The 53,980-nt window shown below is 69.9% G+C and carries 58 protein-coding genes and 7 pseudogenes; 37 read left to right on the forward strand and 28 right to left on the reverse strand.

Annotated elements, in window-relative coordinates:
* Positions 1-56 precede the first annotated feature (56 nt).
* Entirely contained in the window at positions 57-806 is a 750-nt protein-coding gene (locus H8R17_RS28050) for an SLATT domain-containing protein (protein ID WP_187826014.1), read from the reverse strand.
* Positions 807-1,077: 271 nt separating this feature from the next.
* On the opposite strand from H8R17_RS28050, the gene H8R17_RS28055 reads away from it, so the two are divergent.
* From H8R17_RS28055 to H8R17_RS28065, 3 genes are all read left to right on the forward strand, one after another.
* Entirely contained in the window at positions 1,078-1,419 is a 342-nt protein-coding gene (locus H8R17_RS28055; RefSeq protein WP_187826015.1) for a YbaB/EbfC family nucleoid-associated protein, read from the forward strand.
* Between the two features lie 79 nt (positions 1,420-1,498).
* Positions 1,499-2,098: a recombination mediator RecR gene (gene recR, locus H8R17_RS28060; protein WP_187826016.1), complete on the forward strand. Its 600-nt coding sequence runs from the start codon at positions 1,499-1,501 to the stop codon at positions 2,096-2,098.
* Positions 2,091-2,753 carry a DUF5063 domain-containing protein gene (locus H8R17_RS28065; RefSeq protein WP_187826017.1) on the forward strand — a complete coding sequence of 221 codons (663 nt, stop codon included), beginning with the start codon at positions 2,091-2,093 and terminating at the stop codon, positions 2,751-2,753. Before recR ends, H8R17_RS28065 begins: the two co-directional genes overlap by 8 nt.
* Here H8R17_RS28065 and H8R17_RS28070 read toward each other — a convergent pair.
* Both H8R17_RS28070 and H8R17_RS28075 read right to left on the reverse strand, forming a co-directional pair.
* Positions 2,746-3,246, reverse strand: a complete 501-nt coding sequence (locus H8R17_RS28070; RefSeq protein WP_187826018.1) for a hypothetical protein — start codon at positions 3,244-3,246, stop codon at positions 2,746-2,748. The genes H8R17_RS28065 and H8R17_RS28070 overlap by 8 nt on opposite strands.
* 50 nt (positions 3,247-3,296) lie before the next feature.
* Positions 3,297-3,506 (reverse strand): hypothetical protein, encoded by a 210-nt coding sequence (locus H8R17_RS28075; protein WP_187826019.1) that lies wholly within the window; start codon positions 3,504-3,506, stop codon positions 3,297-3,299.
* Between the two features lie 61 nt (positions 3,507-3,567).
* Here H8R17_RS28075 and H8R17_RS28080 point away from each other — a divergent pair, with 61 nt between their 5' ends.
* The 5 genes and pseudogenes from H8R17_RS28080 to H8R17_RS28100 all read left to right on the forward strand — a co-directional run bounded on the left by H8R17_RS28080 (position 3,568) and on the right by H8R17_RS28100 (position 7,024).
* Entirely contained in the window at positions 3,568-4,224 is a 657-nt protein-coding gene (locus H8R17_RS28080; RefSeq protein WP_316959549.1) for a DUF5753 domain-containing protein, read from the forward strand.
* Complete coding sequence (locus H8R17_RS28085) at positions 4,217-4,417, forward strand: DUF397 domain-containing protein (RefSeq protein ID WP_187826020.1); 201 nt, start codon at positions 4,217-4,219, stop codon at positions 4,415-4,417. The genes H8R17_RS28080 and H8R17_RS28085 overlap by 8 nt, the downstream gene beginning before the upstream one ends.
* Before the next feature lie 320 nt (positions 4,418-4,737).
* A complete protein-coding gene (locus H8R17_RS28090) occupies positions 4,738-5,688 on the forward strand; it encodes a hypothetical protein (protein WP_187826021.1) in 951 nt (316 codons plus the stop codon).
* Positions 5,689-5,738: 50 nt separating this feature from the next.
* On the forward strand, positions 5,739-6,317 hold the full coding sequence (locus H8R17_RS28095) for a Uma2 family endonuclease (RefSeq protein ID WP_187826022.1): 579 nt from the start codon (positions 5,739-5,741) through the stop codon (positions 6,315-6,317).
* 191 nt (positions 6,318-6,508) lie between these two features.
* Positions 6,509-7,024 (forward strand): annotated as a pseudogene (locus tag H8R17_RS28100) (SgcJ/EcaC family oxidoreductase).
* A gap of 18 nt (positions 7,025-7,042) precedes the next feature.
* On the opposite strand, the gene H8R17_RS28105 reads toward H8R17_RS28100, so the two are convergent.
* A complete protein-coding gene (locus H8R17_RS28105) occupies positions 7,043-8,416 on the reverse strand; it encodes a HAMP domain-containing sensor histidine kinase (RefSeq protein WP_187826023.1) in 1,374 nt (457 codons plus the stop codon).
* Positions 8,413-9,147: a response regulator transcription factor gene (locus H8R17_RS28110; protein ID WP_187826024.1), complete on the reverse strand. Its 735-nt coding sequence runs from the start codon at positions 9,145-9,147 to the stop codon at positions 8,413-8,415. The genes H8R17_RS28105 and H8R17_RS28110 overlap by 4 nt, the downstream gene beginning before the upstream one ends.
* 209 nt (positions 9,148-9,356) lie before the next feature.
* On the opposite strand from H8R17_RS28110, the gene H8R17_RS28115 reads away from it, so the two are divergent.
* From H8R17_RS28115 to H8R17_RS28130, 4 genes are all read left to right on the forward strand, one after another.
* A complete protein-coding gene (locus H8R17_RS28115) occupies positions 9,357-10,649 on the forward strand; it encodes an aspartate kinase (protein WP_187826025.1) in 1,293 nt (430 codons plus the stop codon).
* Positions 10,649-11,725, forward strand: coding sequence for an aspartate-semialdehyde dehydrogenase (locus H8R17_RS28120; RefSeq protein ID WP_187826026.1), 1,077 nt, complete (start codon positions 10,649-10,651; stop codon positions 11,723-11,725). The genes H8R17_RS28115 and H8R17_RS28120 overlap by 1 nt, the downstream gene beginning before the upstream one ends.
* 399 nt (positions 11,726-12,124) lie before the next feature.
* The gene (locus H8R17_RS28125; RefSeq protein WP_399477382.1) at positions 12,125-12,817 is read left to right on the forward strand and encodes a SigE family RNA polymerase sigma factor; all 693 of its coding nucleotides are present in this window, start codon (positions 12,125-12,127) and stop codon (positions 12,815-12,817) included.
* Positions 12,814-13,977 (forward strand): hypothetical protein, encoded by a 1,164-nt coding sequence (locus H8R17_RS28130; RefSeq protein ID WP_262505555.1) that lies wholly within the window; start codon positions 12,814-12,816, stop codon positions 13,975-13,977. Before H8R17_RS28125 ends, H8R17_RS28130 begins: the two co-directional genes overlap by 4 nt.
* Before the next feature lie 10 nt (positions 13,978-13,987).
* Here H8R17_RS28130 and H8R17_RS28135 read toward each other — a convergent pair whose 3' ends face one another.
* The gene (locus H8R17_RS28135; RefSeq protein WP_187826027.1) at positions 13,988-14,797 is read right to left on the reverse strand and encodes an SURF1 family protein; all 810 of its coding nucleotides are present in this window, start codon (positions 14,795-14,797) and stop codon (positions 13,988-13,990) included.
* 43 nt (positions 14,798-14,840) lie between these two features.
* Positions 14,841-15,215, reverse strand: a complete 375-nt coding sequence (locus H8R17_RS28140) for a nuclear transport factor 2 family protein (protein ID WP_187826028.1) — start codon at positions 15,213-15,215, stop codon at positions 14,841-14,843.
* Positions 15,216-15,333: 118 nt separating this feature from the next.
* On the opposite strand from H8R17_RS28140, the gene H8R17_RS28145 reads away from it, so the two are divergent.
* Positions 15,334-17,157 (forward strand): prolyl oligopeptidase family serine peptidase, encoded by a 1,824-nt coding sequence (locus tag H8R17_RS28145; protein ID WP_187826029.1) that lies wholly within the window; start codon positions 15,334-15,336, stop codon positions 17,155-17,157.
* A 195-nt stretch (positions 17,158-17,352) separates the two neighbouring features.
* Here H8R17_RS28145 and H8R17_RS28150 read toward each other — a convergent pair whose 3' ends face one another.
* Positions 17,353-19,248 (reverse strand): NAD(P)-binding protein, encoded by a 1,896-nt coding sequence (locus H8R17_RS28150; protein WP_187826030.1) that lies wholly within the window; start codon positions 19,246-19,248, stop codon positions 17,353-17,355.
* Between the two features lie 211 nt (positions 19,249-19,459).
* On the opposite strand from H8R17_RS28150, the gene H8R17_RS28155 reads away from it, so the two are divergent.
* Entirely contained in the window at positions 19,460-20,506 is a 1,047-nt protein-coding gene (locus tag H8R17_RS28155) for a permease (protein ID WP_187826031.1), read from the forward strand.
* The gene (locus tag H8R17_RS28160) at positions 20,503-21,207 is read left to right on the forward strand and encodes a TIGR03943 family putative permease subunit (protein ID WP_187826032.1); all 705 of its coding nucleotides are present in this window, start codon (positions 20,503-20,505) and stop codon (positions 21,205-21,207) included. Before H8R17_RS28155 ends, H8R17_RS28160 begins: the two co-directional genes overlap by 4 nt.
* Positions 21,208-21,460: 253 nt before the next feature.
* Here H8R17_RS28160 and H8R17_RS28165 read toward each other — a convergent pair whose 3' ends face one another.
* Positions 21,461-21,985: a hypothetical protein gene (locus H8R17_RS28165; RefSeq protein ID WP_187826033.1), complete on the reverse strand. Its 525-nt coding sequence runs from the start codon at positions 21,983-21,985 to the stop codon at positions 21,461-21,463.
* 121 nt (positions 21,986-22,106) lie between these two features.
* Here H8R17_RS28165 and H8R17_RS28170 point away from each other — a divergent pair, with 121 nt between their 5' ends.
* From H8R17_RS28170 to H8R17_RS28175, 3 genes and pseudogenes are all read left to right on the forward strand, one after another.
* Positions 22,107-22,298, forward strand: a complete 192-nt coding sequence (locus tag H8R17_RS28170) for a hypothetical protein (protein ID WP_187826034.1) — start codon at positions 22,107-22,109, stop codon at positions 22,296-22,298.
* 44 nt (positions 22,299-22,342) lie between these two features.
* Positions 22,343-22,423 (forward strand): annotated as a pseudogene (locus tag H8R17_RS49430) (hypothetical protein); the annotation flags it as partial.
* A 25-nt stretch (positions 22,424-22,448) separates the two neighbouring features.
* Positions 22,449-22,904: pseudogene (locus H8R17_RS28175) on the forward strand (SAM-dependent methyltransferase); the annotation flags it as partial.
* Positions 22,905-22,948: 44 nt separating this feature from the next.
* Here H8R17_RS28175 and H8R17_RS47475 read toward each other — a convergent pair.
* The 4 genes and pseudogenes from H8R17_RS47475 to H8R17_RS28190 form a co-directional block, all read right to left on the reverse strand.
* Positions 22,949-23,137: a helix-turn-helix transcriptional regulator gene (locus H8R17_RS47475; protein ID WP_316959552.1), complete on the reverse strand. Its 189-nt coding sequence runs from the start codon at positions 23,135-23,137 to the stop codon at positions 22,949-22,951.
* Positions 23,111-23,350 (reverse strand): annotated as a pseudogene (locus H8R17_RS47480) (sigma factor); the annotation flags it as partial. The gene H8R17_RS47475 and the pseudogene H8R17_RS47480, both read right to left, overlap by 27 nt.
* A gap of 186 nt (positions 23,351-23,536) precedes the next feature.
* A complete protein-coding gene (locus H8R17_RS28185; protein WP_187826036.1) occupies positions 23,537-24,241 on the reverse strand; it encodes a DUF5994 family protein in 705 nt (234 codons plus the stop codon).
* Between the two features lie 39 nt (positions 24,242-24,280).
* The gene (locus H8R17_RS28190; RefSeq protein WP_187826037.1) at positions 24,281-24,628 is read right to left on the reverse strand and encodes a hypothetical protein; all 348 of its coding nucleotides are present in this window, start codon (positions 24,626-24,628) and stop codon (positions 24,281-24,283) included.
* A 517-nt stretch (positions 24,629-25,145) separates the two neighbouring features.
* On the opposite strand from H8R17_RS28190, the pseudogene H8R17_RS47485 reads away from it, so the two are divergent.
* A pseudogene (locus tag H8R17_RS47485) lies at positions 25,146-25,295 on the forward strand (acyl-CoA desaturase); the annotation flags it as partial.
* Between the two features lie 42 nt (positions 25,296-25,337).
* A complete protein-coding gene (locus H8R17_RS28195) occupies positions 25,338-25,736 on the forward strand; it encodes a DUF5994 family protein (protein WP_187826038.1) in 399 nt (132 codons plus the stop codon).
* A gap of 65 nt (positions 25,737-25,801) precedes the next feature.
* On the opposite strand, the gene H8R17_RS28200 is transcribed toward H8R17_RS28195, so the two are convergent.
* From H8R17_RS28200 to H8R17_RS28215, 4 genes are all read right to left on the reverse strand, one after another.
* Complete coding sequence (locus H8R17_RS28200; RefSeq protein WP_223125549.1) at positions 25,802-26,326, reverse strand: DUF5994 family protein; 525 nt, start codon at positions 26,324-26,326, stop codon at positions 25,802-25,804.
* A gap of 157 nt (positions 26,327-26,483) precedes the next feature.
* Positions 26,484-26,735 carry a hypothetical protein gene (locus H8R17_RS28205; RefSeq protein WP_187826040.1) on the reverse strand — a complete coding sequence of 84 codons (252 nt, stop codon included), beginning with the start codon at positions 26,733-26,735 and terminating at the stop codon, positions 26,484-26,486.
* Positions 26,736-27,007: 272 nt separating this feature from the next.
* Entirely contained in the window at positions 27,008-27,901 is an 894-nt protein-coding gene (locus tag H8R17_RS28210; RefSeq protein ID WP_187826041.1) for a phosphorothioated DNA-binding restriction endonuclease, read from the reverse strand.
* A 93-nt stretch (positions 27,902-27,994) separates the two neighbouring features.
* Entirely contained in the window at positions 27,995-29,596 is a 1,602-nt protein-coding gene (locus H8R17_RS28215; protein ID WP_187826042.1) for a PucR family transcriptional regulator ligand-binding domain-containing protein, read from the reverse strand.
* A 286-nt stretch (positions 29,597-29,882) separates the two neighbouring features.
* Here H8R17_RS28215 and solA point away from each other — a divergent pair, with 286 nt between their 5' ends.
* The 9 genes from solA (at position 29,883) to H8R17_RS28260 (ending at position 39,491) form a co-directional block, all read left to right on the forward strand.
* Positions 29,883-31,019 (forward strand): N-methyl-L-tryptophan oxidase, encoded by a 1,137-nt coding sequence (solA, locus tag H8R17_RS28220; protein ID WP_187826043.1) that lies wholly within the window; start codon positions 29,883-29,885, stop codon positions 31,017-31,019.
* Positions 31,020-31,201: 182 nt separating this feature from the next.
* Positions 31,202-32,293 (forward strand): ABC transporter substrate-binding protein, encoded by a 1,092-nt coding sequence (locus H8R17_RS28225; protein ID WP_187826044.1) that lies wholly within the window; start codon positions 31,202-31,204, stop codon positions 32,291-32,293.
* The gene (locus H8R17_RS28230) at positions 32,286-33,431 is read left to right on the forward strand and encodes an ABC transporter ATP-binding protein (protein ID WP_187826045.1); all 1,146 of its coding nucleotides are present in this window, start codon (positions 32,286-32,288) and stop codon (positions 33,429-33,431) included. Before H8R17_RS28225 ends, H8R17_RS28230 begins: the two co-directional genes overlap by 8 nt.
* Positions 33,432-33,433: 2 nt before the next feature.
* Positions 33,434-34,336: an ABC transporter permease gene (locus H8R17_RS28235; protein WP_187826046.1), complete on the forward strand. Its 903-nt coding sequence runs from the start codon at positions 33,434-33,436 to the stop codon at positions 34,334-34,336.
* Positions 34,333-35,175, forward strand: coding sequence for an ABC transporter permease (locus tag H8R17_RS28240; protein ID WP_187826047.1), 843 nt, complete (start codon positions 34,333-34,335; stop codon positions 35,173-35,175). The genes H8R17_RS28235 and H8R17_RS28240 overlap by 4 nt, the downstream gene beginning before the upstream one ends.
* 70 nt (positions 35,176-35,245) lie before the next feature.
* The gene (locus tag H8R17_RS28245; RefSeq protein WP_187826048.1) at positions 35,246-35,908 is read left to right on the forward strand and encodes a haloacid dehalogenase type II; all 663 of its coding nucleotides are present in this window, start codon (positions 35,246-35,248) and stop codon (positions 35,906-35,908) included.
* Between the two features lie 72 nt (positions 35,909-35,980).
* Positions 35,981-37,261 carry an FAD-binding oxidoreductase gene (locus H8R17_RS28250; RefSeq protein WP_187826049.1) on the forward strand — a complete coding sequence of 427 codons (1,281 nt, stop codon included), beginning with the start codon at positions 35,981-35,983 and terminating at the stop codon, positions 37,259-37,261.
* Between the two features lie 357 nt (positions 37,262-37,618).
* Positions 37,619-38,506, forward strand: coding sequence for an aldehyde dehydrogenase family protein (locus H8R17_RS28255; protein WP_187826050.1), 888 nt, complete (start codon positions 37,619-37,621; stop codon positions 38,504-38,506).
* Position 38,507: 1 nt separating this feature from the next.
* Positions 38,508-39,491, forward strand: coding sequence for a D-2-hydroxyacid dehydrogenase (locus H8R17_RS28260; protein WP_187826051.1), 984 nt, complete (start codon positions 38,508-38,510; stop codon positions 39,489-39,491).
* A 120-nt stretch (positions 39,492-39,611) separates the two neighbouring features.
* Here the strand turns inward: H8R17_RS28260 and H8R17_RS28265 are convergent, their stop codons facing one another.
* The 4 genes from H8R17_RS28265 to H8R17_RS28280 form a co-directional block, all read right to left on the reverse strand.
* Positions 39,612-39,782: a hypothetical protein gene (locus tag H8R17_RS28265; RefSeq protein ID WP_187826052.1), complete on the reverse strand. Its 171-nt coding sequence runs from the start codon at positions 39,780-39,782 to the stop codon at positions 39,612-39,614.
* A gap of 39 nt (positions 39,783-39,821) precedes the next feature.
* Positions 39,822-40,178 (reverse strand): PRC-barrel domain-containing protein, encoded by a 357-nt coding sequence (locus tag H8R17_RS28270; RefSeq protein ID WP_187826053.1) that lies wholly within the window; start codon positions 40,176-40,178, stop codon positions 39,822-39,824.
* Positions 40,179-40,588: 410 nt separating this feature from the next.
* A complete protein-coding gene (locus H8R17_RS28275) occupies positions 40,589-40,762 on the reverse strand; it encodes a CsbD family protein (RefSeq protein ID WP_187826054.1) in 174 nt (57 codons plus the stop codon).
* Positions 40,763-40,855: 93 nt separating this feature from the next.
* A complete protein-coding gene (locus tag H8R17_RS28280; RefSeq protein WP_187826055.1) occupies positions 40,856-41,020 on the reverse strand; it encodes a hydrophobic protein in 165 nt (54 codons plus the stop codon).
* A 708-nt stretch (positions 41,021-41,728) separates the two neighbouring features.
* Between H8R17_RS28280 and H8R17_RS28285 the strand changes: the two genes are divergently transcribed.
* From H8R17_RS28285 to H8R17_RS28305, 5 genes are all read left to right on the forward strand, one after another.
* Positions 41,729-42,007, forward strand: a complete 279-nt coding sequence (locus tag H8R17_RS28285) for a hypothetical protein (protein ID WP_187826056.1) — start codon at positions 41,729-41,731, stop codon at positions 42,005-42,007.
* Positions 42,008-42,088: 81 nt separating this feature from the next.
* Positions 42,089-42,481 (forward strand): hypothetical protein, encoded by a 393-nt coding sequence (locus H8R17_RS28290; RefSeq protein WP_187826057.1) that lies wholly within the window; start codon positions 42,089-42,091, stop codon positions 42,479-42,481.
* Positions 42,482-42,490: 9 nt separating this feature from the next.
* On the forward strand, positions 42,491-42,847 hold the full coding sequence (locus tag H8R17_RS28295) for a PRC-barrel domain-containing protein (protein WP_187826058.1): 357 nt from the start codon (positions 42,491-42,493) through the stop codon (positions 42,845-42,847).
* A gap of 40 nt (positions 42,848-42,887) precedes the next feature.
* A complete protein-coding gene (locus H8R17_RS28300) occupies positions 42,888-43,247 on the forward strand; it encodes an ANTAR domain-containing protein (protein WP_187826059.1) in 360 nt (119 codons plus the stop codon).
* A 270-nt stretch (positions 43,248-43,517) separates the two neighbouring features.
* A complete protein-coding gene (locus H8R17_RS28305; RefSeq protein ID WP_187826060.1) occupies positions 43,518-44,336 on the forward strand; it encodes a SigB/SigF/SigG family RNA polymerase sigma factor in 819 nt (272 codons plus the stop codon).
* A gap of 276 nt (positions 44,337-44,612) precedes the next feature.
* Here the strand turns inward: H8R17_RS28305 and H8R17_RS28310 are convergent, their stop codons facing one another.
* The 5 genes and pseudogenes from H8R17_RS28310 to H8R17_RS28330 all read right to left on the reverse strand — a co-directional run.
* On the reverse strand, positions 44,613-45,329 hold the full coding sequence (locus H8R17_RS28310) for a GAF and ANTAR domain-containing protein (RefSeq protein ID WP_187826061.1): 717 nt from the start codon (positions 45,327-45,329) through the stop codon (positions 44,613-44,615).
* 79 nt (positions 45,330-45,408) lie between these two features.
* On the reverse strand, positions 45,409-46,194 hold the full coding sequence (locus tag H8R17_RS28315) for an ANTAR domain-containing protein (protein WP_262505556.1): 786 nt from the start codon (positions 46,192-46,194) through the stop codon (positions 45,409-45,411).
* Complete coding sequence (locus H8R17_RS28320; RefSeq protein WP_316959550.1) at positions 46,154-46,726, reverse strand: hypothetical protein; 573 nt, start codon at positions 46,724-46,726, stop codon at positions 46,154-46,156. The genes H8R17_RS28315 and H8R17_RS28320 overlap by 41 nt, the downstream gene beginning before the upstream one ends.
* A gap of 95 nt (positions 46,727-46,821) precedes the next feature.
* Positions 46,822-47,250 carry an STAS domain-containing protein gene (locus H8R17_RS28325; RefSeq protein ID WP_187826063.1) on the reverse strand — a complete coding sequence of 143 codons (429 nt, stop codon included), beginning with the start codon at positions 47,248-47,250 and terminating at the stop codon, positions 46,822-46,824.
* A gap of 459 nt (positions 47,251-47,709) precedes the next feature.
* Positions 47,710-48,249 (reverse strand): annotated as a pseudogene (locus tag H8R17_RS28330) (serine/threonine-protein phosphatase); the annotation flags it as partial.
* A 1,021-nt stretch (positions 48,250-49,270) separates the two neighbouring features.
* On the opposite strand from H8R17_RS28330, the gene H8R17_RS28335 reads away from it, so the two are divergent.
* Complete coding sequence (locus tag H8R17_RS28335) at positions 49,271-51,196, forward strand: glycoside hydrolase family 5 protein (protein WP_262505558.1); 1,926 nt, start codon at positions 49,271-49,273, stop codon at positions 51,194-51,196.
* A gap of 633 nt (positions 51,197-51,829) precedes the next feature.
* Here the strand turns inward: H8R17_RS28335 and H8R17_RS47490 are convergent.
* The gene (locus H8R17_RS47490; RefSeq protein ID WP_262505561.1) at positions 51,830-52,117 is read right to left on the reverse strand and encodes a hypothetical protein; all 288 of its coding nucleotides are present in this window, start codon (positions 52,115-52,117) and stop codon (positions 51,830-51,832) included.
* On the opposite strand from H8R17_RS47490, the pseudogene H8R17_RS28345 reads away from it, so the two are divergent.
* Positions 52,098-52,841, forward strand: a pseudogene (locus H8R17_RS28345) (DUF3631 domain-containing protein); the annotation flags it as partial. The gene H8R17_RS47490 and the pseudogene H8R17_RS28345 overlap by 20 nt on opposite strands.
* A complete protein-coding gene (locus H8R17_RS28350; protein ID WP_262505562.1) occupies positions 52,822-53,430 on the forward strand; it encodes a hypothetical protein in 609 nt (202 codons plus the stop codon). The pseudogene H8R17_RS28345 and the gene H8R17_RS28350, both read left to right, overlap by 20 nt.
* Here the strand turns inward: H8R17_RS28350 and H8R17_RS28355 are convergent, their stop codons facing one another.
* Positions 53,431-53,838, reverse strand: coding sequence for a hypothetical protein (locus H8R17_RS28355; protein ID WP_223125550.1), 408 nt, complete (start codon positions 53,836-53,838; stop codon positions 53,431-53,433). It lies immediately after the preceding gene.
* Positions 53,839-53,980: the final 142 nt, after the last annotated feature.

A 53,980-nucleotide genomic window follows, 5' to 3' on the forward strand; every position in this document is an offset into this window, starting at 1 on the left:
CCACCGCGCCTACCGTCCCGGCCCAGGACCTCCGCCAACCTGGTAAGTCTGTCGCCTCAGCGCGGCTCCGGCGGCCGCTGGCGCGGCATGTTCGGGCGTGCGCCCGCTGGCGGCATCGGATGCCGCCCGTTGGAGGACCCCGCGTCCGGCCGGCCCGGCCCCGTCGGCACCGCCGACTGCATGCCCGGCGCGGCGCCCCCGCTGCGGAACTCCACCATCCAGTCGGCGGTCTCCAGGCGCACCAGCTCCGTCATGTCCTCCGAGAAGCGCCGCAGCACGCCCAGGCACCGCTCGGCCGCCTCGCCGGCCGTGCCCTCCGTGGGCCCCAGTACCTCCCGTACGCTCTCCGACGCCCAGTCGAACTGAAGCGCCTGCAACCGGCGTTGGACGGCCTGTGCCGTCGCCATGTCCCTCATCCAGCCGGACGTCACCCCGAAGTACCGGTCCCCGGCCACGCACGCCACCCCCAGCAGCAGCGCCAGATACCCCCACGGCGCCACCCCGCCCACCACTCCGGTCATGTCCAGCAACGGCAGCGCCGCCCCGGCCATCGCGCCCGTCGCCGCCCCGGCCCGCAGCAGTCGCGCCCCGCGCCGCTTCCACGCCCGGTCCGCGAGATACCACGCCGCCGTCTCCAGCGCCCCGCGCTCCACCCACCGGTACAGCTCGTCCAGCCGTGCCGCGGGTTCCGCCCAGTCCCCGTGCGGAAACGGCCGCCCGGCCAGATCGCCCGGCCGGAGCCCGGCCGCCCCCTCGCCCAGCCCGTCCTGAGGCGCACCCTCGGGCTGCATATCCGGCTGACCCACCCGGCACTCCCTACTGATCACCACTGATCACGGCCGATCACACAGCGAACACATTGCGTGACGCCCCACGCGCCGGACCCTTCCTACCCCCAATGGGTGGCGAAGAGGTGGGTTTCACTACTTTTCCGCCCGGAAGGAGGTCTTGATCAGGTATGAGCCGCGGGATCGACTCACTCGAAAGAGCGCCGGGGCGACGGCCCGGCCGACCACGTAGGCTCGTGCCGAGCGGGAAAACCCCGCCAGGACAGCCGTACGAAACCAGGAGCTGATCGTGATCCCCGGTGGTGGCCAGCCCAACATGCAGCAGCTGCTCCAGCAGGCCCAGAAGATGCAGCAGGACCTGGCGAGGGCCCAGGAGGAACTTGCGCAGACCGAGGTCGACGGACAAGCCGGCGGCGGTCTGGTGAAGGCGACCGTCACCGGCGCCGGCGAGCTTCGGTCCCTGCAGATCGACCCGAAGGCGGTGGACCCGGAGGACACCGAGACCCTCGCCGACCTGATCGTCGCGGCCGTCCACGCGGCCAACGAGAACGCCCAGAACCTCCAGCAGCAGAAGCTGGGCCCGCTCGCCCAGGGCCTGGGCGGCGGCGGTATCCCCGGCCTGCCGTTCTGAGACGCCCACCAGCCTTTCTCTCAGAGCCGACCGGCATCTACCGTACGTACTGAAAGAATCCAGGAAGGGCGGCAGTCCGTTGTACGAAGGCGTGGTCCAGGACCTCATCGACGAGCTGGGGCGGCTGCCCGGCGTCGGTCCCAAGGGCGCCCAGCGGATCGCCTTCCACATCCTGCAGGCCGAACCGACGGACGTACGGCGGCTCGCCCAGGCCCTGATGGAGGTGAAGGCGAAGGTCCGCTTCTGCGCGACCTGCGGGAACGTGGCGCAGGAGGAGTTGTGCAACATCTGCCGGGACACGCGCCGCGACCCGTCCGTCATCTGCGTCGTGGAGGAGCCGAAGGACGTGGTCGCCATCGAGCGCACCCGTGAGTTCCGCGGCCGCTATCACGTCCTCGGCGGCGCGATCAGCCCGATCGACGGCGTCGGCCCCGACGACCTGCGGATAAGGGAACTCCTGGCCCGGCTGGCCGACGGCACGGTCACCGAGCTGATCCTGGCCACCGACCCGAACCTGGAGGGCGAGGCGACGGCGACGTACCTCGCCCGCATGATCAAGCCCATGGGCCTCAAGGTCACCCGCCTGGCCAGCGGCCTCCCGGTGGGTGGCGACCTGGAATACGCGGACGAGGTGACCCTCGGTCGCGCCTTCGAGGGGAGACGACTCCTAGATGTCTGACGCCACGCTGCACGCGACCGAGCAGAACCCGGACGACTTCGCGGTCCAGATCTCGGACCAGGTCGAGAGTTTCCTGGTCGCGGTCACGGAGGTCGCGAAGGGCGACGAGCCGGACTCGGCGATTCCCTTCCTCCTCCTGGAGGTCTCCCAACTCCTCCTGGCCGGCGGCCGTCTCGGCGCGCACGAGGACATCGTGCCCGAGGAGCGCTACGAGCCCGACCTGGGCCCGGAGCCGGACGTCGACGAACTCCGCGAGAACCTCGCCCGCCTCCTGGAGCCGGTCGACGTCTACTCGGAGGTCTTCGACCCGTACGAGCCCCGCAAGGCGCCCGTGCCCGCCCGGATCTCGGACGACCTCGCCGACGTCATCACCGACCTGCGTCACGGCATGGCCCACTACCGCGCGGGCCGCACCACGGAGGCCCTGTGGTGGTGGCAGTTCTCCTACTTCTCCAACTGGGGCTCCACCGCCTCCGCCACCCTGCGCGCCCTGCAGTCCGTGGTCGCCCACGTCCGCCTGGACCAACCCCTGGCAGAGCTGGACGGCCTGGACACCGACCAGGGGGACATGGGCGACGAGACCCTGGAGATGGAGGCCGGCAAGGTGATGGCCGAGGAGATCGGGGGGCCGCTGGGGATGCGCAAGGTCAAGTAGCCTCCGGCCTGGCCGCTGCGGGCTCGGGCTCGGGCTTCATGACGAGTCCGGGCACCTTGGGGAGGGCGGCCCGGACGGCTTCGCGGACGCGGTCGAGGTCCACGCCGAGGCGTTCCAGCCTTTGCACGAGGTCGTCGGCAGCCAATCCTGACCTCACGATGCGCAGGAAGTCGGCGATCGGGTCGGCCAGGGAAAGGGGGCTGTGCGGTGCGGAGGGCCTGCTGCGCAACCCGCACAGGCGGTAGTCGGTGTCGTCCATGCGGCTCTCCCGGTCGCCGCGGATCTGGAAGCCGAGCGCTGTCAGTTGCTTCGCAGCCTTACTCGTGTGCAGGGAGAGCTGCACCGATGCAGACGCCAGCTGGTGGAGCGGCAAGGGCATGTTGTCATCGAGCTTCAGCATGGCCTCGCTGAGGAGACGAAGGTCGAACGTGTCCAGCTCCTCGGGGGCTACGTCGAGCCGTGTGCTCAGGCTGTACTGGGCGAAGCGGTCCATGACCGCACAGGGAGACTCATCAAGGTAAACGGCGACCTCAAGCGCATGGCTCACGGACAGCGGCTGGTCCGGCGACAGCGGGGGACGGTCGAAGAGCTCCCAGTCCAGGAGAGCCAGCCCGCGACGGTGCTGTCGGGCGGGGGCTCTTTGCCGGGCGGCAGGTCTCGTCTCATCTCCGCGCGGACGGCGGCCGCTTCGGGATGCCCGGCCCACTCCAGCAGCGTGGTCAGCGACGTCCAGTACTTCAGCGGTTCCGCCATGGCTCCCCGTAACCCGTGCGCCCTCGGTCCAGTGCCCCGAGTCGGCCGAGTCGGCCGACTCGTGAACTTCCAATCGCGTGTGCTCGACGTGGCGGACGAACTGTGCGGCGCGGAGGGGATGTTGAGCGCGGCCAAGGAGTTCCTGGACCGGGAGCGGTACTCGGCGCGGGCGCAGGACTACATGGAGCGGGAGAAAGAGGCGACAAGCCTCTGGTGGTACGACGTCTCGGTCGTGCCTGGGCTGTTGCAGACGGAGGCGTACGCCCGTGCCCTCATCGACAATCGCATCCCGCCGCTGGATGAGGAGACGGTCGAGGAGCGCATCGCGGGCCGGATGGAGCGGCAGTCCATCCTCACCGAACGGAAACCGCCGGTCGGCTTGAGCTTCGTCCTCTACGAGGCAGTGCTGCGCGCCCCACAGGCGGATGCCGAACAGCTGCACCGACTGCTGGAGGTGGGGCGGCTGCGGAACGTCGTGTTGCAGGTGCTCCCCTTCGAACGGGCCATCCCCGCCGCACTCATGGGCCCCATGGTGCTCGTTGAGACCCGAGACCGCGAGCGTTTCGCCTTCATGGAGGGGCAGTTCGCCAGCGAACTGTCGGCCGATCCTGGGGCTGTCAGCCGGGTCACCGAGCGGCTTAGCATGATCCGGACCCAGGCTCTCGGACCCGACGAGTCGGCCCGTTTCATCGAGCGGATGGTGGACAGTCGTGAGTGACCAGCTGAAGTGGTTCAAGTCCAGTTACAGCGACGACGAGGGCGGCGCTTGCATCGAGGTCGCCCTCACTGCCCCCCGCACCACCGTCCACGTCCGCGATTCCAAGTTTCCCGCGGGCCCCCGGCTCCACCTCACCGCCTCCGCCTGGGCAGCCTTCCTCGCCGACGTTTCCGCAGGTCGGCCCGGAGCTTGAGCCTCGGGCCCGATCTTCGGGCTTCGAGCTCCTCCCATGGTTTTCTGGGTTTTGGGATGGTTGAAAACCAACCCAACCAACCATGTCTGTACGTGAGTTGAGGCGGCTTACCTCGAATGGGTGACGTTCCGTGATCGGCTTGCGTCGGAACGTAAAGCCGCTCTAGGTTCGCGGCAATAGATCGGCCCCGGTCGGTGCGCCAACACCGGCTCCGGGGCCTGGACCTACGTATCGAGGGACCTCGATACCTACGCAACCGAGGAGCCTCGACAGTGGCTTGCCCCCACCCTAGCCCCACCCTGCCGTCCCCGTCCCACCCCATGGCCAAGATGGGTTACGGCAAACGCCCCGCGGGTGACGAAGACCCGTACGCCGACGCGGACTTCGCACACCTGAGCCCCCGCGACCGCGAGATCGCCGTCTTCGTCGACCACCTCCACGAGGGCCACGCCATGGGCTACAAGGCGATCGCGGCGGAGCACCCCCGCTGCGGCCAGCAGGCCGTACGCACGTCGATGGGCCGCATCACCCTCGCCGGCCATCTGCGCTGGATCAAGGAGCACATCACCGTCGAGGACAACTCGATGCGGTGGGTCACGCGCACGTACTGGTCGCGTACGCGCAGGTCAGAGGAGTGGTGGGCGGACTTCGTGCGGGAGCGCGACGGCAAGGACGTGACTGAGGACCACATGCCGGGCCTGGCCCGCACCGAGCAGGCCGAGGAGCCGTCCGCGGAGCCCGAGCCGGACGAGCAGCCTGCGGAGGAGCCCAGCACCGCCTACCAGACCCTCGCCGAAGTTCGCGCCGCCGACGCCCGTATGCCGCTGTCGGCCGGCGACTGCCGTTCCCTCGAACCCCTCGCCGCCGAGTGGCTGTCCCGCGGCGCGACCCCTGGCGACATCACCAGGGCCCTGACGGACGGGCTCCCGTCCGCCGTCACCAACCCGGGCGGACTCGCCCGCAACCGATTGGAGAAAAAGATGCCCCCGAAGAAGGTGAAGGTGCGGCAGAAGGCCGCCCGACGTGCCCGTGTGACCCGCGTGATCATGGCGTGCGGCCTGTGCGACGCGGACGAGCGGACGACGGAGATCTCGGGCGGGCTGTGCCGTGAGTGCCGGGCGGAGATCGAGGCGGAAGGTCCGGTGTACGGGTACGTGCCGGACACCTTCCTGCGCGGTCCGCGTGACGGCGGCGGTCTGCCCGGTGCGGACGAGGTCATCGATGTCACCGACCGTGTCAATGCCCTCCGTCGCGCTGCGGGGCTGCTGTGAGCGTGCAGGAGGCCCCGGTCAGGGCACCATGGAGTCGAGGAGGCGACGCCATGACCCCCAGGACCGAGCACCGGCCGCAGATGACCGTCGAGGAGTTCGAGCAGCTGGAACACCATGCCCCGGAGACCGTCCGGCTGGAGTTCATCAATGGAAAGGTCGAGGTCAAGCCCGTGCCGGACGGCAACCACAGCGAGATTTACATGTGGCTCCTGGAACGGTGCATGCAACTGCGCCCTGACCTTCGGCTGTATCCAGAGCGGGGCCTCAAGACTGAGGCTTACCGCAAGGGACGGGCTCGCGCGGACGCAATCCTGGTGCCCAGGGGCGGCCTCAAGGGACATGGCGAGTGGTCGGAGGGCGACGGAGTGCTGATGGCCGTCGAGATCACCTCGTACGACTCTGACACGAACCAGCGCGACCGAGTCGAGAAGCCCGACGGCTACGCGGCGGCCGGCATCCCCGTCTACCTCCTCATCGACCGGGACGACTGTTCGGTCGTCGTGTTCAACCAGCCGGAGGACGGCCGTTACCGGCATGAGGAGAAGCTGCCCTTCGGGGCGACCGTCAAGCTTCCCGAGCCCGTGAACATCGCCCTCGACACCGAACCCCTCAAGGAGTTCGCCGACTGAGCACCCCTTCTCACCGAATGACGGAAAGTGACCGAGAGGGCACTTTCCGTGTTTCGTATCAGCCCTTGATGCGAGCTGTACGTCCACTGCACGGGCCCTAACCAGTGCCACGCGAATCTGGAGTCACTTCCACCGCACATCCCACAGAAGGCGGAGGGAGAGACCATCTCGACTCGCACTGGGAGACAGCGATGACCCGTCGTTCCATAAGCAAGCGCGCCGCCCTTGTCACCGTCGCGGCCGTCGCCGCCGGCACCTTCGCCGCCGGTGTCGGGGTCGCCGGGGCCGCGCCCGCCAAGCCCGCCGCGAAGGCCAAGCTGGCCACCCAGGCGCAGGTCCTCGGCCTGTTCGACAACTGGAACGCCGCGCTGCAGACCGGTGACCCGAACAAGGTGGCGGACCTGTAGGCGAGCGACGCGGTCCTCCTGCCCACAGTCTCCAACGAGGTCAGAATCGACAGAGCCGCGATCGTCGACTACTTCGAGCACTTCCTGCAGAACAAGCCGGTCGGTACGAAGGTCACGTCGCACGTCGACGTCCTCGACAGCAACACCGTCATCGACACCGGGGTCTACGAGTTCGCGCTCACCGACCACGACACCGGCGAGAAGAGCACCGTCAAGGCCCGCTACACGTACGCCTACGAGAAGATCGACGGCAAGTGGCTGATCGTCAACCACCACTCCTCGAGGATGCCCGAGAGCTGAGCCCCGGGTACCCGGTCGTCAGACGGCGCCGCGCTGCGCGGCCCGCAGGCTGATGGTCACGCACAGCCCGCCCCCGGGCGCGTCCGAGAGGGTCACGGTCCCGCCGTCGTCCGTCACCAGCTGTTTGACGACGGCGAGACCGAGGCCGGAACCGGACTTCCCGGTCAGGCCCTGGCCGCGCCAGAAGCGGTCGAAGGCACGCGACTTCTCGGCATCCGACATACCGGGTCCCTGGTCGAGGACCGAGACCCGCACCTCGTTGCCCCCGCGCTCCACCCGGACGGTGATCGTCCCGCCGTCCGGTGACACCTCCAGGGCATTGGAGAACACGTTGTCCAGTACCTGGTCCAGATGACCGGGACTGGCCAGCACAAGCGGCCGGCCGTCGGCATCCCCCCTGAGTGCGATGGTGACTCCGCGCTCGTCGGCGGCCGGCCTCCACACCGCGAGCCGCTCCTGCACGATCTCCCCCAGCGGGAGCGGCTCGGCGGCGGTCACCTTCGCCTCGGCCCGCGCCAGCACCAGCAGTCCGTTGACCAGCCGGCTCATCCGGACCACCTCGGAGGTGGCCTGCTCCACGTCCTCCTTGACGAACTCGTCGTCCACGCCGTCGGCGATGTTGTCCAGGGACAGGCGCAGCGCGGTGAGAGGAGTGCGCAGCTGATGCGAGGCGTCCGCCACGAAGATGCGCTGCGCCGCGATGAGGACGTCCAGGCGTTCCGCGCCCTGGTTGAGGGTGCGGGCCAGCGTCTGGGTCTCCGGCGGGCCGGTGACGGGGGAGCGGGCGGTCAGGTCGCCGTCGCTGAACTTGCTGGCCATGTCGTTGAGCTGGCGCAGCGGGCGGGTGAGGCGGCGGGCGGCCACGACGCCGAGCAGGGCGGCCAGGCCGAGGACGACCACCGCGAGGATGGCCCGGAAGCCCCAGATCATCCACAGGCGCTCGGTCATCTTGTCGGTCGAGAACTTGGTGCGTACGGCGCCGACCACCGTGCCGTCGTCGGCGCTGTGGGCGGGAACCGTGACCACCAACTCCGGGCCCCAGACAAAGGAGGAGCCCCAGTCGATGGTGACCCGGCCCTCCTCAAGGGCCCTCTTCAGAGCCGCGTCCCGGTCCGGGCGGTGCAGGGGCGGCGCGCACTCCGGGGTGGTGGTCGTCTGGACATCGCGTGTCTCGCCGTCGTCGTCGTACGCCTTGGCCAACCGCTCCAGCGCCAGGCACGAGGCCGCGTCCCCGTTGCCCAGCAGCACCGCCATGGTCGCGGTCTTGCGCTCCACGGAGGCACTGGTGTCGTCCCGCAGCTGCTCGGTGAGCGAGAACGCCACCGGGACGGTGAACAGGGCGATCGCGATCGCGACGAGCAGGATGTAACTGCGGACGAGCTGACGGATCATGAGACGCCGCTACGACTATCCGGGCTGCCGCCGTTGGTGTCACCGCCACCGCTGACGATCTCCAGCCGGAAGCCCACGCCGCGCACCGCCTCGATCGTGATGGCGCCCTTCAGCTTCCGCCGCAGCGCCGCCACATGCACATCGAGCGTCTTGGTCGGCCCGAACCAGTTCGCGTCCCAGACGGCTTCCATGATCTGCTCGCGCGACATCAGCGCCCCGGGCTCCTCGGTGAGGAAGGCCAGCAGGTCGTACTCCTTGGGCGCGAGGGCCACCTCCTCGCCGTCCAGCCGGACCCGGGCCGCCTTGCGGTCGATGGTCAGCCGGGCGCCGTAGCTGTCGGGGCCGCCGCCCTCCGGGCCGTTCTCCGCGGGCGTACGGGGCTGGGCGCGCCGCATCACGGCCCGTATCCGGGCGATGACCTCGCGGACCCCGAACGGCTTGGAGACGTAGTCGTCCGCGCCGATCTCCAGGCCGACCACCCGGTCCGTCTCGTCGCTGCGGGCGCTGATCACGATGATCGGCACGTCACCGCGCTCGCGCAGCGTCTTGCAGACGTCGAGGCCGTCGGCGTCGGGAAGGCCGAGGTCCAGCAGGACCACCTCGTACGGGCCCGGATGCCGCAGCGCCGCCTCGCCGGTGCTGACCCACTCGACCTCGAAGCCGTAGCGTTTCAGCCCGCGACGGAGCGACTCGGCGACCGGTTCATCGTCTTCCACCAGCAGAACGCGCACAGCGGAACACTAGTCCTTGAGTCCTCAGTCGCCGCCGTCACTTCTGTGTCGGTTGTGAGGAGGGGCACTTTTCCGAGTGGGGGGCCGTTCCCGGGGCATGTGCCCTTCCGGAACGAGTGGCCGGACATCTCACGATGCGATATCGCGGAGGGGAGTTTCGGACGCTCGTTAGACTGAGCCGACCAAGACGGACTGAGCGAGGAGCGCACGTGGGCCTTGTCGTGCAGAAGTACGGAGGCTCCTCCGTAGCCGATGCCGAAGGCATCAAGCGCGTCGCCAAGAGGATCGTGGAAGCCAAGAAGAACGGCCACCAGGTGGTCGCCGTGGTTTCCGCGATGGGCGACACGACGGACGAGCTGATCGATCTCGCCGAGCAGGTTTCCCCGATCCCTGCCGGGCGCGAGCTCGACATGCTGCTGACCGCCGGAGAGCGGATCTCCATGGCCCTGCTGGCCATGGCGATCAAAAACCTGGGTCACGAGGCCCAGTCCTTCACCGGCAGCCAGGCAGGTGTCATCACCGACTCGGTCCACAACAAAGCGCGGATCATCGATGTCACGCCGGGCCGCATCCGGGCCTCGGTGGACGAGGGCAACATCGCCATCGTCGCCGGGTTCCAGGGCGTCAGCCAGGACAAGAAGGACATCACCACGCTGGGCCGCGGCGGCTCCGACACCACCGCCGTCGCCCTCGCGGCCGCCCTCGACGCCGAGGTGTGCGAGATCTACACCGACGTCGACGGCGTGTTCACCGCCGACCCGCGCGTGGTGAAGAAGGCCAGGAAGATCGACTGGATCTCCTTCGAGGACATGCTGGAGCTGGCGTCCTCGGGGTCCAAGGTGCTGCTCCACCGCTGTGTGGAGTACGCCCGCCGCTACAACATCCCGATCCACGTCCGCTCGTCCTTCAGCGGACTCAGGGGCACGTGGGTCAGCAGCGAGCCACTCGTTCAAAAGACGCAGCAGCAAGGGGACAAGCAGGTGGAGCAGGCCATCATCTCCGGTGTCGCGCACGACACCTCCGAGGCCAAGATCACGGTCGTCGGCGTGCCGGACAAGCCGGGCGAGGCGGCCTCGATCTTCCGCGCGATCGCCGACGCCGAGGTCAACATCGACATGGTGGTGCAGAACGTGTCCGCGGCCTCCACCGGCCTGACGGACATCTCGTTCACGCTGCCCAAGACCGAGGGCCGCAAGGCCATCGACGCGCTGGAGAAGAACAGGGCCGGCATCGGCTTCGACTCGCTGCGCTACGACGACCAGATCGGCAAGATCTCCCTGGTCGGCGCCGGCATGAAGACCAACCCGGGCGTCACCGCCGCGTTCTTCGAGGCGCTGAGCGACGCGGGCGTGAACATCGAGCTGATCTCGACCTCCGAGATCCGCATCTCGGTGGTCACCCGCGCCGACGACGTCAACGAGGCCGTCCGCGCCGTGCACAGCGCCTTCGGCCTCGACTCCGACAGCGACGAGGCCGTGGTCTACGGAGGCACCGGCCGCTGATGGCCGGGGCAGCGCGGACAGCGCGGTCCGCACGCCCGACGCTCGCGGTCGTGGGAGCGACCGGAGCCGTCGGCACGGTCATGCTCCAGATCCTCTCCCAGCACGCGGACATCTGGGGCGAGATCCGTCTGATCGCCTCGCCGCGCTCGGCCGGCCGCAAGCTGGCCGTGCGCGGCGAGGAGGTCGAGGTGATGGCGCTCACCGAGGACGCCTTCGCCGGGGTCGACGTCGCCATGTTCGACGTACCCGACGAGGTCTCCGCCCGCTGGGCGCCCGTAGCCGCCGCACGGGGCGTGGTGGTGGTCGACAACTCCGGTGCGTTCCGGATGGACCCGGACGTGCCGCTCGTCGTGCCCGAGGTCAACCCGCACGCGGCGCGCATCAGGCCGCGCGGCATCATCGCGAACCCGCACTGCACGACTCTGTCCATGATCGTCGCGCTCGGCGCGCTGCACGCCGAGTTCGGGCTGCGCGAGCTGGTCGTCTCCTCCTACCAGGCGGTGAGCGAGGCCGGCCGGGACGGTGTGCGGACGCTGCGCCGGCAGCTGTCGCTGGTGGCCGGTACGGAGCTCGGGACCTGCCCCGGTGACCTGCGGCGGGCCGTCGGAGACGACACCGGGCCGTTCCCGGAGCCCGTCGTGCTGAACGTCGTACCGTGGGCCGGCTCGCCCTGCGAGGACGGCTGGTCGTCGGAGGAGATGCAGCTGCGGGCCGAGTCACGCAAGATCCTCGGGCTGGCCGCGCTGCCCGTCGCGGTGACGTGCGTCCGCGTACCGGTGGTCACCACGCACTCGCTGACGGTGCACGCCCGCTTCGAGGGCGAGGTCACCGTCAACCGGGCCCGCGAGATCCTCGCCACAGCGCCCGGCGTCGTCCTGTTCGACGACCCGGCCGCCGGCGAGTTCCCCACGCCCGCCGACGCGGTGGGCACTGACCCGACCTGGGTGGGCCGGCTGCGCCGGGCGCTCGACGACCCCACGGCGCTGGAGCTCTTCGTGTGCGGGGACAATCTGCGCAAGGGCGCCGCGCTCAACACCGCGCAGATCGCGGAGCTGGTCGCGGCGGAACTGTCCTGAAACGTCGCCAGTGGCAGAAATCTCCGATCCAGCGCAGTAAACGCTTGTAGGATCGGTGCACAGCGTGTGAGCCGGTCGATGGTCCGGACCACTTGTTCCCCGGCCTGTCGGCATCAGAGGATTTTCTCCCCGCCCTCCGCAACCGTGCGGAGGGCGGGGAGCGTCTTTGCGAGCGCCCTTGGGGCGTGGGAGCGCGTTCATGCGGTGTGGGGACGCCGCGAACCGGGCGTGGGGACGCCCGTTCACACTTGGACATAGGGGAAGAGCGGGACGCATGAGGGCATTTGACGCATCGCCGATTGTGCTGCCTGACGCGGGTAGACAGCCGTCGGCACGGCTCGGCCGGAAAGTGACGCCCGGCACGTACAACCCTGACGCGGGGACACGTGTCCAACAGACGTGGCAGAGGTACTCGACTTCACCGCGGCGACGCGCTGGACGGCTCTACGGCCGCCCCGCCCGGCCCTACGACCCCGCATGCCCGGCACGTCCGGCGGCATGCCGGTGATCGCGCCCATGCCCGCAGCGCGGCCGGCCCGCATACCGAACCAGCGCGACGATGCCGGGAACGCCGGGAACGCCGGAGATGCAGTCGCGGCCGGCACCACCGTCGACCACCTCACCGAGACGTACCGGGCCCACTACCGCTCACTGCTGGGTCTCGCCGCCCTCCTCCTCGACGACACCGCCTCCTGCGAGGACGTCGTCCAGGAGGCCTTCATCCGCGTCCACTCGGCGCGCAAACGCGTCCGCGACCCGGAGAAGACGCTCGCGTACCTGCGGCAGACGGTCGTCAACCTCTCGCGCTCGGCGCTGCGCCGCCGCATCCTCGGCCTGAAGCTGCTGTCGAAGCCGATGCCCGACATGGCCAGCGCGGAGGAGGGCGCCTACGACCAGCTGGAGCGCGACTCCCTCATCAAGGCGATGAAGGGCCTGCAGCGCCGCCAGCGCGAGGTGCTGGTGCTGCGCTACTTCGCGGACATGACCGAGGCGCAGGTCGCTGAGACGCTCGGCATATCGCTGGGCTCGGTGAAGGCGTATGGTTCGCGCGGCATCGCGGCGCTCCGGGTGGCCATGGAGGCGCCGGCATGAGTGACGGCAACGACGGGCGGCGCGACCGCCATGAGCGGTACGAGTGGCACGAGCCGACACGGGTGAACGGGCAACAGCCGAAGCAATCGCAAGCTGGGAACAGAACTGTGAACCACGGCCCCGACGACCAGAGCCCCGCCGGGCTCGACTCGGACGAGCTGGCACTGCGCAGGATGCTGCACCAGTCGGTGCAGGAGGTGGAGCCGCGCGACGGCACCCTGGACTACCTGCGGCGGGCGGTGCCCGCCCGGCGAGCGCGCAAGCGGCAGGCCATGGTCGGCATGGCTGCCGCCGCCCTGTTCGTCGGCACCGCGGTCCCGGCCCTCCTGCATGTCTCCAACTCCACCGGCGAGGGCGCCAACCCGTCCGTCGCCGGCCACGCCTCGCAGGCCCAGGGCGGCACGGGCGACGGCAAGGGTCCGGACGGCGGCGAGGTCAGCGCCGGCGGCGGATCCTCGGACAAGGCCCCGGGCAACGACAAGGACGACAAGGAGGAGAAGGAGGACGAGGAGAAGGGCACCGGCGCCGCCACCGGAGGGGCGACCGAGGGTGCCGATCCGTCCTCCACCATCGCGGCCGGGGCCCCCGCGTGCATGTCCGGGCAGCTCGGCGCCGCCGGCTCCGGCACTGCCGCGCCCGACTCCACCGGGGTCGTCTACGGCTCCTTCCGCGTCACCAACGTCTCCGTCGCCGAGTGCATGGTCACCAGCCCCGGCACCGTGGGCGCGCTCGCGCAGGGCGCCGCCGACCCCACCAAGATCGGCGCGCAGCGGCACGCGGCGGGGGATCCGGCGACCGGGCTGCCCGACCCGGCCACGGAGGCGGCCCAGCTGGCGCTCAAGCCGGGCGCCACGTACGACGTGAAGTTCGCCTGGGTGCCCTCGGAGACCTGCCCCTCGAACGGCACCGGCGGCGGCACCGGAGGCAGCGACCCCGGACCGAGCCCCGACCCGACGCCCTCCCAGGACCCGGGCGCCACGACCGGCACCTCCACCGGCGGCGACACCGGTACGACGACCCAGCTGACCGCGGAGGACGGCACGGCCGACGGAAGCGTGACGGTGACGTACACGACGGAGACGGGGGACACGGTGTCGGCGACGGTGTCCAACGCGTGCGCGGGGACGGTCTACTGGACGGGCATACTGCCGGCGTCGTGACGTTGCGTCCTCAAACCACCCCGGTGGGGGCGCCCCCAGACGGGCTGGACACCTGGTCCTTCTCAGAGACCAACCCCAGCTCGGCATCCCGCGCGAACTCCACCTCGCGCCGCAGCAGCCGGAACCACATGAACACCGCGAAGCCGACGAAGGCGAACCACTCCGCGGTGTAACCGAGGTTCTGGAACGCCTTCAGGTCAAGGCCGGTGTCCTGCGGCGCAGTCGCCGGCACGGCCTTCATCCCGGCGTCCCCCCGGTTCAGCGTGATCCACGCGTCGTACACGTCGTACGGCACGAGGTTCACCAGCGACGCCGCACTGATCGCCGCCGTCTGCCCGGCCGGCAGCCCGCTGCGCGCACTGACGCCGTTGTCGCCCGGCGTCTCCGAGGCCTGCAACGCCCCGGTCACCGTGACCTTCCCGCGCGGCGGGGCCGGTGCCTGCGCCGGGTCGGGGGCGCCGGGCAGCCAGCCGCGGACGACGGGCAGGGCCTTGCCGGAGTCGGTGCGCAGCAGCGTGAGGACGTAGTAGCCGTTCCGCCCGTCCAGTTCGCGGTCGGGCACGAGCAGTTGCCGCCCGTACTCGCCGGTCGCGGTGACCTGCTTGCCGGACGTCGCCTTGTTCACCGGCAGCAGCTCGGCCAGCGGCCGGGCCGCCTCCTTCTTGGACTCGGCGGCCTGCTGGGTCGCGTTCCGGTCCTCCTGCACGCGGTCCTCGAACCGGCCCAGCTGCCACGACCCCATGAAGATGCAGAAGGGGATGGCGAGCAGCACGAAGACGTTGATCCCCCACCAACGGGGCGTCAGCAGAAACCGGTACACGCCTCCCACGGTACGGGGCGTCCGCCGCCGCCCGGCCGCGGGGTCAGTACCGCTCGACCAGGTGCTCCCGGCCCGCCGGCGGCTCGTACGGCTCCGGCCAGAAGTCGGTGACCGTGGATATCCGGCCGTCCTCGCCCGCCGTGAAGAACGAGATGCCGTACATCTCCTCCAGCCCGACCGTGAAGTGGATCCAGCTGACGACCTGGCCCGGCTCGGCGACGATCCGCTCGACCCGCAGATGCCAGTCGCCCGGATACTCCCGGTTGAACCGCACATACGGCTCCCGGCCGGTAATTCGCTCCCGCGTCTGCGGCAGCGTGTAGACGACATCCTCGGCCAGCGTGTCAGTGAACGCGGGCCAGTCCCGGCCCTCGGCTGCGGCCCAGAACCGCTCGACTGTGTTGCGCAGATCGGTCATGCCCAGCAGTGTGCACCCCGCCACTGACAATCGGCCCTGACGTGCGGAGCCGAGGAGTTTTCCACAGGCTGAGAGGCTCAGCAGCGGATTTTCACCCTGGCCGTGCAGTATGGGGTCCATGACTGAGAGCAACGGATCCGTCTCGCCGGATCAACAGGGACAGAGCGGCCAGATGCCGGACTGGGAGAAGCGCTTCCGGGCGCCGAGGGTGTCGCTGCCCGACTGGGCGGAGGACGCACCGGACCGCTCCCTGTTCGTCTCGAACGCGACGGGTACGTACGAGCTGTACGCCTGGGACCGGGCGACAGGCGAGCAGCGCCAGGTGACGCACCGGCCGAACGGCACGACGGACGGCGTGCTCTCCCCGGACGGCGCGTGCATCTGGTGGTTCGACGACAAGGACGGCGACGAGTTCGGGGTGTGGCGCCGCCAGCCGTTCGCGGGCGGCGAGGACGAGCTCGCGGCGCCGGGCCTGGACCCGTCGTACCCGGCGGGCCTGGCCCTGGGCCGGGACGGGCGTACGGCGGTGGTGGGCCGCTCCACGGACGAGGAGGGGACGACCATCCACCTCGCGCGCGAGGGCGAGGCGCCGGTGGAGATCTACCGTCACCGGGAGTCGGCGGGCGTCGGCGACCTCTCGCACGACGGTTCGCTGATCGCCGTGGAGCACACCGAGCACGGGGACGCGATGCACTCGGCGCTGCGCGTGCTGCGCGCCGACGGCACGGCGGTCGCCGAGCTGGACGACACCAAGGGCGGCACGCGGGAGCTGGGCCTGGAGGTGCTGGGCTTCGCCCCGGTCGACGGCGACACGCGGCTGCTGGTCGGGCACCAGCGGCGCGGGCGCTGGGAGCCGCTGGTGTGGGACGTGGCCTCGCGGGAGGAGAGGGACCTGGCGCTGGACCTGCCGGGCGATGTGAGCGCCGAGTGGTATCCGGACGGCTCGGGCCTGCTGATCGCGCACAGCATCGAGGCCCGCAGCGAGCTGTTCCGGTACGACCTGGCCTCCCGTGAGCTGGAGAAGGTCTCCACGCCGCCGGGCACGGTGTCCGGGGCGACGGCTCGCCCCGACGGCAGCGTGGAGTACCTGTGGTCGTCGGCCGCCGAGCCGTCGGCGGTCCGCTCGACGAGGGGCGGGATCGTCCTGGAACCTCCCGGGATGAAGTCGCCGGGCTCGGTCCCGGCGGAGGACGTGTGGGTGCAGGGGCCGGGCGGCCGCATCCACGCCCTGGTCCAGAAGCCGGCGGGCGCGGCGGGCCCGTTGCCCACGGTCTTCGACATCCACGGCGGCCCGACGTGGCACGACAGCGATTCCTTCGCGGCGGGCCCGGCGGCCTGGGTGGACCACGGGTACGCGGTGGTGCGCGTCAACTACCGCGGCTCCACGGGCTACGGCCGTGCCTGGACCGACGCGCTGAAGCACCGGGTCGGCCTGATCGAGCTGGAGGACATCGCGGCGGTGCGGGAGTGGGCGATCACCTCGGGCCTGGCGGACCCCGAGCGCCTGATCCTGACCGGCGGTTCCTGGGGCGGCTACCTCACCCTCCTCGGCCTCGGCACCCAGCCGGACGCGTGGACGCTGGGCATCGCGGCGGTCCCCGTCGCCGACTACGTCACGGCGTACCACGACGAGATGGAGGCGCTGAAGGCCATGGACCGCACGCTGCTGGGCGGCACGCCGGAAGAGGTGCCGGAACGCTTCGAGGCCTCCTCACCCCTCACCTACGTCGACGAGGTCAAGGCCCCCGTCCACATCTCCGCCGGCGTCAACGACCCGCGCTGCCCCATCCGCCAGATCGAGAACTACGTCAAACGCCTGGAGGCCCGCGGCGCCACCCACGAGGTCTACCGCTACGACGCGGGCCACGGCTCTTTGGTGGTCGACGAGCGCATCAAACAGGTCAAACTGGAACTGGACTTCGCGGCAAGGCACCTTCCCTGAGAGACGGGACAGTCGCCGTCCGACAAGGCCCACCCCCGCCCGACCGACACCGCCCCCTTGGCCGGCCGAGCCGGGCGACGTCTGCTTCCTGGCCGACCGTAAACGGGTGGTGGGTGGGCAAAGGCCGGGGTCCGGGGCGGAGCCCCGGCGGGGTCCAGGGGGCGGAGCCCGCTGGCGGGGTCGTAGGGGCAGCCCCTACACCTCAGCCCGCGGCCGGGCTCGCCGCCTTCCCAGCAGATCGGCCAGCCCACGTCGCGTCGCCGCCAGCACCACCCGGTCCTCACGCCGCAGCACATAGGAATCCGGCAGATCCCACACCAGCCCGGACGGCTCCGCCGGCTCCTCGGAAGGAGGATCCGCCGCCAGATCATCCCGCCGCTCACCCGGCGACGCGGTGTCCAGCGCCAGCACCCGCCACGCCCCGGCCCGAAACGCCTCCCCGATCGTCCGGCCCTCCAGCTGCGGATGCCCCGCCACCTCCACGGCCGCGAACAGCAACACCCGCCGCTCCACCGGAATCGCGCCCAGAATCTGCCGCCCCATCATCGCCCCGGCGAACGCGGGCGCCGCCAGATGGGACACACTGCGACTCCGGGTCAGCGCCCCGGGATACGCGGCCCGCAGGGTCCGGTACACGGCGGCCGCGAAGTCGTCGTCGTACAGCCGCAGCACCACGCGCAGGCCGGCGCGCCCGGAGCGGGCGACCAGCGCGGCCTCCAGGTTGGTGGTGTCCGAGCTGGTGAGCGCCAGCAGAGCATGCGCACGGCGGATCTTGGCGGAGTCCAGCGTGCCGTCCTGCGTGGCGTCCCCGAGCACCACCGGCACCCGCAGCCGCCGCGCCGTGGCCATCCCGCGCGCCTCCGGATCGGACTCGACGCACACCACGGGGATGTTCAGCTCGTGCAGCCGGATCAGCACCCGCGTGCCGATCTTGCCGAGCCCCAGCAGCACGACATGACGGCTGAGCCCGCGTGGCGGCTTCCGCAGCGCCGACGTGGTGCGGAACGTCCCCAGCGCCTCCAGCACCGCCGCCAGCAGCACCGGCAGCAGCAGCAACCCCATCAGCGACGTCAGCAGTTGCAGGATCTGCTGCCCGACGGACGCGTCCAGCGCGGGATCGTTGATGGCGAAGAGGTTCAGCAGCGTGACGTAGGTGGAGTGCAGGGGAGGGTCGTCGCTCACGACCGACAGGGCGACGGCCAGCGCCGCCACGCACGCCACCACTCCCGCCAGCGACCACCGCAGCCTCCGGGAGAACAGCGAAGCGAAGGGCACGGCGGCCCGCCCGGCCGGGGACGGGCCCGAGTACGCCACCTGTTCCAGCACCACCGTCCCGCGTCCGGTCGCCGCAGCCACCGCCTCCGCGTCCGGCAGCAGCTGCGGCCCCTGGTCGCCGCTGTCCTCCGAACCGTCCGTGCCGGCCGGGTCGTTGCTCGTCTCGGACAGCAGCGCCAGCGTGGCGAGACCGGGGTCGGCCACCTGCCCGGGCCGCGGCGGCTGCCGCTCCACCGCCCGCAGCAGCAGCCCGTCGGTCTGGACGACCTTGCTGGTGCCGGCGACCGCGGTGGCTGCCAGCGCGGGCGCGACCGTGTCGGCGTCGGACAGCACGGTCGTCGAGGGGTCGAAGCCCACGGCCGGGGCCACTCCGGTGGCCAACGCGGCGGCCTGGTCGAGGAGTTCCTCGATGTGCTGGCCCAGATTCCGGTTGTACAGCCGCAGCACGAGCCGCAGCCGGGGGTTGAGCCGGCGGGCGGTGAGGGCGGCGCGGATGTTGGTCTCGTCGTCGTCGTACACGAGCGCCAGCGCGGCGGCCCGGTCCACGCCCGCCTCCGCGAGCACGTCCTCGGCCGGTTCGGCCGCCTCCAGCACCCGTTCGTCTCCGGCACGTTCGCCGTTGTCACCGGACCGGTTCACGGCCGCGCTGACCCGGTCGAGCAGCGCCGCCGAGGCCGCGCGCGCCCGCCCGACGACCGGCCGCCGCACCTCTCCTCCGCCGGCGGACGGCACGACGAGCGTGACCTGTTCGCCGTACACGACACGGAGTTCCGCCGCCAGCCGGTGGGCGAGACCGTCGTCGCCGCACACCACCATGTGCGCGTCCGGATCACCCGCCAGACCTTGACGTACCGGACCTTGTGAACTCTGATTCGGAACGCTCCCCACGAGGGGACAGACTGCCTCACCGAGACGAGTGGTTCCAGACGCCAACCATTCACAGCTGAACGGCCGAGCCTTTTCAGCCGTACCGGAGGGGAGGGAAACCAGGACCCCGCCCTGCCGCACCACCGGAGGTACCCCGCCCGTGGCCATCACGAAAGACGCCCCGCCGGGCACCGCCGGGGGCACGGACGCACGGCGAGAGAGCGGGAAGGGCGGAAAGGGCGGCGACGGCGGCGAGGGCCGGCACCTCAACTCCCCGCTGCTGCTGACCCTGCTGCTGCTCACGGCGGTGATGCTGCAGGGCCCGGTCCGCCAGGCGCTGGCCGCGCCGGTGATGCAGAGCTGGATGACGGTGTTCGTCGCGGTGATCGTGCAGGCCATGCCCTTCCTGGTGCTGGGCGTGCTGCTGTCGGCGGCGATCGCGGTGTTCGTACCGCCGTCCTTCTTCGCCCGCGCGCTGCCGAGGCGGCCCGCCCTCGCCGTCCCGGTCGCGGGCGCGGCGGGCGCGGTCCTGCCCGGCTGCGAGTGCGCGTCCGTGCCGGTGGCCGGGGCGCTGGTGCGCCGGGGCGTCACCCCGGCCGCGGCACTCGCGTTCCTGCTGTCCGCGCCCGCGATCAACCCGATTGTGCTGACCGCGACCGCCGTCGCTTTCCCCAACGACCCGGAGATGGTGGTCGCCCGGTTCGTCGCGAGCCTGCTGGTGGCGTGCGCGATGGGGTGGCTGTGGCAGCGGCTCGGCCGCACGGACTGGCTGCGGCTGCCCGCCCGGTCGTCGTACGAGGGGCAGAGCAAGGGGGCCGCGTTCTGGGGGTCGGTCCGGCACGACGTGATGCACGCCGGCGGTTTCCTGGTCGTGGGCGCGATGGCCGCGGCGACCCTCAAGGCCGTCGTCCCGGAGAGCTGGCTGCGCGCGACCGCCGACAGCCCGGTGCTGTCGGTGCTGGCGCTCGCCGTGCTCGCCGTCCTGCTGTCGATCTGCTCGGAGGCGGACGCGTTCGTGGCGGCGTCCCTGTCCCAGTTCTCGCTGACCGCTCGTCTCACCTTCCTGGTCGTGGGCCCGATGATCGATCTCAAGCTGTTCGCGATGCAGGCCGGCACCTTCGGCCGCGGCTTCGCGCTGCGCTTCGCCCCGGCGACGTTCGCGCTGGCGGTCGTCGTGTCCGTGCTGACGGGGGCGGTGCTGCTGTGAATCGGCACGCCCAGGCCGCCCTGCTGTTCCTGCTCGGCGCGACCCTGCTGCACGCGGGCACGACCGACCTCTACCTGCGGTACGTCAAGGCGGGACTGCGCCCGCTGCTCCTGCTGTCCGGCGCGGTGCTGATCGCGGCGGCGGTGGCGACGGTGTGGTACGAACGCCGCAGCGCGCGCACCGCCGGTCACCATCACGAACCGCGCGTCTCCTGGCTGCTGGCCCTGCCGGTCCTGGCCCTCATCCTGGTCGCGCCGCCCGCCCTCGGCTCCTACAGCGCGATGCACGCAGGTACGGCCCTGCAGAAGCCGTTCGGCTTCCCGGAACTGTCCGCCGAGGGCCCGCTCCGCCTCGGCGTGGCCGACTACGCGGGCCGCGCCGTGTACGACGACGGCCGCTCCCTGCGCGGCCGCCAGATCAAGGTCACCGGCTTCGTCGCCCTGGACCGCGCGGGCGAGCCCTACCTGGTCCGCATGGCCCTCAACTGCTGTGCCGCCGACGCCCAGCCGGTCAAGATCGCCCTGACCGGACGCATCCCACCGGTCCTGCAACCCGACACCTGGCTGGAGCTCTCCGGCACCTACACCCCCAAGCGCACCCGCGACCCCGTCAACAACGCCCCGATCCCGTACTTCCGGGTCACCGACGCCAAGCCGGTGCCGACGCCGCGCGATCCGTACGACGAGACCTGGAACAGCTGACACCGCTTCAGGCGGCCGTCGGGCCCGGCTGTACATGCTCCTTGTCCGATAACTACATGGCCCCTAACGGGGGATGCTCCATCCCTCGATGCGGGTCATGCCGGGACGCGGGCGTGCCAACGGCGAGCGTGGCGCGTTGGCAGCAACATGAATGGCGAGAACGAGGACCGGAAGTCGTTGGTACGGGCGAGCAGACGGCCGACGCGGCGGGCCGCGCTGATGCCGGCCGTGCCCAGATGAGGGTGAGGGCGCGTCAGCGGGGGCGGCCCGTGCTCTGGACGCGGTGGCGCGCCGCGGTGTGCGCCCCGCACGTCGGGCAGCGCCCCCGTGCGTCGGCCTGTGCGGCGAGCGTACGCAGCGCCTGCTGGAGGGCGAGCTCCACGGCGGCGGGCACGAACAGCGTGCCGGCGCCGTCGGGCGGGACGAGCCAGCGCAGGGTGCCGGCGGCCCGGTGCGGTGGGGGCACGGTGATCCGGGCGCCATGGCCCAGGTAGCGGATGTCGGAGCCGATCCAGCGGCCCGCGGGGTCCGGCGGCAGGAAGAAGCCGACGCGGCGGACGGCGGCGTCCGCGAGTACGGGGCCGGGTGCCTGCGGGATGCACAGCAGGGTGTCGAGGGCCAGGACGCCCAGCTCCTCCGGGACGCTCAGCACGTCCCAGAACCGGCCGCAGGTCAGCACCGCCGTGCCGGAGCCGCCGTACCACTGCCGTTTGCAGACCCGGGGATCGGTCGCGGCGGCGGCCAGCCATTCCACGGCGGGTCTGGTGCTTGCTCGCATGGAGGTACCTCCGGGATCCGATGCTGCACGGGCGACGCACTTCTCCCTCGATGCCAGGACATTCGGACCCAGCGTGCTCATGCTGGTAGATATTTCTACTTCGCGGAAGGGGTGGCGAACCGTGGCGAATGACCCCGCGGCCAGGCTGCGGCAGCTCTGGCGGACGACGACGCACGGCACGAGGACGGCCCTGCGCTGGCGCCCGTTCCGGCCCGACCCGTTGGCGTCCCTCGTCCGCACGGCCCGCCACCTCGACTACGGCGGGTCCCACGCGTACGACGCGGAACGCGACGCCCGCACCGCCGGCCGGTGAACGGCGGGCGGCGCGGGCGGTGCCGGTGATGTCACCGCCTGCACGTGGTCGCCCAGGACGTCGCGGCCGACGCGCGCATGGTGTACGTGGACCGGGACCCGATCGTCCGCGCCCACGCCGCACGACTGCTCGACGGCGCCCCCCGAGGGCCGTACGGCGTTCGTGGAGGCGGATGTCCACGACTCCGGCTCGGTCCTCGCCGCGCCGGAGGTCACCGCCACGCTCGATCTGAGCCGCCCGGTGGCCCTCAGCCTCAACGCCGTCCTGCACTTCTTTCCCGACGACCAGGGTCCGTACGGCATCGTCGCGCATCTGCTGAGCGCCCTGGCGCCCGGTTCCCACCTGGTGTTGTCCCACGTCACGGCGGACATCGACGCCGAGGGCATCGCCCGTGCGGTGCAGGTGTACGAGGCTTCCGGCATCCTGGCGCAGGCCCGCCCCAGGGCGGAGGTGGAGCGCTTCCTCGACGGCCTGGAGATCGTCCCGCCCGGCCTGGCGGTGCCGCACCGCTGGGACGCCGACGGGTTGGCCGAGGCCAGCAGGATCACTGCGGACGTGTCGGACGCCGAGGTGTCCTGCTACGTCGCGATGGCCCGCAAGCCGTGAGCCCGTCGGATCTCACCGGAGGTCCGCCCGCCTGATCTGTCGTCCTACCGGTCCCCGGGCGTGACCAGCCCCGACTCGTAGGCGAAGATCACGGCTTGCGCGCGGTCGCGCAGGCCCAGCTTCGCCAGGACGCGGCCGATGTGCGTCTTCACCGTCTGTTCGGCCAGCACCAGGTGGTCCGCGATGTCGAGGCAGACGTTGTCCGCGATGTCGAGGCAGACGTTGGTGGCGATGCGGTAGATCCACGACCGTAGTGACGACCGTTCCTCGAACCGGTCGAGGCCGCGCCACGCCCGGACCATGGTCTCCTGCAGGGCGTCTTCCGCGTCGAAGACCGAACCCGGCATTCGGTAGCAGTAGCCGATCAACTCGGTCCGGTGCCCCTCCAGCCGGAGAGCCGCCGATTCGTCACCGAGACCGACAATGCCGACTCCCAGACCATTCATCCCCCCTGGTGCGCACACCTGCGCAGTATGCTCCTGCGCAGGACGGGCGAGTTCCCGGTCCTGCGGGTGCGCCCGGATCATGATGTCAGCGAACGCGAAGACGCTGCCGGACACGGTGAGTTGCCCGACGCTGCGCGGCAGTTCATGGGTCCCGGCCGCTCCGGGAGGGTGTCCATGGCGGCCACCTCACATACCGATGATCAGGCGGTTGGTCCGACTGGGCGGACCGGGCTGTTCCGGAACGGCCGCGGACACCGCGGAGGCGCCGCCCTCGTACTCCCATGCCTCGTCCGGGCCCATTGGCTCGTCGGTCGCGCAGACGCCGTACCGGGCCTCGTCCGCGGCGATGAGCGCGCTCGCGGTCAGTGGCGGGCCGTCGTAGTCGGACGCGGCAGCCATCAGCTGGGCCGCCGACTCCGCCCCGGTCTCGGGCGGGATGACCAGGAGATCCCAGCGGCCGGTGCCGTAGGAGAGCAGCAGCAGCTTGTGCGGGTCGATTTCCGGGGTGAACCAGCCGACCTTGACGATGTGGCCGTTCACGGGAACCTTCCGGGGGATGACCGGCCAGTGCTTCGGGTTGACGGCGATGCGGGTGATGCGGCCCCACAAGGGGTCCAACAGGTCGGTCAGTGCCGGCAGTTCGCTCAGCAGATCCCGGGAGCGGGGCCACCAGGCGCCGTCCAGGAGTCCGCGGGACGTGCCGTCGGTCTTCAATGCGAGACGCGCGGCCGGGGCTGCGACGGACTCGTGGTGCGGCGGGGCTGTGTGCAAGGTCGCCGACATGATGCGGACCCGTCTCCGAGCCGCCTCTGCGGCGGCCCGGGTTTCATCGTTCGCCGAGAACGACCCGGCGTGAAAGCCGGTGTGCGAAATACCCTCGGTACTGTCCACACTACTCCGCGCTCCGCCGCAGCGCGGACCTGAGGCCGCCTAGAGGTGGAGCAGCCGCTGGGTGATCTCCCGGTACTGCCTCAGCGCGTGCCGGAGTTCGTCGGACTGTGTCTCGGGGTCCCGGTCCTGCCACCCGGCGCGCAGGACCCGCCGCCGTTCTGCGAGGGCGCTCACGAGCTGGGCGATGGCTTCGTCGTAGGCGCTCTCGGCCTCTTCCAGCGCCTCGCGCGGGGTGTCGGCGAAGGCGTTGAGGGCGTGCCGGAGGCACAGGACGATCTTGTCCCGTTCGGCCGACGGGAGCAGCGGCTCCGGGCCCGGGGTACGGCGTTCGGCGGGGCCCCGGGCTTGGCCCGCGGGCTGCTGGGCGCGTGACTGGTCGTACATCATCGAGTGCCGCTTCCGTTGCGCCTGAAGGCGTCCTTGGTCTTCTCGACGGCCTGTTTCAGGCTTCCGGAGACCCGGTCGATCCTGCCCCGGCGCTGCAGTCGCCTGTCGCGAGTGACCCGGCCGAGGTCTTTCGTGATCCTGCCCTTCATCGTCATTGCCCTGTTCCTGATGGACCGTTCAACGGTCATGGTCGGCTTCGCTGGTGTCCGGTAGGTGGGTTCCCGCGGGGCCTGGGCGAGGCGGGAAGGAGGAATGCTTCGCCCCGTGTTCCGGAGCGGCATAGCCCTACGCCGTGCCGCCAGTCAACGTCCGGCGACGGGCCGTGTCAACGCGGTGGCCAATCGATCCGGCCCGCCTCGTTCCGGAGCGTGCGGGAGTACGGTGGAGGAAACGAGGACCGTTCGTATGCCGGTGTCCGAACCGGCCCCGTCCTCGCGACTCCCATCACAGGGGCAGCCCGTGACCCCGGCCGCGCCACCCGCACCGAGGCCGAGGAGCTCCGTATGTCGCTCAGTTCCACCACGCCGACCCCACCCGGGCCCGGCACGGCGTCGACCGCGGCCAGATCGACCCGTCGGCCGCCGTCATCCGCCTCCTCGAATGCCTCGGCTGGGTGTACGAGGCGCGCTGGCCGACGCGGGCCCGCGTCGCCGCCCGTCGTGTCTGACGTCAACCACTCAACCGCGTACGGCAGTTGGCAGGAGACTTCATGACCACCGCACTGCAGCCCCCGCTTCCCTCCCACCCCGCCCTCCGCCTGCGCCTGGCGCCCCGCGGCGGTCTGCCCCGGCCCGTCCACGGCGCGTGGTGGCCTCGTTCGTACGACCTGATCGCGGAACTCCCGCGACTGCTCGCCGGGTTGCCGGGTGCGTGGGGCCACATCAGCAGCGTTACCGTCAACGGGGCGAAGTGGTCCGCGACGCCCGGCCGGATGCTCGTCTTCAACCAGGTCGTACGTCTGCGCAGGACCCTGGCGGCATCCGCCCCGCACACCGTCGTCCTGCTCGCTCCCGGCCGGGGCCGCTGGGACCTGCTGGTCGTGCCGCCGGATACGACCGAGGAGGCCGCGGAACCGCTCATGGCGGCCGCGGCAGGTGGTCACGTCTGATCCGGCCTCCCCAACGGACTGCCCGGCGAACATCAGGGCACTGACGGCCAGGGCGGCGTGGACCGTCACATCCCCACCGCCCGTCGGCCGGGCCGGCCGGTGGTGGCCTCGTACGACGAGGAAGTGCCGTCGGCCTGTTCCGCCGTCATGAGGGCGGTCGCGGTCAGCCGCGGGCCGGTGCTCGCGCTCGCGGCAGCCATCAGCCAGGCGGCCGAGGGCGCACTGGTCTCCGGGGGTATCACCAGGAGGTCCCAGCGGCCCGCTGTGTAGGACAGCAGCAGGATCTTGTGCGGATCCTGCTCCGACGTGAACCAACCGACCTTCACCACATGGCCGTTGACCGAGATCTTGCGCGGGATGATCGGCCAGTAGCGCGAGTTGACGGCGATACGGGTGATCCGTCCCCACAGCGGATCCAGTACGTCCGCCAGAGCGGCGAGCTCGTGTGTCAGGTCACGTGAACGAGGCCACCAGGCGCCGTCCAACTCGACGTGCCCTGCTGAGGGACTCACGGGTTTCAGTGCGAGGCGCGCGGTCGGGGCCCTGAAGGGTACGGCCCGTAGCGGGGGATGGTCGGTGGTCGCGGACATCGCGCGAACCCGTCTCCGGACCTCTGCGCGTGGGCAGTTGGCCGGTGGTCGTCGCTCACCGGGAACGACACCGGCATCGGGACCGGTGTGCGAAATGCTCCCGATGAGTTCACGCTACTCCGTGAAGAGGCCGAACGGACCGTTCCTGGACGTCGGCTCACTGCCGTCGACGGTCGTCCTCCGAGGAGCGGCTGGTCTCCAGCCAGGACCGTGCCGGTTCTGCCGGGCGGGTGGTGTCCACGGTGAGCTGGAGGCGGGTTCCTCCCTCGGTGTCCGCGGGATAGCTGCGCTGCTCGGTGGCGGCGAAGCAGTGGCGGAGAACCTCCGCGATGCGGCGGGCGACCTCGGGGGATGCGGCGACGACGCGAACCTCGGCGTGGCCGTCCGGGGGTGTTTCCGTGGGCGGCATGGCGACCTCGTTGTTGGGCACAGCTCAGCGGACCGGATCTTTCACTCTACTCCGGCATGCCCCGGAGCCCCCGGTGTGACCGGCGAGCTTTCCGGCCGCCGTGGGCCGCGGAGTAACTGCTGCTACCGGCCATGCCGACGCCGAAGGAGCCAGGACCGGAGGACCTGAAGCCATACCTGAAGGGTTGGAGTCCGTACGGACCCGTAGCAAACGGTTTCGGTTGGGGAGCCCGCTGACAGGCTCTTGGCCGACGATGTTCGGGCACAACGAAGTCAGGCGGCGTTGGGGCGTGGGGAGCCCTTGAAGACCTGGCTGGTGTGCCAGGTGCGGTGGGTCGCTGCGACGGGCCGGATGCCGGGCTGGGGGCCGATGAGGGGGCGGCCGGCGAGTGCGGTGACGTGGTCGCGGGCGGCGGGGCTGCGGCCGACGAAGTGCTGGGAGACCAGGACGCGGTGGCTGTCGCCTATGCCGAGGACGCCTTTGTCGAAGAGCTTGTGGTGCAGGGAGCACAGGCACAGACCGTTGTCGACGTCGTCCGGGCCGTCGTAGGCCCACCAGCGCACGTGTGCGGCCTCCAGCGCTACGGGCGCGGTGCCGATCATGCCGTCGTAGCCGCAGAAGGCGCATTGGTACTCGTAGGCGGTCAGGACCAACTCCCGCATACGGCGGTCGCGCTGGCGTCGCTCGGGGGCGGTGACGGCGTCGGTCTCCGCCAGCTCCGGTTCCAGGCCGACTGCATCGCATAGGTCCGGGTGGAGTGAGGGTGGGAAATGCAGGTCCAGCAGGACCCTTGCCATGCGGCCCACGAGGGAGGGCTCGCGGCGCAGTGCCGCGCGCAGGTCGGGGGCCAGGCGCCCGGTGGCGCCGCTGGCCCGCAGTTCCGTGACGGCGGTGCCGGGGCTGCCGGGGCCGCGGTCGGTGCGTACCTCCCACACCTCGTCGTTGGCCAGGTGGTGGAAGGGGTAGGCGGGGGTGGTCCCGCGCGCGGGGCCGTACTCCGCCAGCAGTTGCTTCAGATCGGCTTCCACCGCGCTGTAGCGCAACTCGCCCTCGGCGTCGGCCTGGAAACGGCCCAGCGCGTACAGCAGCAGTAACGGCTTGTGCGGTGCCCGTACCCCATCCCGGCTCCATTGCCTCAGACTCGCGGCGCGCTCCAGCCAATCCATGACCCATGATCGTAGCGACGCGTTGCCGCAGGCAGGGGTGCAGGCCTGCAGGTGCAGGTGCCCATGCCGTGGCGCTGCTGCGGGGAGCGCCCGTCAGATGCCAGGAGCCGCTCGTCCGCGCGAGTCCAGGACGAGCAGCGCGACATGCAAGCCTGTGCGTTGCAGGCCCGATTCCAGGTCGCATCCCAGGAGCCGTTCGATGGTGTGGAGACGCTGGTAGAAGGCCTGGCGGGACATTCCGGCCTGTTTCGCCGCGACCGACTTGTTCCCGGCCGCTGTCACATAGGCGCGCAGCGCGGCGAGCAGGTCGCCGCCATTGCGGTCGTCGTGCTCGATGAGGCGCGTCAGCCGGCGTTCCGCGTACCGCTGGAGGCGGGTGTCGTCACTCAGTACGCCCAGCAGTTCCGGCAGCCCGATGTCGGAGGGAACGTAGAACCGCCGGTCCGGGGATCCCGGCACGATGGCGTCGGCGGTCTCCTCGGCCTCCTGCCATGACCGGGCGATCCCGGAGAGGTCGGTCACGCCGGGGCCGACCGCGACGACGGAGTCCGGGCCGAGCTCCTCGTGTGCGAGACGGCCGATCCGCTCGGCGACCGGCTGCCAGGCGCTGGCCCGCGCCAGCGCGAGGAGGACACCGATCCGGCCCGGTGCCGTCTCACCGACGAGTGCGCGTACCCCGGTCCGCTCCAGTTCCTTCGCGATCCGTTCGTCGAGATGCTCATCCTCGCCGCCGATCCTGGTATGGCGGATCAGTACGGCGAACAGCCGGTGCCCGAAGGAAGGCAGCCCCAGCGCCTCGGCGCGGGCTCGGGCGTCCGCGGGAGAACGGAAGCGCCGTTCGCACAGATCCCGCAGCACGGAGCGGTGGGCCCGTCGCTCCCACCAGGCCGGTCCGGCCAAGCGGGCCATGGTCAGAGCGACCACCGCACGCTCGAGCACCAGGACGGCTTCCGGATCGGCATCCGGGCTCTGCCGGCTGTCCAGCAGGATCAGCCGTCCCCACAGCCCTTGGTGGTCCTCCACCGGGGCTATCAGCCAGCCCTCCGGGCCGCTCGGCGCGACCTTCTCGAGGGTCGGTGCAGCTCGGGAACGCCGCGACCAGGCCGACACCACCGGCTCGTACGGCCGACCGAGCAGTTCACACATCATGACCCGGTGGGCCAGGTCCTCGAGCACCACGGGGGCTCCGGTGAGCTCCGCGGCGGTGTGCACCACTTCCTCGGGAGTCGCGCCGCGCAGCGTCAGGGCGGTGAAGATGTCCTGGATGTCCCTGCCGCGGCGCAGCAGTTCGCCCTGGGCGTCGAGGATGAGGGCGTGCACCGTCTGGGTGACGTCGATGAACCGGACGCCGCGGGCGAGCTCGACCAGCGGCACATCGCGTGCGCGGCAGGCCGCGACCAGTTGCTCGGGCACCTTCTGGTAGCGGTAGCCGAGTTCCACGATCAGGCCGGCCGCTCCGACGTCGGCGAGTTGGTCGACGTAGTCACGCAGCTTCGAGGTGTCCTCGGGATACGGCATGCCGGTCGTCAGTACCAGCTCGCCCCCCTCGAGGAAGTTCGCCGGATTGAGCAGTTCGGTGACATGCACCCACCGCACCGCACGGTCCAGCCGTGACTCACCGGCCAGCACCCGTGGCATCCCTTCGACGAGCACGGGGAGGCGCAGGACGTCCCTGATGGTGATGAAGCGCCTCATCGAGAGGTGTTTCGGGAGCGTATGTGGTGCTTGTCTCCGTGACATCGAGGGTCACCATCGCACCGGGTCGTCTCCGTGGCAAGGGGGCGCTGTTAATTCTCGGAGACGGTCCGTCCGCTTCGACAGACTGTCCCGAGGAGGCCCCGTGGTGGAACAGAGTGTGTGTTGACCTGCGATGTCGGCCGAGGCGAGAGTGAACGTCATCCCAGCAGGGCCCGGATCTCACCGGCCGCACGAGTGCCGGCCGCACGATTTCCCCCAGCCGCCCTCGGCAGAAGGAGCGCCCATGAGCACCCCGAAGCGCGTCGCCGTGATCGGTGTCGGCAGCATGGGCAGCCAGGCCATGTGGCGACTGGCCGCCCGCGGCGCCGAGGTCATCGGTTACGACCGGTACGCGCCAGGTCACGACCGTGGCGCGGCAGGGGGCGAGACCCGCATCTTCCGCGCCGTCCACCTCGGTGAGCCCGCGTACATTCCGCTGCTGCGGCTCGCGGATCACCTGTGGGACGGGCTCCAGCAGGAAACGGGCCGTTCGCTGCGACGCCGCAGCGGCTGCCTGGTGATGGGGGAATCCGCCTCACCCTCCATGCGTCTCCTCCTCTCCTCCAGCGCCACCCATCAGCTGGATCACGAGGTGCTGGACCGGGCGGACCTGGCCAGCCGCTACCCGCAGCACCGTCTCCCGGAGGGACACACCGCCGTACTCGACCGGATGGGCTGCATCATCAGGCCCGAGGCGTCGGTCCAGGCCGCTGCCGGGCGCGCCGAAGAGCTGGGCGCCCGTGTGCACCGGTACACCCCGGTCCGGGAGGTCGTGCCCGCGGCGGGCGGCGGCGTGGACATCGTCACCGACCACGGCACCGACCATGTGGACGCCGCGGTGGTGACCGCGGGCCCCTGGATCAACACACTGCTCCCCGACCTTCCGCGGACGGTCGACATCCGCCGGCTGATCAGCTCGTGGCACGTCCCCACCCGCCACGACTGGTTCGCGGGCGGCGCCCCCGCCTTCGTCCGCAGCACACCCCACGACTGCTACGGACTGCCGTCGCCCGACGGCATCTCCGTCAAGCTCGGCCTCTCCCCCGCACGCCATCTGCCGGTTCCCGACCCCGAACAGCTCGACCGTACGGTCCGCCCGGCGGAACTCGACGCCTTCCGCCAGCTCATCCGTGAACTGATGCCCGATCTGAACCCCGACCCCATAAGGCTGTCGGTCTACATGGAGGGCTACACCGAGTCCGGAAACCCGCTCGTCGGTCAACTTCCAGGCGAGGACGACATCGTCGTCATGGCCGGATTCTCCGGCAGCGGCTTCAAGCTCTCGCCCGCCATGGGCGAGATCGCCGCCGACCTTGCGCTGGGCGGCACCACGGATCACCCCATCGGCTTCTTCGCACCGGCCGGACTCGGCGCGGCCTGAGACTCGCGGTTCCCGATACGTTCCCCAGCCCGCCCGTCCAGGGACACCGCCGCCCACGGACGCCCCGCCCACGGACACCCGTCCCCCCAAGAGACATGTCCCAGGACACCCATGTCCCCGGACCCGCACATCCCTGCACCTCGGATTCCCCGTATCCACACCGATCTCCAGGAGGCCCCGCCATGGAAGGCAGCCGGATAGGACGCAGGACCATACTCCGCACCGCGGGTGCTCTGGCCGCCGCCACGTCAGTGGCCGGCTGCGGCACCCTCATCGGTACAGGCGAAAGCCGCGGCTCGTCGGGCGGCAAGAAGTCGCTGGTCGTCAGCAACAGCGGTGGCTCCTACCACGAAGCCCTCGCGAAGGCGATCTACGAACCGTTCACCAAGGAGACCGGGATCGCGATCAGCACGGTCAACTACCAGTCCGCGCAGCTCATGGCGCAGATCAAACAGGGCCGGCCGCAGTTCGACCTGATCGACAACTCCATGCTGGTCTTCCCGAAGATGGTCCGCGCGAACACCCTGCAGATCCTGGACTACGACCGGCTGAAGCATGCCAAGGGTGCGGGCATCCCCGGTCATCTCCTCACCGAACACGCCATCGGCAAGAACGTGTGGGCGAGCCTGATGGCCTACCGCACCGACAGTCTGCAGCGAGAGCCGAAGAGTTGGGCGGACTTCTGGAACACGCAGTCCTTCAGCGGCCCGCGTTCCCTGCAGAGCCTGGACGCCGACATTCCCGAGCTGGAATTCGCCCTGCTCGCCGACGGCGTGGCACTCGACGACCTGTACCCCATCGACGTGGACAGGGCCTTCGCCTCGCTGTCCCGGGTGCGCGGCGACATCAAGAAGTTCTGGAACACCGGCGCTCTGCCGGCCGTGATGCTCGGCCGCAAGGAGGTCGTCATGACCAGTCTGTGGACCGGCCGTGCCGATGACCTGATCCGGCAGGGCCAACCGATCGCCTATGAGTGGAACGGCGCCCGCCGGCACACCAACGGGTGGGCCATCCCCAAGGGTACGGACAAGATCGATGCGGCGTACCAGCTGATCGACTTCTCCCTCCGCCCCGAAGTCCAGGCCGCGTTCTCCAGGATCTTCCCGCACGGTCCCGTCGTTCCGGCCGCCGTGAAGGCCCTCCCGGACGACGTCCGGGCCAGGCTGCCCACCTCGCCCGAGCATCTGAAGACCGGGTTCGACCTCGATGTCGAGTGGTGGGACAAGAACCAGGACTCCGTCGCCAAGCGCTGGCAGGAGTGGGCGCATGAGTGAGCACACAGGACTTCTCACCCCCGCCGCGTCCGCCGGGACGCCGCAGACCCGGCGGACCGGGCAGTCCCTGTCCGTCGCCGCGCTGCGCAAGGCCTACCGCGGCACGACCGTCGTCGACGGCATCGACATGGACATCGCGGCGGGCGAGTTCGTCACCTTCCTCGGCCCCTCGGGCTCCGGCAAGACCACCACCTTGATGATGCTGGCCGGCTTCACCGAGCCCGACTCCGGCACCGTCACGGTGGACGGCCGTGACGTGACCCGGCTCAACCCGGCCAAACGCGACTTCGGTTTCGTCTTCCAGCAGTACCTGCTCTTCCCCCACATGACCGTCGGCGAGAACGTCGCCTTCCCGCTCCAGCTGCGAGGCCTGCCCAAGGCCGAGATACGGCGCCGGGTCGGCGAAACCCTGGAGGCGACCGGGCTCTCCGGCTTCGCCCGCCGCCGCCCCCGCGAACTGTCCGGCGGGCAGCAGCAGCGCGTCGCCCTGTGCCGGGTCCTCGTCTACCGGCCGCCGGTCGTCCTGATGGACGAACCGCTCGGCGCGCTCGACAAGAAGCTCCGCGACCAGATGCAGACCGAGATCAAGTCCATCCAGCGTGAGCTGGGCCTGACCGTCGTATACGTCACCCACGACCAGGAAGAGGCCCTGGTCCTGTCCGACCGCATCGCTGTCATGCAGGACGGCCGTATCGAGCAGTTCGACACCCCCCGCGGGCTCTTCGAGCAACCCCGCACCCCGTTCGTCGCGGACTTCCTCGGGGCCGCCAACTTCCTCACCGGAAAGGTCGAGGCGCCCGGTGACGACGGGTGCGCCGACATCCGGCTCGACACCGGCGGCCTGCTGACGGCCCGCCACCGACCGTGCGTCCCCGGACAGCCGGTCCGCGTCGCCGTCCGGCCCGGCAAGTTCCGGCTGGGCCCCTCCGACGAGAGCTGTTGCACCGGCACCGTCGAGACGGTCGTCTACGTCGGCACCCTGGTCCGGGTCACCGTACGGCCGGACGGAGCGGCCCCCGGCACGCCACCGCTGCGCGTGGAAACGACCTCGACCGACCCCCCGCGCACCGGGGAGCGGGTCTTTCTGACCGCGAACCGCGACGACGTCAGTGTCTTCACGGACACGGAAGGGGGATGACCATGGCCGGCACCACTCTCGCCCCGGCCCCGGCCCGCCGCACGCCGGCTTCCCTGCGCGGGCAACGGGTACGCGTCGCACTGCTCAACGCCGTCCCGGTGACCGTCTTCCTGCTCGTCCTCTTCGTCTATCCGATCATCGGCATCCTCTCGCTCAGCCTGGAAGACGACACGGGCGGATTCACGCTGCACTGGTACGCCGACGCGCTGAGCGGCGTCAACCTGTCGGTGCTGCTCACCACGCTGCGGATCTCCGCGGAGACGGCCCTCGCCAGCCTGGTGGTGGGCTTCGTACTCGCCCATGCCATCGCCCGGATGCGGCCGGTGTTCGCCACACTGGCCATGCTGATCGTGGTGGTACCGCACTTCATCAGCGCACTGGTCCGCACCTACGGATGGATCATCCTGCTCGGCGAACACGGCATGGTGAACACCCTGATGACCGCCGTGCACGCGCCCGGTGCGCCGTACTCGCTGCTCTACAACGAGACCGGTGTCATCATCGGCACCACCTCGGTGATGCTCCCGTACACGGTGCTGGTCCTGCAGAGCGCGATGCGGGGCGTCGACCGCAGGCTCCTGGCGGCCGCCGCCTCCTTCGGCGCCGGACGGTTCACCATCTTCCGCCGGGTGTACTTTCCGCTCGTCGCGGGCGGGGTCGCCACCGCGGGGCTGCTCAGCTTCATCCTCTGCCTCGGCTACTACATCACCCCCGCCCTGATGGGCGGTGAGCACCAGACGGTCGTCGCGGCCCTCATCGACCAGCAGGTGATGAAGCAGAACCAGTGGAACTCGGCCGCCGCGTTCGGCGTCATCCTGCTGCTGCTCACCTTCGCCGGCCTCGGACTCGTCGGGCTGTTCAAGCTGCGCCGCGGCCGGGCCACCGGAGGGGGGAGCACCTCATGATGGAACTGCCCGCCACCCGGGCCGGGCGCATCGCCCGCTCGGTCAGCGCCACCCTCGTCCTGCTCTTCCTGGCCCTGCCCATCATCGTCATCGTGGTCACGTCCTTCGGTGCCGACGGGCTCGGCGACTTCCCGCCGCAGCAGCTCAGCACCCGCTGGTACGAGGAGATCGGGGCGCCCGGCAGCAACTGGCCGACCGCGATCGGACTGAGCTGCCTGGTCGCGGCCCTCACCACGGCTTTCTCCCTCGTGCTCGGAGTGACCGCCGCGCTGGCGCTGGCCCGCGGCCGGCTGCCGCTGCGCTCCGCGGTGTACGGGCTGGTGCTCGCCCCGCTGCTCATCCCCCAGGTGGTGATCGCGCTCGGCCTGTTCCTGCTCTTCGAGCCCCTCGGGATGCTCGGCACCCCGCTCGCGATCGCCCTGGGCCACACGGTCCTGGCCGCGCCCGTCGCCGTACTCATCCTGATGGCGACGTTGCGCGGTATCGACGAACGGCTCGAGGACGCGGCGGCCAGCATGGGGGCCGGGAGGGTGACCATCGCCCGGCGGATCACCCTCCCGCTGGCCATGCCCGGCCTCATCGCCGCCACCGTGTTCTCCTTCATCACCAGTTTCGACGAGTTCTTCATCGCCCAGTTCCTGTCGACGGCCGACACCCGGACGCTGCCGATCGTGGTCTTCAACGCCCTGCAGTTCGACGTGGACCCGACGGTCACAGCGATCAGCTCCGTCCTCATCGGCCTCTCGGTGCTGGCGCTGGCCCTGGTCGCGGCAGCACGGCGGCTCGGCGGCACCCGGGATGCCCAGGGCGCGCTGACCGTCGAGACCGTCAGCACCTGACCGGGCGGACCGGACCCCTCCCGCCCTGTCGCCCACCACCTCACCACCCCCAACGGAAACGGAGACTCCCATGCGAGAGATCGTCACCTTCGACGCCTACGGCACACTGGTCGACTTCCGCCTCAATGCCCCCACCGAAGAGCTGCTGCGGGACCGCATCGCGGAAGTCGGCGTAGACACGCAGGAGTTCCTCAGCACCTTCAACGTCATGCGCTTCCAGGCGGTGCTGGAGGACTACCGGCCCTACGACGAGGTGCTGCGCTCCAGCATGGAGAAGGCCATGCGCAGGCACGGGCTGCGCTACCAGGACTCCGACGGTGACGCCATCGTCGCCCAGATCCCCACGTTCGGACCGTTCCCCGAAGTGCCCGACGCGCTGCGACGGCTGAAGTCCCGCTACGAGATCGCCATCATCTCCAACACCCAGGACCACCTGATCAAGAAGAACATCGAGCTGATCGGTGTCGAGTTTGACCACGTCATCACCGCCGAGCAGGCCCGCGCGTACAAGCCGGACCGCCAGACCTTCGAGTACGCGTACAAGACGATGGACATCGACCCGGCGCAGGTCGTCCACGTCGCCCAGGGCTGGGAGTACGACATCATCCCGGCAGGCGACCTGGGCCTGAAGCGTGTCGTGTGGATCAACCGCAACGGCCTTCCGGGCTCCCCCGCCTACCAGTACGACGAGCTCAGCGACATGACCGAGCTGCCCGAGCTGCTGGGCTGCTGACGCCGCGGCCGGGCACCCCCTCCGGTGCCCGGCCGGCAGTACCCCCTACACCGCACCGGCAGGAGACCGAGCATGAAGACGATCCCGTTCTGGATCGACACCGCCGATCCGTTCCCCGACCGCTCCGGCAAGCCGCTGCCCGAGGACAGCGACCTGGTGGTGATCGGTGGCGGCCTCACCGGCCTGTCGACCGCCCTGCACGCCGCACGTAAGGGCGCCCGCGTCACCCTGGTGGAGAAGGGCCAGGTCGGCTCCGGCGCCTCCGCGCGCAACGGCAGCATGTGCAACCTGGGCTTCACCATCGGTGTGCGCCAGGCCATTCGCCGCTACGGACTCGAGCGGGCCCGCGAGATCTACAACTCCTACGGGAAGGCGGTGGACACCGTCGAGCAGTTGGTGGCCGAGGAGTCCATCGACTGCCAGTTCCGCCGCGTCGGGCGCCTGGGCGTCGCCCACCGCCCCGCACACTTCGCCCACAAGCAGGCCCAGCAGCGCGATCTGGCCCGCTACTTCGGGCACGAGACCGAACTGATCGGCAAGGCCGAGCTGCGGTCCGAGATCGGCTCCCACGCCTACCACGGTGCCCTGCTCGACCCGCTCAGTGCCGGACTGCACGTCGGCCGTTACGTACGCGGCATGGCCGACGCGGCGGAGCGCACCGGTGTCGAGATCCACGAGCGCAACGCGGCGACCGGAGTGCGGCGCGGCCCGGGCGGCCGGTTCCAGGTCCTGACCGAGCGGGGTGCGATCGACGCCGGGCAGGTCATGATGGCCACCGACGCCTACACCGACAAGTCCTTCCCCTGGCTGCGCCGCAAGCAGGTCTGTGTGGGCAGCTTCATCATCGTCACAGAGCCTCTCGGTGAGGAACTCGCCCGCGAGATCATCCCGCGTGGCCGCCTCATCGTCGACTCCAAGAACATCGGCCACTACTTCCGGCTCACCCCGGACAACCGGCTGATGTTCGGCGGCCGTGCCCGCTTCGCACCCTCCGACCCCACGTCGGACAAGAAGAGCGGAGCCGTGCTGGCCCGTGAGATGCGCGAGGTCTTCCCGCAGCTCGCACGGACCACGGTGGAGTACGTGTGGGGCGGCTCGGTCGGCTTCGCCATGGACCGCATTCCGCACGCCGGGCAGACGGACGACGGCGTGTACTACTCGATGGGTTACGCGGGACACGGCGTGCAGATGGCCACGCACATGGGGCGCGTCATGGCAGAGGTGATGGACGGGCACCCTGATGTCAACCCGGTCCGCGGGCTGGCCGCCCCCCGCATCCCCCTCTACAACGGCACCGCGTGGTTCCTTCCCTTCGCGGGCGTCTACTACCGGACGCTGGACCGTATCCGCTGACACGCCCCCCTTCACCCCCGGCCGTCCGAGTCACCCCCGGCCGTCCGAGTCCGGCACACCACCGAGCCCGCCGCACACCGCGACCCCCATGGCGGCTGTCAGCCACGAGCGGCGGCACTCCACGCCGGGCAGGCCGGCATCGCGCCGGTCGTCGTGGCGCACGGCCGCCGGCCCATGGCCTGCCGGCCCACGCCCCAGGCGCCGCAGCCGTCGGCGCCCGCGGCCCGCATCTCCGACCGGCGAGACTGTCCGCCCCAGCCGGGCGGCGACAGGCGGAGGGCCACGCGCCGTGGCCCGGGGCGGCTGCCGTGACCGTCACCGCACCCTTCCGCATCCCGATGCCAAGGAGCACCCATCATGACCGCCACCGTCATCCAGGACGTTCCCAAGCAGCTCCACATCGCCGGGACCTGGCAGGACGCGGAGTCCGGCCGCACCCTGCCCGTCGACAATCCGGCGACCGGAGAAGAGTTGTGCCCGGTCGCCGACGCCACCCCCGCCGACGGCCTGCGGGCGGCGGAAACGGCGGTCGCCGCCCAGCCGGCCTGGGCCGCGACACCGCCCCGAGAACGCAGCGAGATCCTGCGCCGCGCCTACGAGATCATCATCTCCCGCACCGAGGAACTCGCCCTGCTCATGACCCTGGAGATGGGCAAGCCCCTGGCCGAGGCCCGCGGAGAGGTGGCCTACGCCGCCGAGTTCTTCCGCTGGTTCTCCGAGGAAGCCGTTCGCGTCGACGGCGGTATGGCGCTCGCCCCCGACGGCAGGAACCGCATCGTGGTGACACGCCAGCCCGTCGGCCCCTGCCTGCTGATCACCCCCTGGAACTTCCCGCTGGCCATGGGCACCCGCAAGATCGGCCCGGCCGTCGCCGCCGGGTGCACCATGGTCCTCAAGCCCGCCCCGCAGACCCCGCTGTCCACCCTCGCCCTCGCCTCGATCCTCGCCGAGGCCGGGCTCCCGGACGGCGTCCTCACCTTCGAGGACGAGGACGAAGTCGTCGCCGCCGCCAACGACACCGACTGGGGGCTGGTCGGCTACGTCTTCACCCGCGGCCTCGACCGCGCCCTGCGCGTCAGCGAGCGCATGGAGACCGGCATGGTCGGCCTCAACACCGGACTCGTCTCCAACCCGGCCGCGCCCTTCGGCGGCGTCAAGCAGTCCGGCCTGGGCCGGGAGGGCGGCCGCGTCGGCATGGACGGATTCCTGGAACACAAGTACCTCGCCATCCCGACCGGAGCCTGACATGCCCGACCGACTCGTCGTCCTGTACCGCGGCAATCTGCCTCCCGCCACAGGACTCATCGAACGGCTCGCGGACACGGTGTACGCGACCGAGGAGGAGCTGCCCCTGCTCCTCCCGGGCGCCGACGCCCTCCTGGCCTGGGTCACGATCACCCCGGCCGTCCGCGAGTCGTGGCCCGACGACCCGCAGAAGGCCCCCCGCTGGGTCCACGCGGCCGCCGCGGGCGTGGACTCCTTCCTCTTCCCCGCCCTCGTCGACGACCCGGGCGTCACGTTGACCAACGCGCGCGGCGTCTACGACCGGGCGGCCGCCGAATACGTACTCGGCCTGATCCTCGCCCTGGCCAAGGACTTCCCCGGCACCTGGGAACACCAGCGCCGCCGCGAATGGCGTCCACGTCCCAGTGACACCATCACCGAGCGCACCGTTCTGGTCTGGGGCACGGGGCCCGTCGGCCGCGCCATCGCCGGACTGCTGCGCGCCGCCGGCATGCGGGTCCGCGGTGCCGGGCGCTCGGCCCGCACCGAACACCCCGACTTCACAACGGTGCACGGCCCCGCCACGCTGGCTTCCGCCCTGGCCGAGGCCGACTACGTCGTCCTCGCCGCGCCCCTCACCAAGGACACCCGGGGCATGGTCGACGCGTCCGTGCTGGCGGCGATGAAGCCCGGGGCACGGCTGATCAACGTCGGCCGGGGCGCCCTCGTCGACGAGAAGGCGCTCATCGGCCACCTCGCCGACGGCCGGCTCGCCGGTGCCGCCCTGGACGTCTTCAACCAGGAGCCGCTGCCCGTCCAGTCACCCCTGTGGGACATGCCCGGTGTGATCGTCTCCCCGCACACGGCGGGCGAGACCACCGGCGAGAGGGAGGCGCTCATCGAAGTGTTCCTCGACAACCTCACCCGCCACAGCGAGGGTCGCCCGCTGCGCAACGTCGTCGACAAGCGGCGAGGGTACGTGGTGGACGAGCCACACCCCGGCTGATGCGCGGAGCGTGGAGCTGTCCTGGCCGGCGAGTTGACCGTCGGGGGCCGCATCAGCGGCTGTGGGGGAGGAGCTGCCTGGCGGCTCTCTGGGCCTCCACGGAGTACCGGGTGTCGTTCGTTATCGGATGGGGCGGCGACCGGTGCGCTGGGACCAGCGCACGGCGACGAGGCCCAGCGCAGCCACAAGGACCACGATGCCGATGATCAACAAGTAACCCAACCCCTCCACCACCACTCCGATGATTCCCAGCACGACGGCGACCAGAACGAGAAACAGCAAGAGGGCCATGACGCGTATGCCTTCCTTGGGCGGCTGAGCGCGGGCGATCTAGCGGCGCGCGAGCTGCCGCTCGCCGCCTGCGCCCGTTTGGTAGGGCATGTCGTAGTGCTGGAAGATCGCTTCCTCTGACTCGGCGGGCAGGATGTCGTCCATACCGAGTGAGGGTGCTTTCTTCACCAGCGTCTTGGTGTGGGAGACCTTGACGTAGCCGGGCCCGAGGATCGCCTCGTCGAGGGGTACGAAGGCCAGGTGGCGGCGGGTGGGGAGTCCGGTGCGGATCGTGGCCATGGCCGGTTCGTCGGTGGTGGTGTCGACGTAGACCGCTTCGAGTACGCCGATCTTGTGGCCCTTCGGGTCGACGACGCTGCGGTTGCGCCACTCGCGGATATCGGCTGCATGGATCATGGTCTGCCTCCTGAGCCGTTGATCAGGGCCGGTGCGAGCCGCCCCCCGTGGACAGTCGCAGCCCACTGAGCTCGGTAGCCTCTTGTTCTTCCAGGTTATCCAGGAATCTCTGCGTCGCGCCCTCGCGGCAAGGGTTTCGACCGCCGGTGAGGATGCCGAGCCACACCAAGGGCAGGCCGAACACGGCGAGGGCGGCGCCTCTTCGTCTCCGCCACCACCACGCTGCGGCGCGAACCCTGGCAGGTGGGGTCGTGGCCTCGCTGATCACGACGGTGAACATGGCTGCTTTCTTTGGCTCTCGGTTCGCACGTTGGTCTGCTTCATTTCCGTCAATTCCTGTCGGTTCATTGAGCGTTGAGGCCGACCGGGTGGTGTCCGCGCGACGTGGGTACCACCCGGGGCGTTTGCGGTCAGCGCCTGAAAGCGTCCTTGGCCTTGTCTACGGCCCGCTTCAGGCTTCCGGAGACCCGGTCGGTCCTGCCTTCGCGCTGCAGTCGCCGATTGCGGGTGGTCCGGCCGATGCCTTCGGTGATCCGGCCCTTGAATTCCTGTGTCTTGTGCTTGATCGTCTGTGCGACGCTCATGACTGTCCTCTGTGTGTCGGTTGGAGGGGCTCCCGGGCGTGATCGCCGTACAGGCCCGTCGTTTACGCGGGGTGAGATCGGGCGTGGAGTGGATTACCTGCGCCCGCGGCTGTACCGGCGGCCACCGCTGCGCCCGCGCATGGCGAAGCCGACGATCCAGAGGACCAGCAGGACGGCCGCGACCCACCACAGGATCTGCATCGTGAAGCCGAACCCGAAGACCACCAGGATCAGCAGAAGGAGAAGAAACCAGAACATCGCCGGACCTCCAGTTCGCGGGGATTTCCTTGATTCCGCGGGGTCCGGGCGAAGCGGGAAGGTGGAATGCTGCGCCCGAATGATCCGGAGTGGCATAGCCCTACGCCGTGCTGCCAGTCAACGCCCGGCATCCTCCCTTGTCAACGCAGCGTCGACACTGGCGAGGTCTTGGAGTTGGGCAGGGGCCGCTGGGTGAACCAACCTCGGCGAGGGCTTCGACCGGCCCGGCCGGCGCTGTCGGCAGGATGTGGTCCTCCCACCAGGACAGGCCCAGCACGGTGGCGAGCAGGACGAAGGGGGTCGAAGCGGGAACGATCAGCGCGTACATGTGTACCGCCTGGTGTGGGATGTGCGCGACGCGGCGGGCAGCAGATCGGTGCCCGCCCGGGGTGCATCGGGTGTGCCGGGATCGCGTGACGATGGGCGTGTGCGGGAACGGCCTCGCTCGTGACGCGGCGGGTTCCGGCACCGATGCGCAGGGTGCGCCCTCTGGGGAGCGCGTTGGCGGTGCGACGCTGCCGGGGGCAGGGGCGGCATGTCCCACGCTAGCCCTCGCAGCAGTTCCCCGACAGGTGTCAAGTAGCCATCCATGCCGGGCAGGAGCGCTGACGTCGCACGGTATACGCAATCTTCGGGGAGCACTACGCTGTGGGGTGAGGCCCCAGTCCCCGGTTTCGATGCTGTATCCCGCTCCCGGGGAGGCCCTCCGTGTTCGTCCTGCTTCTCGTCCTCATCGCGGTCCTGTTCGGCTTCGGCTTCCTCAATCCCATCTGGTGGGTGGCCGTGGCGGCGCTGGTCTACGCCGTCACCCGCCACGGCCGTGATCGTGGCGGAGGCCGGAGCCGTAGCGGCAGTTCCGATCTCGGGGACTACCGGGACTACCGGGAGCGCCGGGATCGTCGGGAACGCTGGGACCGCCGCTACAGCCGTCAGAACCGGGCGCGCTGGCGGCGCGAGGACCGTCGGGACCACGAACACCGCAGGTGACCTGTGGAGCGGACCGGCAGCCACCGGCTCCGGGACGGCTCCAGCCAGGCCGGACGTCGAGATCGTCGAGAGGTGCATGCCATGCAACGCACAACCGTGATCCAACAGGCGTGGCGGGATCTGCGGGCCGCGGCCACGTGGGGGAACGCGCCTGCGGGAGAGGACGTCGTCGCACTGCGCGCCGAGAACGATCAGCTGCGGCAGGCGTCGGCGGGCTGTACGGTCATCGACCAGGCTGGCGGCATCATGATGGTCCTGACCCCCTGCCGCCGCGGGGCGGCCAGGAACCTGCTGGTGGATGTCTCACGGCAGTGCGACGCCGGACTGCCGGAGGTGGCCGCGGCCCTGGTCGCCGCCTGGGAGGGCAAGCCGCTCCCGGAGCGGATGCAGCGGGCGCTACGTCGTACGCTGCGGCGATTTCACGCGGAGAACCAGGGGTGCGACTCACGACCCTCAGGCCAGTCGTCCAGGTAGGGAGAGGCCATGATGCACGCAGCCGACGTCCGAGAATGGCGCAACCGCGATGTCGTCGACGCCGAGTCGCACAAGATCGGTGTCCTGGAGGCGGTCTATGTGGACACCACCACCGATGAGCCGGCCATGGCCACGGTACGGACCGGACTGCCCACCCGGCACCGTCTGGTCTTCGTACCTCTCGATGACGCGATCGCCGGGCCGGACTATCTCAGGGTCGGTTATGTCAGAACGCTGGTGAAGCAGGCCCCTTCGATCGGCACCGACGACGTCCTGCCCGTCGAGCAGGAGGAAGCGATCTTCAAGCACTACGGACTGGCCTACAAGCCCGGTGCGGCCGGAGAACGGCAACTGGCGCGCCGCTGACCACCTATGGACGGGATGACTGCCCTGTGAGGTACGGACCATGGACCAGGTGACCACGCCCCGTGAAGAACAGCGGCTGTTGACGGCTGTGCCTCCGGCGGAGGACGCGGCTCTGCTGGCCGAGGTCGTCGAACTGCGCGTCAGAAACGAGCAATTGGGGCGGGCGCTGGCGAGCCGTGCGGTGATCGACCAGGCACGCGGCATGGTGATGGCCCTGGCGCCGTGTTCCAACGACCGGGCCTGGGACCTCATGGTGGACGTGTCGCAGCACTGCAACATCAAGCTCCGTGACGTGGCCGCGGCCCTGGTCGCCACGACGAAGGACCGGACGCTCCCGGAACCGATACAGCGGGAGCTGCGCCGAGCACTGACGCGCCTCCATGCGGCGGACCGGAGATGACGGCGCACGCGCCCAGCGGACGGCACCGGGAGCTGTGAGCTCAACTCTCCCGTGCCTTCGTCCAGGACGGCCGTCGGACGCCTCTGTCGTGTAGCCCGCCTCGGGATCTCAAACACCCAAGCCCTGTTTGAAAGGGGGCGCTGCGGGAACCCGCCAGATGTGCTTCAGACCGGAGGCACGCCCGTGGGAGCAGCTGTCGCTGCTCCCAGTGCGCTGCGGTCCGACGGCTCCCATGGTGAGCGACGCCACCGATGAGGGAGACACGTGCCCATGCCGTACGCACGCACACAGAGCCCACGAAGCACATCCCCCTACGACGACGCCCCGGACACTGATGCCGCGTTCCGCCGTATCGCCGCCCTGCCGGACGGCCCGGAGAGGACCGCGCTGCGGCAGGAGGTGGTGTGCGCCTGGGCGCCGATGGCCGTGCGGCTCGCCCGGCGCTTCCGTCACCGCGGTGAGTCCTTCGAGGACCTCAAGCAGGTCGCCCGACTCGGCCTGGTCAGGGCGGTGACCCGCTTCGACCCGAGCCGCGGCACCGCCTTCCCGAGCTTTGCCGTACCGACGATCGTCGGCGAGGTGAAACGGCACTTCCGGGACCACCTCTGGGGCGTGCACGTGCCGCGACGCGTACAGGAGCTGCGCGGCCGGGTGCGCACCGCCGGCAATGAGTGCGCTTCGCTCTACGGTCGTGAACCCTCCGTCCGCGAGATCGCCGCGCACACCGGCCTCACCGAGGCGGAGGTACGGCTGGGCGAGGGGGCGCGGGAGAGCTTCACCGCGGTGTCCCTGGACGCCGTACCCGGCCGCTCCGAGCACAGCTACCCACTGACCGATACTCTCGGTGGCACGGAGCCCGGCTTCGACGTGATTGTCAACCGTGAGGCGCTCCGCCCGCTGCTGCGGGCGCTGCCCGAACGCGAACGGCAGATCCTCTACATGAGGTTCTTCTGCGAGATGACGCAGGATCGCATCGGCCGGCAGTTCGGTCTCTCGCAGATGCACGTCTCCCGTCTGATCACCCGCACCTGTGCGCGCCTGCGCGACCAGGTGATGGCCGAGGCCCACGATCGCAGAAGGACCGTGTGACGACGTCCCGGGTGCACGGGGGCGCCGTACGGCCAGGGCGCGGTGTGGGCCGTTCCCTGTCGCCGGCGGTGCCCTGCGGACAGGGGCGATGCCGTTCGTCCACATCCAGACGATCGCCTTCGCTCTGCGGACGCCGTTCATCGAGCAGGAGTTGGACCAAGACCAACACCGAGCTGACGCGAGCGATCCACGTCATGACCGGAACTCGGGGCGGCTGCACCATCGTCTGATCGAGGACGGTGCAGCGCAGTAACGGCCCCCCCGCCAGGGCGTGGGTCAGGACCCCAGCCCGGCGAGGGGTTCGGAGTCGTCGATGAAGGCGCGGGCCACGTCGGCCAGGCGCCGGTTGTGGGCGCGGGCGTAGCCGCGCAGCGCGCTGAACGCCTGTTCCATGTCGATGCCCTGGCGTTCGGCGAGTTTGCCCTTGGCCTGTTCGATCAGCACCCGGCTGTTCAGCGCCGTCTGCAGTTGTTCGTTGAGCACCGTGCTGCGGTGGGCGGTGCGTTGTTGCAGCAGGCTGATGGTGGCGACGTCGGCCAGCGCCTGAGCGATGAGTGTGGCGGGCGGGTCGAAGGGGCCGGGCGCGGCGCGGAAAAGGTTCAGGGCGCCCACGGTCTCGTCCCGCAGGCGCATGGGCAGGGCCTGGACGGCCCCGAATCCGCTGCGGTGGGCCACCGTGACGAAGCGCGGCCAGCGATCGACCTCCCGGGTCAGGTCGTGGATGACCACCGGCGCGCCGGTGCGGAAGCAATCGAGGCAGGGGCCTTCGTCGTTCTGGAGCTGGAAGAGCTCCAGCAGGCGCACCTGTTCGTCGGAGGCGGCCATGACGCGGAGTTTGCCGTCCCGGTCGGCGAGCAGCACCCCGGCGGCGCTCGCGTCGAGCATGCCGACGCAGCGGTCGGTCAGCAGGCGCAGGAAGTCGATAAGGTCGAAGTCGGCGACCAGATTGTCGGCCAGCTCGACGAAGGTCTTGGCCAGAAACTGTTGATCCATCGTGGGCACCCTCGATTGAGACTAGTCCCTGCCTGAAGGGGCGGGAAGTACGGCACGTTTCTCGGTCGGCACCGATCGGTCAGGTTTCCTCATCGGCCTGGTCCGGCTCCGCGTCCGGTGAGAAACGGAGCCGACGGGCCACCACGTCCGCGGCCACGTCGTCGAGCTGGCGTCCCTGCGCATAGGCGTACGCGCGGAGCCGGACGAAGGCTTCTTCGATGCCGACGCCGAGCTGGACGGTCAGGATGCCGCTGGCTTGGTCGATCTCCGCTCGGTACGCGCCAAGGTCCTCGACGGGGCCACGGCGCGGTCCGCCCGTCTCGTCGATTCCCGCGGCGAGCAGCACCAGAGTCGCGAGATCAGCGAACGCCAACGCGTCCGCCAGTTCCTCTGCGTTCAACCGGACCGGAACGTGGGCGTACAGGTCCAGAACTCCCGGGCTGATCGCTCCCATCTGCAGAGGGAGCGCGAACACCGCGCGTGCCCCGGCTTCCAGCGCCGCCTCGGCGAACACCATCCAACGGTCCTGCAGGCCACGGGTGAGCAGATCGGGTGTCAGTACGGCCGAGCCGTGCAGGAAGGCGTCCACGCAGGGCCCCTCGCCCAGCGTGAGCTGGAGCTCTTCCAACCGCTCGCTGATGTCGTCGGTGCTGCACAGCGGGTGGCTCGGCGCGGCCTTGGACATCGCCGACAGCCCGGCCCCGCCGACCGGCAGCGCGGCCACGGCCGCGGTGCACACGTCCACCACACCGACCCGGGCACCTCGTCGGGCCGCCTCCTCGGCCACCAGCATCCGAATGCGGGTCGACCGGCTGTCCCAGCTGTCAGGGCCCACCCGGGCCACCGCCTCCAGGCGTCGTGACAAGGCCCTCCAGCCTCGCCGTGGTGCGTTCGCCGACGGGAAACACCAGCGCGCGGAACGTGATGGGACCGGCCGGCCTGCGGAACTCTCCGATGTCCAGCCACCCCCAGGAGCGGAGCGCAGCGGAGGTTGCACGATCGGCCCGGTCCACCAGCATGGCGCCGAGTGACGCCTGGTGGTCGGTCAGCAGCCGCTCCTGCACACGACGGGCGAGGCCCCGGTCCTGCGGGTGCGGCCGGATCAGGATGTCACCGAACGCGAAGGCCCTGTCGGACACCGTGAGTTGACCGATGCTGCGCGGCAATGCTCCGTCGAAGCCGAACCACCAGGAGCCGTCGCCGCGTACCGGGAATCCGAAGGCGCATCCCATCAGTCCGTCCATCTCGGCGATCACCATGCCGAATCCCGGTCGGCGCACGTCCGTGGTGAGACGGTTCAGGAAGTTCTGGCGGCCGGGACGGCGGTATGGATCACCCGGCGCCGTTGCGCGGGACTCCGCATACAGATCCGCCAGATCCTCACACAGGCCCTCCACCAGCCAACGGTTCGGCCGACGCAACCGCACCGGAGCCATGGCTGAGGGCTCGCCGTCCCCCGGATTCCGTGACTGTCCCCGCCCAGGTTCGGCCGTCATCGCACATCTCCCGAGAGAACAGGTGGTGCAAGCGGAACGGACCGGTGCGGCGGGGCCGGAAGGGGAGCGGCCGGGGTGTCCCCGAGGGGAGGTGGCAGGTGGCCGGGTGGAAGGCCGAGGAGCAGGAACCCGCAGTCGGCGAGGTCGAGAATCCGAGCCAGCATCGTCGGCGGGTAGTGCAGTCGCAGGGTCCCACCGGCCACGGTGGTCTGCTGCGCAGCGTGGAGGAATGCGTTGAGTCCGCTGCAGTCGCAGAAGGTGACGGGGGTGAGGTCGACGTCGATGGTGCGGATACCGTCCCGCAGGCACCGCTCCAGGGACGCGCGCACCAACGGCGCGGATTTGAGGTCGATCTCACCGGACAGGGTGATCAACGCCCGTGTCCTTCGGTCATGGCGGTGGACGGTGAGCTGTGAGAGGGGCATGACGCCTCAGTTCGGAAGACCATCCGGCAGCGGCACGGTGAGCCGGAGTTCCGGCCCCCTGGGCGCGCTCCCGGCAGGGGCGTATTTTCGGCGGAGGCAGAGCAACGGCCGGTCCGACAGCCTGCGCAGCCGGACAGAGGACCCACCCAGTTCCCTCCAGGGATGCGCCGGGTGACAGACGAAGAGTCCGCACCCCGCAGCCATCTGTGTTCAGCAACAGCGTGCCGCCGGGGTCTGGGACGTCTACACACCAGCGTAGTCGTCGCGTCGTGTGACGGACGGTCCGAAACAGCCCAATCCCAGGATATGGACGGTGCAAAAAACGCGGTGGCCCGGCCATGTCCGAGGCACCGCACGGTATTCGGAGGCGAAACGCTCAAGACGCCCGAGTGGGCAGCCCGTGCACTGCCACCCCGGCACGGAGGAGCCCTGCACGCGCCTGGGCACGATGCTGCCGGCGGCCACGTGCAGGATGTCCTCGTTGAGGGCGTAGTCGAAGCTGTCGCCTGCGACGTCGTAGGCGGGCTCCAGGATTCCGGCCACCGCGACCTGCGGGACGGACATCGCCAGCGGCGGCAGCAGGGACCACTGGATCTCCGCGGCCACGCTCATCGGTTCGCGGCGCCGGGCGAGGAAAGAACTGATCGGTGTAATTGTGCTTGGTGACCAGCATGTCGGCGACCAGGCCGGCGAGCCTGCGCAGCAGCCGCCGGTCGTCGTCATCGACGGTGTCCAGGGTGAGGGCCATCACGCCCACCTGGTCGCTGCCGTCCAGCAACGGCAGGTACATCCGGACGCCGTCGCCCTGCGGCACCTCGACAGTGGTCGCGTGCAGAAAGGCTGTGTCGGCGGGGAGTCCCCGATCGGCTCGGGCTCGCCGACCATCAGCCGCCGGCCCGGCAACGGCACCAACACCAGCTGGCCATAGTCCTGCAGCAGGATCGAGACGTCTCGGCCAGCGACCCCGGCCACCTCTTCCGCGATCAGCGGGGCGATCAGGTCCCTCGCTCTCCAACGGCCCGGCGTACCGACTGGCGATGCCTGCTTCCTTGGCCAGCCGTTCACGTGTCCACCCGCGGTCCTCCCGCAACGCACGTACTCGCTGGGCGAGCGCACGGGCGTGGTCGTGGGGAGGCGCTGAGCGATGACCTGCCATGTGCGGTGTTCCTGACGACCGTCGGGGGGCCGCACGGGTGTTCCTACGAGCCCTGGATTCGTGAACGCACAGGTCCGAGGGCGCATGAGCGCCGCTCTTCCTGCGGTACTGGAGACTGCTCTTGGGAGAAGCTGACCAAGATCTTCTCCCAGATTTCTCCCAAGCGATCTCCAGGAACCACTCAGGGGCCTGATCCACCAAATGGATCAGTTCCCTGACCTGGTACTTCACTGTCGGGGTGGCGGGATTTGAACCCACGACCTCTTCGTCCCGAACGCGATCAGACCCCCTTCTGACGTCGCTCCGGGGTAACTGATCTGCTCCTTCACCTCCGCCACAGTCCATTACTGTCCGCGATAGTCTTGGGGCGGCTACCTCGTTCGGCCCCCCGTTTGGCCCCCGGTCTTGTTCCGGCAGAGCGAGATTCCCGCACTGTCCCGTCTCAAACGATCTGGCCCCGGGCGAGACCTGTGACCTGCGGCGGCCAGATCAATTGAGACGTGGGGAGGCTGGGATCTCGGTTGATTCGGTCCTGGGCCTGTCGATGCCGGATGTTGTCTCAGCTGATCTGGTCCGGCTCCGCCGTTTTCGAAGTGATACACGCTTGGGTCGTCAGCCACGACTGGCAGTCCATGAAGACCCCGCGCTGAAGGTCGTGCGGGTGCGGAACGCTGACCACGCGAGCGAGGCACTCCCCGGCTCGCCCATTCCAGCCCAGGGCCGGCGTGGCCGTGGGACGCCGATCCGATTTCGTACAGCAGGCACGGGTCTGTCACCCGGCCCCGGGCTCAGCCGCGTCACTGTAACCCGCTTGTAATGTCATGTACTTGACGGTAGCTCGCGTTCAGCGCAAGGGTGCCGCCCATGGTTTACAGAGGGGCACACGTGAAGAAGCGCACGCTCGGGATCTCTCTCGGGCTGGTGATGGTTTTAGGAGTTGTAGGGGCGTACGGGGTATCGAACTCGGCGGATGCCGCGCCTGTGAAGAAGGACGGGCTGTGGTTCGACGATCTGGCCGCCGAGGTGTCGGTCGACGGCACCCGGTTCGTCGACGGACACGGGCGGGAGGTCGTGCTGCGCGGCTTCAACGTCTCCGGCGAGGTCAAGCTGGAGGAGAACGGCGGACTGCCGTTCGCGAGCACCGCCGACGCGCGCAAGTCCGCCAAGGCGCTGCGCGAGATGGCGGGCGCCAACTCCGTACGGTTCCTGCTCTCCTGGGCGAAGGCGAACCCCGAGCCGGGCAAGGTCGACGAGAAGTACCTTGCCGCGGCCACCGCGCAGATCAAGGCCTTCCTCGACGCCGGGCTACGGGTCTACCCGGACTTCCACCAGGACCTGTACTCGCGCTATCTGTTCAACAAGGGCAGCTGGTACCAGGGCGACGGGGCCCCCAAGTGGGTCGTCGAAGCGGGCGGTTACCCCAAGGAGAACTGCGGCATCTGCGTCCAGTGGGGCCAGAACATCACCCAGAACAAGGCCGTCACCTCGGCCCACCGCGACTTCTGGCGCAACCGCGAAGTGACCACCTCGGCGGGGAATTTCAAGATCCAGGACGCCTTCCTCGACACCGCCGAAGAGACGATGAAGTACATCAAGGGCCATCTGCCCGCCGAGTCCTTCAAGCTCGTCGCCGGTTTCGATCCGCTGAACGAGCCGCACGCGGGTACCTACGACTCGGGCGAGACCAGCAAGTCCTGGGAGAAGGACCGGCTGTGGCCCTTCTACCAGAACTTCCGTGCCCGTATGGATGCGGCGGGCTGGCAGGACAAGCCTGCCTTCGTCGAGCCCAACCTCTTCTGGAACTCCAACATCTTCTTCGCCAAGCAGGAGGGCGGACTGCAGGGCATCGGCACGCTCGGCTCGCGCTATGTCTTCAACACGCACTTCTACGACCATGCGGCGATGTCCGGCATCTTCATGCCCGGCAAGGCCAGCGACGGGCGGTACGTCGACGACTTCAGGAAGATCCGCGACCGGTCCACGGCGCTGAACACCGCGTCGATCGTCAGCGAGTTCGGCCACCACCTGTCCGGCTCGGTCGCCGACAAGGCCCCGACCGTGCTGAAGGGCATGTACCAGTCCCTCGACTCCCGGATGTCCGGCGCCGACTGGTGGAAGAAGGCCGCCGAGTCCGGCCCCGTACTGTCCTCCACCCAGTGGCAGTGGGACATCTACAGCGGCCGCCACCACGAGTTGAAGAACGACAACCCCGACAAGGTGCTTACGGATCACGATGCCTGGAACGACGAGGACCTGTCCTCCGTCGCCCTCGACGACTCAGGCACGCCGGTGCTGCGGCAGGACGCCCGGCTGATTGACCGCCTCTACCCGGAGGCGGTTGCGGGCCGGACGCTCGCCTTCACGTACGAGGACCGCTCGCGGGACGGCAGCAAGACACTGACCTGGAACCCCGTGCCGTCGAGCATGCCCAATGTGGCGCAGCTCGTGGGCGAAGGGCAGTACGGCGTCCTGGTGTGGCGCTCCGACAGCGGTACCGAAGCCCCCACCGAACTCCATCTCCCGGGCGGCTTCGCCTCCGCTTCCACCACCGTCGTCTCCGACCTCGGCACGGTCACAGGCCTGCCCGCGTACTCCTCGGACACGCCCATCGCGGCAGCTGCGGAGACCGGCGGCACCGACGCGCGCCGTCTCCTGCTCACCACGCCGGGCGGTTCCGCCCTCCACTACGCCCTGGTCACCAACGGTGCGGAGAAGCCGTCCCCGGACCTGCGGGCCGCGGCCCAGAAGGAGCTGGCCGCCTGGGTGGCCGCCTCGGGCTTCACCGGCTGAACCACCCGCGCTCTCGTGCGGCTCCGTCCGCGCGGGAGCTGCGCGGGGAATTCTGGGCACGAACAGCACGCCCGGTGGGGACAGCCGCTCCATCAGCACTTACGTACGACACGGTGTCGCGCAGCACAGCGGCATCGAGGGGACCGAGGGCCTCCGTGGCCACCGGCTCGGGGAGCCACGATCCGTCGGGCACCGCGAGTGCCCGACGCAGCCCCGGACACGTTCTCGTGATGTCGGGACCCGGGGCGGTCGCCTTTACCGGGGTGTGTCGGCATCAGAGGCGTGCAAGCGCTCTGCGTGACAAGGCTGAGAAGCGCGGCTGGCAGCACGGGCCGACAACCTGAGCGTCCCTGCAGAAGCGCGTCGTGCTGACTGACGGACCGCGCTCTTGGGCTCGTTGCGGCAGTTTCCTGGTCTGCCGCAACGAGCGGACCGCTCATCGGGGCATGAAGCCAGGCTTATGTTCAGCGAGTGAGTGAAGCCGCGCTAGTGTCCTGCGCCCCTGGCTCTGAGCTATACAGGCGCCGCATCTCGCCAGCGAGTTCGCGACTGGTCATGATGAGCGACGGAACCGACTGACGGTCCCCTTCGAGAGCCCGCTCACCCATGATGGGTGCCTGCTCCAAGTCGCCCTCACGCGCCCCCGCGACTCCGAGCGTGACCCGCTTCCGCGTTGCGCATTGGTGAACGCTCGGTGCCGTCGAAGTCTGTTCCCGCCCTCAGCACCTCTTCGGCGAGCGTGCGCGCAAGCTTGTCTTCGCCGACGAGGCGGTAGCAGTCCATCGCGTAGAAGTCGAACTTGGCCGGGTCCACCACGAAGTGGTTGTCAAGGTTCTCGGGGTACGGCATCCCTTCCAGCAACCGCCGCCCCTTGTCCAAGGCCACCTCGACTTGCCGGCACCACCGCCGCTCCGGCGTCATGTGGCGCTGCGTGGGCGACGGCTCCAATCAGCAGGTACAGGAGTTCCCCTCGTTCTGCGGAGTCGCAGTCGCCGGGCTCGGCTCGCTGCCGGACACGATCCTCACCCGCTCGGTCATCGTCCGCATGCGCCGACGCGCGCCCAAAGAGCGTGTCGAGCCGTTCCGTCAGCGCATCCACGAGAAGGAGGGACACTCGCTGCGTGACCGGCTCGCCACCTGGGCGCAGTCCGTGCGCCACCGGGTCGACGGGGTGTTCCCGGAACTGCCGGAGGGCATCAGCGACCGGCCCGCAGATGTGTGGCAACCCCTGCTCGCCATCGGGGACGCGGCGGGCGGCGCGTGGCCGGAGCGGGCCCGCGCTGCCTGCATCGAGCTGGTGAACGCGGCCAAGACCAGCGACAAGGGCAGCATCGGCATCCGCCTGCTCACCGACCTGCGCGACTACGTGTTCAACGGCATCGACCGCCTGCCCACCGTAGCCATCCTCGACAGGCTGCACTGCCTCGAAGAGGCGCCGTGGGCGGACATGAGCGGCAAGCCGCTCGTTGCCCGCGGGCTCCCCCGGATGCTGCGGGAGTACATGACCGCGGACAACACTCCCATCGCGGCCCGCAACATCAAGGCAGGCGGGAGCGTCATGAAGGGCTACTACGCGAGCGATCTGCACGACGCGTGGCAGCGCTACTGCCCACCCCCCGCGGAAAGTGCGCTACTTCCGCTACCGGGCAGCGGTTTTTGGCAAGACGAAGACCGAAGTCCGCCAGAAGATCCGGGACTTGAAGAAGGAGCTGCAGACGGGCGTCAAGGCGCCGGCCAACTACACCGTGGCCGACGCGGTGAACGACTGGTTGGAGCGCGGGCTGAAGGGACGCGACGAGAAGGGCACCATCGGCAAGAACCGCTCGATGGCGAACAAGCACCTGATCCCGTTCACCCACAAGGCCAAGCTGAAAGAACTCAGCGCGGACGATGTCGACGACTGGTTGGACGACAGGGCCGAAGTCCTCGCGACGCGAAGCCTGCGTGACCTGCTCGCCATCCTGCGCCGCTCCATCGCGTACGCTCAGCGCAGGGACAAGGCCGCGCGGAACGTCACCCTACTCGTCACAGCACCCGAGGGGCGGCCCGGCCGTCCGAGTAAGGCGGACCCCTTCGCGGATGAGCGCCTGTGCCGGTGTCCAGAGCACCGGCTGCTGACCAGGGGAAGGGCTGTCGGGTCGTCCGCACCGGCTGCCTCGGCACCAGAAGGGAACAGCGCCCTCTGCCGACCGCATGGGCTCGACAGGGGCGCTGTGATGGCCGCGATGCCGTGATCAGACTCCGTCGTCCGCGGCTGCCGCGCCGCCGCCCGCCGCGCCGCCGCCACCCGCGCCGCCGCCCCCGCCGCCTGCCGAGGAAGTCGCGCCGCCGATGCCGAGCTGTTCTGACACGGCCTGGAGAATGCTGGTGGTGGCCTGGTTGTTGTTGTTTGAGGTTGGGAGATTGTTGTTGTTGGGTGTGTTGTTATTGTTGTTGTTCACAAATACCGGGATGCCCCGCTGGCAGCCGTTGACCTCGTTGTCACTGCCGAAGTTGTAGATCACGCAGTCAGGAGCGCGGTCGTGAGCACCATGCCCCCGGTGGCCATGACCGTCGTTCGCGCTCGCGACACCGATTCCGGCAGCGAAGACGCCGCCTGTGAGTGCCAGTACGGCTGCTGTAGTGCGAGCCTTGATCATCATGTGAACCTTTGTTCGCAGACGAGAAGGGAACCGACCGCTGACGTCGTCCGGATGCGGACAATGGGCAGCAAACGGGAACTATAGGGCGGAAAAGCCTCAAGCAAGGTGAACCTGATGCCCATCGGCGTGTTGCGCGAGGTTT

The sequence above is a fragment of the Streptomyces sp. TRM68367 genome, assembly GCF_014495685.1.
Taxonomy (GTDB): domain Bacteria; phylum Actinomycetota; class Actinomycetes; order Streptomycetales; family Streptomycetaceae; genus Streptomyces.

What these genes read in the sequence shown, in the direction of transcription:
- H8R17_RS28250 (WP_187826049.1), top strand. Translation starts at nt 35,981, where the DNA reads ATGAAGACGATCCCGTTCTGGATCGACACCGCCGATCCGTTCCCCGAC.
- H8R17_RS28325 (WP_187826063.1), bottom strand. Translation starts at nt 47,250, where the DNA reads ATGCCCCTCTCACAGCTCACCGTCCACCGCCATGACCGAAGGACACGG.
- H8R17_RS28195 (WP_187826038.1), top strand. Translation starts at nt 25,338, where the DNA reads ATGACCACCGCACTGCAGCCCCCGCTTCCCTCCCACCCCGCCCTCCGC.
- H8R17_RS28275 (WP_187826054.1), bottom strand. Translation starts at nt 40,762, where the DNA reads ATGAGCGTCGCACAGACGATCAAGCACAAGACACAGGAATTCAAGGGC.
- H8R17_RS28355 (WP_223125550.1), bottom strand. Translation starts at nt 53,838, where the DNA reads ATGATGATCAAGGCTCGCACTACAGCAGCCGTACTGGCACTCACAGGC.
- H8R17_RS28075 (WP_187826019.1), bottom strand. Translation starts at nt 3,506, where the DNA reads ATGGCGGAACCGCTGAAGTACTGGACGTCGCTGACCACGCTGCTGGAG.
- H8R17_RS28240 (WP_187826047.1), top strand. Translation starts at nt 34,333, where the DNA reads ATGATGGAACTGCCCGCCACCCGGGCCGGGCGCATCGCCCGCTCGGTC.
- H8R17_RS28235 (WP_187826046.1), top strand. Translation starts at nt 33,434, where the DNA reads ATGGCCGGCACCACTCTCGCCCCGGCCCCGGCCCGCCGCACGCCGGCT.
- H8R17_RS28190 (WP_187826037.1), bottom strand. Translation starts at nt 24,628, where the DNA reads ATGATGTACGACCAGTCACGCGCCCAGCAGCCCGCGGGCCAAGCCCGG.
- H8R17_RS28260 (WP_187826051.1), top strand. Translation starts at nt 38,508, where the DNA reads ATGCCCGACCGACTCGTCGTCCTGTACCGCGGCAATCTGCCTCCCGCC.
- H8R17_RS28290 (WP_187826057.1), top strand. Translation starts at nt 42,089, where the DNA reads ATGCAACGCACAACCGTGATCCAACAGGCGTGGCGGGATCTGCGGGCC.
- H8R17_RS28090 (WP_187826021.1), top strand. Translation starts at nt 4,738, where the DNA reads ATGGCCAAGATGGGTTACGGCAAACGCCCCGCGGGTGACGAAGACCCG.
- H8R17_RS28215 (WP_187826042.1), bottom strand. Translation starts at nt 29,596, where the DNA reads ATGAGGCGCTTCATCACCATCAGGGACGTCCTGCGCCTCCCCGTGCTC.
- H8R17_RS28095 (WP_187826022.1), top strand. Translation starts at nt 5,739, where the DNA reads ATGACCCCCAGGACCGAGCACCGGCCGCAGATGACCGTCGAGGAGTTC.
- H8R17_RS28150 (WP_187826030.1), bottom strand. Translation starts at nt 19,248, where the DNA reads ATGGTGGTGTGCGGCGACGACGGTCTCGCCCACCGGCTGGCGGCGGAA.
- H8R17_RS28265 (WP_187826052.1), bottom strand. Translation starts at nt 39,782, where the DNA reads ATGGCCCTCTTGCTGTTTCTCGTTCTGGTCGCCGTCGTGCTGGGAATC.
- H8R17_RS28310 (WP_187826061.1), bottom strand. Translation starts at nt 45,329, where the DNA reads ATGGATCAACAGTTTCTGGCCAAGACCTTCGTCGAGCTGGCCGACAAT.
- H8R17_RS28065 (WP_187826017.1), top strand. Translation starts at nt 2,091, where the DNA reads ATGTCTGACGCCACGCTGCACGCGACCGAGCAGAACCCGGACGACTTC.
- H8R17_RS28130 (WP_262505555.1), top strand. Translation starts at nt 12,814, where the DNA reads ATGAGTGACGGCAACGACGGGCGGCGCGACCGCCATGAGCGGTACGAG.
- H8R17_RS28295 (WP_187826058.1), top strand. Translation starts at nt 42,491, where the DNA reads ATGATGCACGCAGCCGACGTCCGAGAATGGCGCAACCGCGATGTCGTC.
- H8R17_RS28140 (WP_187826028.1), bottom strand. Translation starts at nt 15,215, where the DNA reads ATGACCGATCTGCGCAACACAGTCGAGCGGTTCTGGGCCGCAGCCGAG.
- H8R17_RS28270 (WP_187826053.1), bottom strand. Translation starts at nt 40,178, where the DNA reads ATGATCCATGCAGCCGATATCCGCGAGTGGCGCAACCGCAGCGTCGTC.
- H8R17_RS28300 (WP_187826059.1), top strand. Translation starts at nt 42,888, where the DNA reads ATGGACCAGGTGACCACGCCCCGTGAAGAACAGCGGCTGTTGACGGCT.
- H8R17_RS28120 (WP_187826026.1), top strand. Translation starts at nt 10,649, where the DNA reads ATGGCCGGGGCAGCGCGGACAGCGCGGTCCGCACGCCCGACGCTCGCG.
- H8R17_RS28070 (WP_187826018.1), bottom strand. Translation starts at nt 3,246, where the DNA reads ATGGACCGCTTCGCCCAGTACAGCCTGAGCACACGGCTCGACGTAGCC.
- H8R17_RS28210 (WP_187826041.1), bottom strand. Translation starts at nt 27,901, where the DNA reads ATGGATTGGCTGGAGCGCGCCGCGAGTCTGAGGCAATGGAGCCGGGAT.
- solA (WP_187826043.1), top strand. Translation starts at nt 29,883, where the DNA reads ATGAGCACCCCGAAGCGCGTCGCCGTGATCGGTGTCGGCAGCATGGGC.
- H8R17_RS28255 (WP_187826050.1), top strand. Translation starts at nt 37,619, where the DNA reads ATGACCGCCACCGTCATCCAGGACGTTCCCAAGCAGCTCCACATCGCC.
- H8R17_RS47490 (WP_262505561.1), bottom strand. Translation starts at nt 52,117, where the DNA reads ATGACGCCGGAGCGGCGGTGGTGCCGGCAAGTCGAGGTGGCCTTGGAC.
- H8R17_RS28145 (WP_187826029.1), top strand. Translation starts at nt 15,334, where the DNA reads ATGACTGAGAGCAACGGATCCGTCTCGCCGGATCAACAGGGACAGAGC.
- H8R17_RS28230 (WP_187826045.1), top strand. Translation starts at nt 32,286, where the DNA reads ATGAGTGAGCACACAGGACTTCTCACCCCCGCCGCGTCCGCCGGGACG.
- H8R17_RS28105 (WP_187826023.1), bottom strand. Translation starts at nt 8,416, where the DNA reads ATGATCCGTCAGCTCGTCCGCAGTTACATCCTGCTCGTCGCGATCGCG.
- H8R17_RS28305 (WP_187826060.1), top strand. Translation starts at nt 43,518, where the DNA reads ATGCCGTACGCACGCACACAGAGCCCACGAAGCACATCCCCCTACGAC.
- H8R17_RS28245 (WP_187826048.1), top strand. Translation starts at nt 35,246, where the DNA reads ATGCGAGAGATCGTCACCTTCGACGCCTACGGCACACTGGTCGACTTC.
- H8R17_RS28200 (WP_223125549.1), bottom strand. Translation starts at nt 26,326, where the DNA reads ATGTCCGCGACCACCGACCATCCCCCGCTACGGGCCGTACCCTTCAGG.
- H8R17_RS28225 (WP_187826044.1), top strand. Translation starts at nt 31,202, where the DNA reads ATGGAAGGCAGCCGGATAGGACGCAGGACCATACTCCGCACCGCGGGT.
- H8R17_RS28165 (WP_187826033.1), bottom strand. Translation starts at nt 21,985, where the DNA reads ATGCGAGCAAGCACCAGACCCGCCGTGGAATGGCTGGCCGCCGCCGCG.
- H8R17_RS28280 (WP_187826055.1), bottom strand. Translation starts at nt 41,020, where the DNA reads ATGTTCTGGTTTCTTCTCCTTCTGCTGATCCTGGTGGTCTTCGGGTTC.
- H8R17_RS28335 (WP_262505558.1), top strand. Translation starts at nt 49,271, where the DNA reads ATGGTTTACAGAGGGGCACACGTGAAGAAGCGCACGCTCGGGATCTCT.
- H8R17_RS28205 (WP_187826040.1), bottom strand. Translation starts at nt 26,735, where the DNA reads ATGCCGCCCACGGAAACACCCCCGGACGGCCACGCCGAGGTTCGCGTC.